General features: G+C 67.3%; 45 protein-coding genes. 25 read left to right on the top strand and 20 right to left on the bottom strand.

Annotated features, from left to right (window positions below; translation table 11 throughout):
* The coding region (locus ABZ803_RS33745; RefSeq protein WP_357045668.1) for a hypothetical protein at positions 1-1,910 on the bottom strand (1,910 nt) is incomplete at its 3' end.
* Between the two features lie 59 nt (positions 1,911-1,969).
* Positions 1,970-3,472, bottom strand: a complete 1,503-nt coding sequence (locus ABZ803_RS33740; RefSeq protein WP_357045666.1) for a hypothetical protein — start codon at positions 3,470-3,472, stop codon at positions 1,970-1,972.
* A 399-nt stretch (positions 3,473-3,871) separates the two neighbouring features.
* Here ABZ803_RS33740 and ABZ803_RS33735 point away from each other — a divergent pair, with 399 nt between their 5' ends.
* Together ABZ803_RS33735 and ABZ803_RS33730 are read left to right on the top strand one after the other, a co-directional pair.
* Positions 3,872-4,591 carry a ParA family protein gene (locus ABZ803_RS33735; protein ID WP_357045664.1) on the top strand — a complete coding sequence of 240 codons (720 nt, stop codon included), beginning with the start codon at positions 3,872-3,874 and terminating at the stop codon, positions 4,589-4,591.
* Positions 4,591-5,526 (top strand): chromosome partitioning protein, encoded by a 936-nt coding sequence (locus ABZ803_RS33730; protein ID WP_357045662.1) that lies wholly within the window; start codon positions 4,591-4,593, stop codon positions 5,524-5,526. The genes ABZ803_RS33735 and ABZ803_RS33730 overlap by 1 nt, the downstream gene beginning before the upstream one ends.
* A 23-nt stretch (positions 5,527-5,549) precedes the next feature.
* Here the strand turns inward: ABZ803_RS33730 and ABZ803_RS33725 are convergent, their stop codons facing one another.
* The 4 genes from ABZ803_RS33725 to ABZ803_RS33710 form a co-directional block, all read right to left on the bottom strand.
* Complete coding sequence (locus ABZ803_RS33725) at positions 5,550-7,316, bottom strand: hypothetical protein (RefSeq protein WP_357045660.1); 1,767 nt, start codon at positions 7,314-7,316, stop codon at positions 5,550-5,552.
* A gap of 346 nt (positions 7,317-7,662) precedes the next feature.
* On the bottom strand, positions 7,663-7,869 hold the full coding sequence (locus tag ABZ803_RS33720; protein WP_195078870.1) for a hypothetical protein: 207 nt from the start codon (positions 7,867-7,869) through the stop codon (positions 7,663-7,665).
* 182 nt (positions 7,870-8,051) lie between these two features.
* Entirely contained in the window at positions 8,052-9,011 is a 960-nt protein-coding gene (locus ABZ803_RS33715; protein ID WP_357045657.1) for a glycosyltransferase family 2 protein, read from the bottom strand.
* A gap of 13 nt (positions 9,012-9,024) precedes the next feature.
* Positions 9,025-9,870, bottom strand: coding sequence for a winged helix-turn-helix domain-containing protein (locus tag ABZ803_RS33710; protein ID WP_357045655.1), 846 nt, complete (start codon positions 9,868-9,870; stop codon positions 9,025-9,027).
* A gap of 138 nt (positions 9,871-10,008) precedes the next feature.
* Here ABZ803_RS33710 and ABZ803_RS33705 point away from each other — a divergent pair, with 138 nt between their 5' ends.
* The 9 genes from ABZ803_RS33705 to ABZ803_RS33665 all read left to right on the top strand — a co-directional run bounded on the left by ABZ803_RS33705 (position 10,009) and on the right by ABZ803_RS33665 (position 19,217).
* Positions 10,009-10,239 carry an excisionase family DNA-binding protein gene (locus ABZ803_RS33705; protein ID WP_357045653.1) on the top strand — a complete coding sequence of 77 codons (231 nt, stop codon included), beginning with the start codon at positions 10,009-10,011 and terminating at the stop codon, positions 10,237-10,239.
* Positions 10,239-10,550, top strand: a complete 312-nt coding sequence (locus ABZ803_RS33700; RefSeq protein ID WP_357045651.1) for a hypothetical protein — start codon at positions 10,239-10,241, stop codon at positions 10,548-10,550. Before ABZ803_RS33705 ends, ABZ803_RS33700 begins: the two co-directional genes overlap by 1 nt.
* Positions 10,550-10,789 carry a hypothetical protein gene (locus ABZ803_RS33695; RefSeq protein WP_357045649.1) on the top strand — a complete coding sequence of 80 codons (240 nt, stop codon included), beginning with the start codon at positions 10,550-10,552 and terminating at the stop codon, positions 10,787-10,789. Before ABZ803_RS33700 ends, ABZ803_RS33695 begins: the two co-directional genes overlap by 1 nt.
* 103 nt (positions 10,790-10,892) lie before the next feature.
* Positions 10,893-12,737 carry a TraM recognition domain-containing protein gene (locus tag ABZ803_RS33690; protein WP_357045647.1) on the top strand — a complete coding sequence of 615 codons (1,845 nt, stop codon included), beginning with the start codon at positions 10,893-10,895 and terminating at the stop codon, positions 12,735-12,737.
* Entirely contained in the window at positions 12,734-13,474 is a 741-nt protein-coding gene (locus ABZ803_RS33685) for a DUF4913 domain-containing protein (protein ID WP_357045645.1), read from the top strand. Before ABZ803_RS33690 ends, ABZ803_RS33685 begins: the two co-directional genes overlap by 4 nt.
* Entirely contained in the window at positions 13,474-16,332 is a 2,859-nt protein-coding gene (locus tag ABZ803_RS33680; RefSeq protein WP_357045643.1) for a toprim domain-containing protein, read from the top strand. Before ABZ803_RS33685 ends, ABZ803_RS33680 begins: the two co-directional genes overlap by 1 nt.
* A gap of 13 nt (positions 16,333-16,345) precedes the next feature.
* Positions 16,346-18,562 carry an RRQRL motif-containing zinc-binding protein gene (locus ABZ803_RS33675; RefSeq protein WP_357045641.1) on the top strand — a complete coding sequence of 739 codons (2,217 nt, stop codon included), beginning with the start codon at positions 16,346-16,348 and terminating at the stop codon, positions 18,560-18,562.
* Positions 18,559-18,864, top strand: a complete 306-nt coding sequence (locus ABZ803_RS33670; RefSeq protein ID WP_357045639.1) for a hypothetical protein — start codon at positions 18,559-18,561, stop codon at positions 18,862-18,864. The genes ABZ803_RS33675 and ABZ803_RS33670 overlap by 4 nt, the downstream gene beginning before the upstream one ends.
* Complete coding sequence (locus ABZ803_RS33665; RefSeq protein WP_357045637.1) at positions 18,864-19,217, top strand: hypothetical protein; 354 nt, start codon at positions 18,864-18,866, stop codon at positions 19,215-19,217. The genes ABZ803_RS33670 and ABZ803_RS33665 overlap by 1 nt, the downstream gene beginning before the upstream one ends.
* A 63-nt stretch (positions 19,218-19,280) precedes the next feature.
* On the opposite strand, the gene ABZ803_RS33660 is transcribed toward ABZ803_RS33665, so the two are convergent.
* From ABZ803_RS33660 to ABZ803_RS33645, 4 genes are all read right to left on the bottom strand, one after another.
* Complete coding sequence (locus tag ABZ803_RS33660; RefSeq protein WP_357045635.1) at positions 19,281-19,460, bottom strand: hypothetical protein; 180 nt, start codon at positions 19,458-19,460, stop codon at positions 19,281-19,283.
* A gap of 96 nt (positions 19,461-19,556) precedes the next feature.
* A complete protein-coding gene (locus tag ABZ803_RS33655) occupies positions 19,557-20,306 on the bottom strand; it encodes a hypothetical protein (protein WP_357045633.1) in 750 nt (249 codons plus the stop codon).
* Positions 20,307-20,512: 206 nt separating this feature from the next.
* The gene (locus ABZ803_RS33650) at positions 20,513-21,427 is read right to left on the bottom strand and encodes a hypothetical protein (RefSeq protein ID WP_357045631.1); all 915 of its coding nucleotides are present in this window, start codon (positions 21,425-21,427) and stop codon (positions 20,513-20,515) included.
* A gap of 459 nt (positions 21,428-21,886) precedes the next feature.
* Positions 21,887-22,138 (bottom strand): hypothetical protein, encoded by a 252-nt coding sequence (locus ABZ803_RS33645; RefSeq protein WP_357045629.1) that lies wholly within the window; start codon positions 22,136-22,138, stop codon positions 21,887-21,889.
* Between the two features lie 263 nt (positions 22,139-22,401).
* Here ABZ803_RS33645 and ABZ803_RS33640 point away from each other — a divergent pair, with 263 nt between their 5' ends.
* Positions 22,402-24,000 carry a hypothetical protein gene (locus ABZ803_RS33640; protein ID WP_357045627.1) on the top strand — a complete coding sequence of 533 codons (1,599 nt, stop codon included), beginning with the start codon at positions 22,402-22,404 and terminating at the stop codon, positions 23,998-24,000.
* Between the two features lie 147 nt (positions 24,001-24,147).
* On the top strand, positions 24,148-24,849 hold the full coding sequence (locus tag ABZ803_RS33635; protein ID WP_357045625.1) for a recombinase family protein: 702 nt from the start codon (positions 24,148-24,150) through the stop codon (positions 24,847-24,849).
* Positions 24,850-25,824: 975 nt separating this feature from the next.
* Here the strand turns inward: ABZ803_RS33635 and ABZ803_RS33630 are convergent.
* A complete protein-coding gene (locus ABZ803_RS33630) occupies positions 25,825-26,004 on the bottom strand; it encodes a hypothetical protein (RefSeq protein WP_357045623.1) in 180 nt (59 codons plus the stop codon).
* A 747-nt stretch (positions 26,005-26,751) separates the two neighbouring features.
* Here ABZ803_RS33630 and ABZ803_RS33625 point away from each other — a divergent pair.
* From ABZ803_RS33625 to ABZ803_RS33615, 3 genes are all read left to right on the top strand, one after another.
* A complete protein-coding gene (locus tag ABZ803_RS33625; protein ID WP_357045621.1) occupies positions 26,752-27,657 on the top strand; it encodes a hypothetical protein in 906 nt (301 codons plus the stop codon).
* A 281-nt stretch (positions 27,658-27,938) separates the two neighbouring features.
* Positions 27,939-29,063, top strand: a complete 1,125-nt coding sequence (locus ABZ803_RS33620) for a tyrosine-type recombinase/integrase (RefSeq protein ID WP_357045671.1) — start codon at positions 27,939-27,941, stop codon at positions 29,061-29,063.
* Positions 29,060-30,295, top strand: a complete 1,236-nt coding sequence (locus ABZ803_RS33615; protein WP_357045619.1) for a hypothetical protein — start codon at positions 29,060-29,062, stop codon at positions 30,293-30,295. Before ABZ803_RS33620 ends, ABZ803_RS33615 begins: the two co-directional genes overlap by 4 nt.
* Before the next feature lie 391 nt (positions 30,296-30,686).
* Here ABZ803_RS33615 and ABZ803_RS33610 read toward each other — a convergent pair whose 3' ends face one another.
* Positions 30,687-30,905: a hypothetical protein gene (locus ABZ803_RS33610; RefSeq protein WP_357045617.1), complete on the bottom strand. Its 219-nt coding sequence runs from the start codon at positions 30,903-30,905 to the stop codon at positions 30,687-30,689.
* A 198-nt stretch (positions 30,906-31,103) separates the two neighbouring features.
* On the opposite strand from ABZ803_RS33610, the gene ABZ803_RS33605 reads away from it, so the two are divergent.
* The 3 genes from ABZ803_RS33605 to ABZ803_RS33595 all read left to right on the top strand — a co-directional run bounded on the left by ABZ803_RS33605 (position 31,104) and on the right by ABZ803_RS33595 (position 33,108).
* Positions 31,104-31,226 (top strand): hypothetical protein, encoded by a 123-nt coding sequence (locus ABZ803_RS33605; RefSeq protein ID WP_357045615.1) that lies wholly within the window; start codon positions 31,104-31,106, stop codon positions 31,224-31,226.
* Positions 31,227-31,602: 376 nt separating this feature from the next.
* The gene (locus ABZ803_RS33600; protein WP_357045613.1) at positions 31,603-32,202 is read left to right on the top strand and encodes a mobilome CxxCx(11)CxxC protein; all 600 of its coding nucleotides are present in this window, start codon (positions 31,603-31,605) and stop codon (positions 32,200-32,202) included.
* A gap of 528 nt (positions 32,203-32,730) precedes the next feature.
* Positions 32,731-33,108, top strand: coding sequence for a hypothetical protein (locus ABZ803_RS33595; RefSeq protein ID WP_357045611.1), 378 nt, complete (start codon positions 32,731-32,733; stop codon positions 33,106-33,108).
* Positions 33,109-33,199: 91 nt separating this feature from the next.
* Here the strand turns inward: ABZ803_RS33595 and ABZ803_RS33590 are convergent, their stop codons facing one another.
* A complete protein-coding gene (locus ABZ803_RS33590; RefSeq protein ID WP_357045609.1) occupies positions 33,200-33,448 on the bottom strand; it encodes a hypothetical protein in 249 nt (82 codons plus the stop codon).
* Positions 33,449-33,565: 117 nt separating this feature from the next.
* Here ABZ803_RS33590 and ABZ803_RS33585 point away from each other — a divergent pair, with 117 nt between their 5' ends.
* The 3 genes from ABZ803_RS33585 to ABZ803_RS33575 all read left to right on the top strand — a co-directional run bounded on the left by ABZ803_RS33585 (position 33,566) and on the right by ABZ803_RS33575 (position 35,877).
* Entirely contained in the window at positions 33,566-34,288 is a 723-nt protein-coding gene (locus tag ABZ803_RS33585; protein ID WP_357045607.1) for a hypothetical protein, read from the top strand.
* 278 nt (positions 34,289-34,566) lie between these two features.
* Positions 34,567-35,484 (top strand): hypothetical protein, encoded by a 918-nt coding sequence (locus tag ABZ803_RS33580; RefSeq protein WP_357045605.1) that lies wholly within the window; start codon positions 34,567-34,569, stop codon positions 35,482-35,484.
* A 207-nt stretch (positions 35,485-35,691) separates the two neighbouring features.
* Positions 35,692-35,877 (top strand): DUF6011 domain-containing protein, encoded by a 186-nt coding sequence (locus tag ABZ803_RS33575; protein WP_357045603.1) that lies wholly within the window; start codon positions 35,692-35,694, stop codon positions 35,875-35,877.
* A gap of 115 nt (positions 35,878-35,992) precedes the next feature.
* Here ABZ803_RS33575 and ABZ803_RS33570 read toward each other — a convergent pair whose 3' ends face one another.
* The 4 genes from ABZ803_RS33570 to ABZ803_RS33555 all read right to left on the bottom strand — a co-directional run bounded on the left by ABZ803_RS33570 (position 35,993) and on the right by ABZ803_RS33555 (position 39,694).
* Positions 35,993-36,475 carry a hypothetical protein gene (locus tag ABZ803_RS33570; RefSeq protein ID WP_357045601.1) on the bottom strand — a complete coding sequence of 161 codons (483 nt, stop codon included), beginning with the start codon at positions 36,473-36,475 and terminating at the stop codon, positions 35,993-35,995.
* 63 nt (positions 36,476-36,538) lie between these two features.
* Positions 36,539-36,910, bottom strand: coding sequence for a hypothetical protein (locus tag ABZ803_RS33565; protein ID WP_357045599.1), 372 nt, complete (start codon positions 36,908-36,910; stop codon positions 36,539-36,541).
* Complete coding sequence (locus tag ABZ803_RS33560) at positions 36,898-37,755, bottom strand: phage Gp37/Gp68 family protein (RefSeq protein WP_357045597.1); 858 nt, start codon at positions 37,753-37,755, stop codon at positions 36,898-36,900. Before ABZ803_RS33560 ends, ABZ803_RS33565 begins: the two co-directional genes overlap by 13 nt.
* Positions 37,756-37,849: 94 nt before the next feature.
* Complete coding sequence (locus ABZ803_RS33555) at positions 37,850-39,694, bottom strand: DNA cytosine methyltransferase (protein WP_357045595.1); 1,845 nt, start codon at positions 39,692-39,694, stop codon at positions 37,850-37,852.
* 141 nt (positions 39,695-39,835) lie between these two features.
* Here ABZ803_RS33555 and ABZ803_RS33550 point away from each other — a divergent pair, with 141 nt between their 5' ends.
* Entirely contained in the window at positions 39,836-40,165 is a 330-nt protein-coding gene (locus ABZ803_RS33550) for a hypothetical protein (protein WP_357045593.1), read from the top strand.
* A gap of 380 nt (positions 40,166-40,545) precedes the next feature.
* On the opposite strand, the gene ABZ803_RS33545 is transcribed toward ABZ803_RS33550, so the two are convergent.
* Positions 40,546-40,785 (bottom strand): hypothetical protein, encoded by a 240-nt coding sequence (locus tag ABZ803_RS33545; RefSeq protein WP_357045591.1) that lies wholly within the window; start codon positions 40,783-40,785, stop codon positions 40,546-40,548.
* A gap of 360 nt (positions 40,786-41,145) precedes the next feature.
* On the opposite strand from ABZ803_RS33545, the gene mobF reads away from it, so the two are divergent.
* Together mobF and ABZ803_RS33535 are read left to right on the top strand one after the other, a co-directional pair.
* Positions 41,146-45,882: a MobF family relaxase gene (gene mobF / locus ABZ803_RS33540; protein WP_357045670.1), complete on the top strand. Its 4,737-nt coding sequence runs from the start codon at positions 41,146-41,148 to the stop codon at positions 45,880-45,882.
* Positions 45,883-46,340: 458 nt separating this feature from the next.
* A complete protein-coding gene (locus ABZ803_RS33535) occupies positions 46,341-46,934 on the top strand; it encodes a restriction endonuclease (RefSeq protein ID WP_357045589.1) in 594 nt (197 codons plus the stop codon).
* 81 nt (positions 46,935-47,015) lie between these two features.
* Here ABZ803_RS33535 and ABZ803_RS33530 read toward each other — a convergent pair whose 3' ends face one another.
* Positions 47,016-48,980, bottom strand: a complete 1,965-nt coding sequence (locus tag ABZ803_RS33530; protein WP_357045587.1) for a hypothetical protein — start codon at positions 48,978-48,980, stop codon at positions 47,016-47,018.
* Between the two features lie 13 nt (positions 48,981-48,993).
* The coding region (mobC, locus tag ABZ803_RS33525) for a plasmid mobilization relaxosome protein MobC (protein WP_357045585.1) at positions 48,994-49,241 on the bottom strand (248 nt) is incomplete at its 5' end.

The following is a 49,241-nucleotide window of genomic DNA, read 5'->3' as shown; positions in this document are numbered from 1 at the left end:
TCGATCACGCGGGCGCCGGTGCCGGCGTTGGAGATCCGTGTGTCGGCTTCCAGCCACTTCTTCACCGAAGCGAAGCCGACGTGCAGGTCGCGAGCGATGCGGCTCGCTCCGTGTTCGGGGTTCTCCTCCTGGCGGGTCAGCACTTGGGCGATCTGCTCGACCGAGGAGCGTGCTGCGGTCGCCTTCTTCACCTCGTGTGCCCGCGCCCATGCCGACGCCGTGATACCGGCCGGTGGTGCTCCGTACGCGGCCGTGGGGTGCTCCGTAGCGCCGGTGCGGGTGCTACGCGGGGTGCTCCGTTCGGCGCGAGCGTGCTCCGCAGCAACCTTGCGATGCTCCGTGGGCTGCTCCGCACGGCGCTCCGCCAGAACCGAAGTGCTCCGCAGGGTGCTCCGTACAGCAGAGGTGGTGCTCCGCAGGGTGCTCCGTTCGACGGGCGGACTGCTCGGTTCGTGCTCCGCAGACTGCTCCGTAGCAGCGCTCTGCTGCTCCGGAGCGGGGTGCTCCACAGCGGTGCTCTGTTGCTCGGTGGTCTGCGTAGCAGGGGGCTCCACAACCCGCTCCACAGGCGCGGTCTCCTCGACGCCCGGCTGGGTCTCCACCGGATCTACCAGCCCTGCAACGGGTGCGGGCGCGGCCTGCTCGATGTCCGGCTCGACCACACCAGGCACGGTCGCGGCCTCGGGCGCTGTGGTGCTCCGCTGCTCCGCAAGGTGCTCCGTAGCGGCCGGGGTGCTCCGCAGACTGCTCAGTTCGTGCTCCGCAGGCTGCTCCACAAGGTGCTCCGCAGAGTGCTCCGTAGTGGTGCTCTGCTGCTGCGCAGGGTGCTCCGTAGCGGGGTGCTCCGTAGCGGTGCTCTGCTCAGCGAGCGGGGTGCTCTGTTCGTGCTCCGCAGCAGCAACCATCGGGCGCTGTGGAGCAGGTGCTGCGTTCGTCTGCTCCGTAGCGGTGCTCCGCTCGGCCGGGTGCTCCGCAGGATGTTCGGTGGCCGGCATCTCGATGCCCTCGTCCGTCGCCTCGTGTCGCACGGGTTCCGGGCGGGCGGTGAGGATCTCGGGCAGGATCCGGTTCCCGGCGTCACCGACCTGGGTGAGGGCCGCCAGGCGTGCGTGCAGGTCCTCGTGGTCGGGGACTTCGGCGGTGGCTCGTTCGATGGCGTGGCCGTAGCGTTCGGCGACGAGGCGGTGGGTGACCAGGGCGACGCCGATCATGATCGGTGCGACCACGTGCACACCGAAGCCGGTCACATCACCGGTCCGCAGGTACGGGAAGGTGTTGAGCGCGATACTCGCGGTCAGCAGGATGCCCTCGACGGTGTAGACCTGCCACAGCTTGTCGATGACACCCCACTCGGCGGTGTCAGCGGTCGAGAGCATCAACGCGACCAGCACCACACTGATCAGGGCCTCCAGCCCATAGGACAGCCAGAACATCGGATTGGTGACACCGCCAGTGGGGGCGATGTTCTGCTGCACGGTGACCGCAGAGAACAGCATCGAGAACGCGACCACACCCGCCAGCAGCCCCAGCACCCGCGGTTTGCGCTGGTGCAGGCGAGCGACTTTCGCGTGCGGGCTGCTGCTGTGGCGCTGCTCCCCGATCGCTTGCGCGGCCCGCAGCAGATCCTCGGCTTCCCGCTCGGCCAGCTGCGAAGCGGTGCGCCGCACCCGCTCCGCGGCATCAGCGGCGGCCTGGATCCGCGCCCGCTGCTCGTTGCGTTCGTGATCACGCACCAGTTCGGCCAACTCGCGGGAGGCGACGAGCTCACGCTCCGACAACGCCTCCAGCAGCGCAGGGTCGTCCTGGTGAGCCAGACGCTCATGCGCGATCTGTACCCGCTCGGGCAGCGCACCCACGATCAGGGCGTCACCATCAGGAGGGGTGGTTCGGGGTTTCGAACGGGAGGACATCAGGGGAAACCTTTCTCGGCGGTGTCGCGGATCGCGGGGCTGGTCGGTGTTGTGGCCCGTCATTTCTGACTCGGGCGTTTCTGTGCGAGTTCGGATTCGAGGCGGGAGATGGTGTTCTGCGCGGCAGCCAGGGCGCGCTCCAGCGCGTCGGCGCGGGCGTCGGCGGCGGACTGGATCCGGGTGATCTCAGCGGCGTGGTCGCTACGCAACTGCTCACGGTCCGCGCGAGCTTCCGACCGCACCGTAGCCAGATCGGCACGCACCTCGCTGATTTCGGCCCGAAGTCGCTGCGCATCGGCATCGGCGTCGGCGGCCGCGCGCTGAGCAGAGGTCGCATCCGCGCGGGCGGCGGCGAGCTCTCCACGCAAATCCGTGGCCTCGGTTCGTGCGCCGGCCAGCTGGGTGCGCAGATCGGTGAGTTCACCGCGGAGCCGGTCAGCCTCGGTCCGGGCATCGGCGGCAGCTTGCTCAGCGGCGGCCTGGGCGGATTCAGCGCGGTGCCGCGCCGCGACCGCGGCGTCACGACCGTCGTGCGCCCCGGTGATCTGGACAGCGGCGTCGTGCTCGACCTGGTCGACGCGAGCGGCGGCGGCCTGCTCGGCTGCGGCGATCTGCTCCCGCGATTGTGCCTCAACCGCCGCGATGCGCTCGGCAGCTTCCGCGCGAGCTGCGTCGCGGTCGACGATCGCCGCGTCGCGCTGCGCACCGGCCTGCTCTGCCTCACCGCGCGCCCTGGCGGCGGCTGCCTCGGCGGCGGCGACCTGCTCATCGGCTTCCGCGCGGGCAGCGGCGACCTGCTCATCGGCTTCCGCGCGGGCAGCGGCGACCTGCTCGGCAGCCTCCGTTTGGACGGCTTCGATCTGCGCTACGGCCTCGGCGCGCACGATCTCGACCTGTTCGGCGGCGGAGGCCTCGGCGGCTGCGATGCGCTCCTCCGCGTCGGCACGCGCCGCGTCCCGGGCGGCGATCGCGTCTTCGGCCGCGCCTTCGGCCAGCGCCTTGTCCTCGAGCGCGCGGTCACGCTCGCGTCGGGCGGCGATCGCGTCGGCTTCGGCGTCGTCCGCGCGGGTGTTCGCTACTGCCAGCTCGGCCTCGTGCTCGCGGCGGATCTGCGTGACCTCCGCGACCGCCGCGTCCGGATCGATCGCGGTCGCGACGATCTCGTGCACCCGGCCGACCAGCTCCCCCAGCTGCTCGCGGTGCGCGGTTGTCACCATCTCAACCTGCGCGAGCAGCTCCGACAGCGACGCCCGCGACGACGTCACCGGCCGGGGCGCGTTCGGCCGCTCCCGGCGCGGCGCGGCCTGGCCGGCCGCCGCCAATTGCAGCTCCCGGCGCCGCTGGAACGCCGTGGTCCGGTCATGGGTGCGCCGCTGCCCATCCGGATCCGTATGCGGCTCACCGCAGTAGCTCGCCTGACGGCCCGGACGCGACGTCAGCGACACCGCCCGCCCGCACACCTGGAATTCGCCGGTTTCCGCATCGAAACCGATTGGGAATTTGCATACGCGCTGCTCACCTGCCGCCGACTCAGCGGTCGGGGTCTCTGACTGCTCGCTCATACCTCGATTCTACCGTAATTCTGTTAAGTAATGTCGTTAATAACAAATCGAATTGTTTCGATGAAACGTTTTGTCGTAACATAACATAACTTGCTTGAGATCACGGTCGAGACCAGCGGCGGACAGTCCCCGCCCACACCTGGCCGGGTCGGCGAGCGGTGCGAGCTTGGCGACCAGGGGTTTCGCCGAGAGCCGGGGGTGCAGACGTGGGAGAAGCGGCTCATACGCCGGTGTGGTCGTTCTCTTCGCCGCCTACTGCGCGGTATCGTCTCGGCTGAATCGAGCCAGGTAGCGGCCCCTGCCCCAGGGCGGCAGGGTGAGCTCCGCTTCCTATTCGCCGCACCCGCCCCGGTGGAAAGACTCTTTCCACCGGCGGGGCTTAGCTAGGAGCCATAGCCCATGACGACGGCAGATACCCGCCGAGTCCTGCGAGTCCTGTTCTCGACATTGAAGGGCGGTCCGGGTAAGACGACCAGCGCGATCCTGACGGCGGTGGCGCTGGTGCGCCGGGGCCTGAAGGTGGTCGTCATTTGCGCCGACACCCGTACGCGCGGTGCGACCGACTGGGTTCAGGAGGCGGAGCGGGTTGGTGACCGGGTGCCGTTCCAGCTCGCGATCTGGCACGAGAGCGACGGGCCACTGTCGCAGTACGCCCGGACGGTGGAGCGTTCGACCGGCGCGGATGTGGTGATCATCGATACCGGTGGTGAGCAGCCGGAGAACTTCACCCACGGCTGCCTGTACGCGGACTGGCTGATCTGCCCGGTCGGCCCGTTCCGCGCTGAACTGCGACGACTCGTGCCGACCTATCAGAGCGCGGTCGCGGTCAACGACTCTGGCTCACCGCTCGAGGTCAGCATCCTGCTGACCCGCTGCCCCGCCGCACACAAGGGCAAGGCCAAGGAGGCGCGCGAAGCGCTCACCTCGAACCTGGTCAGCGACACCGGGGAGCTGGATCCCGACACCCCGTACGCCCTGGGCCTGGATGTGCTGAACACCGAGATCTCGCGCGGGGTCGCCTACGACGAGTTCTACGGCCTCATTCCCGAAGACGTCGGCGAGTACGACGACCTGGCGGAAGAGATCCTGGCCCGCCAACGCGCGGACGAGGCAGCCTGATGCCCGCTCCACAGCGACCGAAGAAGAGCCGCAGCGCCGGTGGTCTCCCGTCGACGGCGCACAGCGATACCGCGGCGATCGTCTCGGCGGTGCTGACCACCACGCGAGCCGAGGTTCCGACCGAAGACGCCGCCGCTGCTCCCCCGCCGGCCTCCCAGATTGACGCGCCACTGGCGGAGTTCGCGCACCGACCGGACAACCCGCGGTGGGCGCGTGAGTACGACCCGGAAGCCGATCCGGAGCTGGCGGCCTTCGCCGCGACGGTCGACGAGTTCGGCATCCTTCAAGCGGTGACGGTGTGCTCGCGAGAGGCGTGGCTGGAACACCATCCCGGCGACAAGTTCGACGATGAGGTCCGCTACGTCGTCATCATGGGCAATCGCAGGCTCGCCACTGCCCGGCACAAGAAGGTCGACAGGCTGCCGCTGCACCGCAATGACCGACTCGCCGATCCGAGGCTGAGCAAGGAAAGCGGGATCATCGAGAACTACCACCGCAAGCCCTATGACCCGATCCGCGAGGGCGGCGAGATGGCCGCGGTGCTCGCGATGACCGGCGAGAGCAAGCGAGCCTTCGCCGAGCGGATGGGGATCTCCCACACCCAGGTGAACCAGCGGCTGCAATTGCTCGAGCTGATCCCCGAGTTCCAGGGCATGGTGTCGGACCTGGCAATGCCAGTACAGAAGGCGCTCAAGCTCGCCGTGCTCACCGCCGACGACCAGCGTGCGCTACTGGATCTTGGGCAGCCCTACGACCCTGCCCGGCTCATCACCGAACCGGAGTCCGGCACCGAGAATGGAAAGAGTCTTTCCACGACCACGGCGGTGAAGATTCCCAAGAGCAGCACACCCACCGATGTCGCCCAGGTGCTACGCGACAAGCTCGACCCAGCTCTTCTCGATGCGGTCCTGCACATCCTCAATGGGGCTGCGTAATCGCACGCAGGCACTGCCATGCCCTACAGAGGCCAGCTCAATTCTGGCGGGCCAGTAGCTAGCTGGGCGGCCCAAATCGCCTCGTCCAGGCCAGAGTCCAGATCCCAGGGCGCGAGCTGCACGGTCGGCTCGGCGCCGCAATCGTGGTCGGCGGGAATCTGGTGCCGTAGTTCCAGCCAGGCGTGCCACTCGGCGCGTTGTCGTTGGATCCGGGCGAGGTAGTCGGCGCGGACTTCGCGCAGGCCGTGGGCGGTGGCGATGTCGTCGAGGGTGATCTGGCCGGGGGAGACGGTGCCGCGGGCGCGGGTGATGAGCCCGGCCTGGGCGAGCACGGCGAGGGTGTCGTAGCCGGTGCTGCGACCGACGCCGGCGGCCGCGAGTACGTCGGCGACGTTGGTGAGGCCGGTGTCGACGATCAGCTGGTAGACCGCGCGGTGGTGCAATCCAAGCACTTTCCAGGCGTCGTGGACGGGCCGCAACTGGACGCGGTCGGCTGGCACCGGCTCCACGGCCTGATCCAACTCTGGGCCGCTGTAGGCGGTGACCAGGCTGTAGCAGTCCGCGTCCCGGTGCACCGCACGCCGGATCCGCAGGATCGGGCTGCCTGGCCGCTCCCGCAGGTCGGCCAGCACATCAGCGACCGTCCCGATCGACAGCAGCCCAGCAAACCCGGCCAGCGCGCGCACACCGACCGCGACCAGCGGTGTGCCGTCTCTGCCTGTCTTCCCTGCCACCAGCGCGGCATAGGCCAGTGCATCGAGCACAGCAAGCACTGTCCAGCGGTGTTGTTGGCCGGGCCAGGTTTGGTGGACCCAGGAATGGGCGGTGGCAAGCCACCGAGAGTGGGTATCGCTGTGCAGCGGAGCAGATTTCGAGCCGTAGGAGCCTTCGGGGGGTGTGAGACTTATGTTCCTGTGTTCGGGAGAACGGACTAATGAGCTGGCTGTGATCCAACGGGCACAGATGCGCTCCCAGTCGGCGGCCAGAGCCTCGTCGGGGCGGCTGTAGTGGGCGTACGCGCTCGCCAGACCGTGCCAGCTGCTGTCACGGCGTGCGCGTACGTCATCGAGACTCCAGCCGCGTTTCGCGCACGCGGCCAGGACGCTGGCACGGGCCTCCGACCGGGAAGGCCATCGGCCATCGGCGGGCATGGCGCCGCTGACCGCGAACGCCTCCACAGGCGCCGGAATCTGGCTCCTCCAGCACCAGTGCCCGCGCAGCCGCGCCGCACTGCCCACGCCCTCCCACAAGTCCGCAGACAGCTTCATAGGGGCGGTAGACGTCTGCTCGGTGGTGGTGTGGTCGGGCTCGACACCCAGGTACTCCCGCAGGCGTGCGAGCAGGCCGGGCTCCGCGCCCTGACGCAGCGCAGCCGCCGCCTCGTCGACGCCGCCGTCCAGCTCCCGGACCGCGCCGCTGCGGGTCGCCGACCCAGGCGGAGTGATCGCCCCGGTGCGCGGGTTGAGCATCAGGCCGATATCCAGCGTCGGCAACCGCGAGCCGAGCAGGCGCATGACCGGCTCGATCTCGTCGCGACTGTGGGTCTCACCGGCAGCGAAGGCCGCGAGGACATGGCGGCCGCGGTTGGCCGGGTTGAGGTCGGACACCGGGAGTGCGCCGCACGCGCGCAGCCACGCCTTCGCGTAAGCCACGTCTTGTGCCACCTGCACCGGTCCGGCGCGCTTGGAGTCGAAGTCCAGCGCCAGCAACCGTGTGCGGTGCGCAGCGTCGTAGACCGGCACCGCGGCCGGGGCCGCCGGCGGCCGCCGCGTCAGGCGCCGAGTCGACACCGTGGTGTTCGTGTGGCGGTCGATCAGACGCATCGACGGCCGCGCCGCGATCAGCGGGGCAAGAGTCGACCAAGCCAGCTCACGAGCCGTGTCGGCAGGAGCTGGAACGTCACTGTTAGTGGCGAGTAGCAGAGAGAGCTCGGGCAGCAAATCGTGACCTACTGGTCCGGCCGCAACGCTTGGTCGGGTGTCAGCGCTCTTGCTACCCTCATAGACGCTTTCCACAAGCGTTGGGTCCTCTGAGGGTATTGAGTGGGATCCGAGCGAAGGTCTCCAGTTGGCGCTGGGGACCTTCACCCATTTCTGGGGTGAGTCATGCCCACAATGGGCACGTTCTCCAGGCGGGTCAGGCCGGGAGTCTCAGGTCCTCCTTGTATGCCGAGGGAAGTCCGGGGTAGTCCGGGAGTCCGAGTTCGCGTCGCAACGCGACCTCGTAGAGGGCCCGGATATTGATTCCTCGCGCGGCCGCCTCGTCAGCGATCGCAGCGACGACTTCGCGCGAGAGGTCGATGCCGACCTTCTTCGTTGGGGGCAGTTTCGCGGGTCTAGCCATGGCTGTAATTCCTAGAGGAAACGAGGCTATGGGTGCGGGAGGCGCGCCGAAAGGTATTCCACACAAAGCGTGTGGAATGAGGCTGGCCACGCGGGCTTGGCGTCCTACCCGTTGTGTCGAACGAGGTAGATGTGTGTAGCGACTGCCCTCTGGATCTCCTGTCCGCGAGTCAGCCGGTTGCCTCACTGCTTTCGCGTGATCTCAGCTTGTGCCCAGAACGGGCGTACAGAACGCCAGGAGTCGATCCCGCCCTGGATGTCCTCAGGAGGAACGACTGCGCGGATGAGTCCCCAGGTCGCTAGCAGCCGCGGAATGACCAGTCGGCGGTCACGGTCCCGCTGTGGCCGGATGGCGTCTTGCAGCCAGCGGTACGACTGCGCGATCTGGCATTGCAGGGTCTCGAACCGGGTGAGCCACTTCCGGTCGTATGCCCGTCTGGAGTTGAGGCGGAGTACTTCGCGCCACAGAGTGGCTTTGTCGCTCCTGTCGTGCTGGTAGTGGAATTTGTTGACGTAGTAGGTCGGACGGTCGATGCGTGCTAGGCGCTGCTGGAGGTCGATCTCCTCGTAGAACAGGAAGAATTGTTCATCGAACCCCTCTACGAGTTCGAACGCTGGACGTGGGATGAGCAGGAACGCGCCCATGTTCCAGTCGACGCGGCGATCGTCGGTATAGCCTGCTGGGGAGCGCTGCAACAGCGGCATCCTCCTGGCCTTTTGCCATTCCAGCGGCACGGTGGGGAACTCGTCCCAGGACCAAACGATGTCACCACTGAACGACTGCTGCTGGATGCCGACGCATCCGAATTCGCCGAACTGCGTGACGTATTCGAGTAGATCGGCCATATTGCAGTCGATCGTGGTGTCCGGGTTCAGGAACAGGACCATCTGCACGGCGGATCCAAGGCTGTTCACCGCTTCGTTGCAGGCCGCTCCGAACCCCACGTTCGTCCCGGCGATCACCCTGTTCACTGCTGGGTGACGCTCGGCGATCTCGACAGACTCATCCGATGAGCCGCAGTCCCGCACGACCACCCAGGCCCCGCTGGCGTTGGACTGAAGCGCATCCAGACACTGAGGCAGATCAGTCGCGTTGTTGTAGGTCACGATCACTACACCGAGTGCGGCGATAGGCGTCGACATAGTTTGCTCGTTTCTACGGCTGGAGGTCGCGGCCGATTTTCCAGACGCTCTCGTACCAGCGCTGGCATTGGTCGATGAACTGGGATTTGAACGACTCCTTGTCGGCCTGGTCGGTCTCGAGGTGGAACAGAGTTGCGTTCTTGCCCGCCAGGTCGAGCATCACCGTGTCTTCGCCATCCAGCGGTAGCTGATGTTCCTCGATGGGGTAGAAGCCGAAGAAGGCATCGAGTCCATTGATGATGTAGAGCTTGAACAGCGGCGCGGCTGGGTAGACGCGGATCTGCACAGAGGCGGACTCGATCAGTCCGATTCGTTTCAGTTCCAGTACTTCGTCGTGGATGCCGAATGCGTGGCGCTCCATGATTCGTTGCATTCGGCGGCGAAAGGCAGGACTGTCTGCGAGGTCCGATGCTCGCGCGGGTAGCGCCCATGGCGTTCCCGGGTCCGGAACGAGGATTCGGACGTCGATCGACTCGGGACGGAATCGTCCGTCTCGGATCTTGTCCAGCGGCTCGGAGATAGCGCCATGGAGGGTCTCGGCGGCGAAGCCCGCGAAATCCACTGTCACCTTCGGCTCTATGAAGGCCCGCTCGAGGTGCGGTCGCAGCCCCACCGGTTTGCTCGTGCGTTCCTTGACGAACACTCCAGATCCAGCACGGCTGTAGACCAACCCCTCTGTGCGGAGTTCCCCAACCGCCTGCTGCGCAGTCACTTTCGACACGCCGTACCGCTGAGCGAGTTCGGGCCCGCTCGGCAGCTTCTCCCCTGGCTTCAGTTTTCCGGTGAGGATCGCAGCCCGTAGCAGGTCAGCGAGTTGCCGCCGAGGCGGGCGGGGGTCGTCAGGGTCGATCGCGCTCATGCCCATCAGCTTAGAACCTGCCTACATCCTGCATAAGTGGCCTATCCATCTATTGACCTGCCTATTCAGGTTGATGCACCATCTACCTGCATAGGCATCACGGAAGAAAGTTCCGGAATTCCCGCAGGAGGCCCCTTCATGACTCTCGATCTCTCCGCCACTTCACGCCCGGAGGATCTGGTCCCCGAAGACCTGATCCCGGCAAGTACGGCGGCGTCCCTCGTCCACGTAGACGCCAAGACCATCAAGAACTGGATCAAGGCGGGCGACCTGCGCGGATGGCTCGTCAACGGTCGCCACTACCGCGTACGGCGTAGCGAGGTTCTGAGTCTCGTTCAGCCCGTCGCGGCCGTAAGCGGTGACCGCTGATGAACATCCCGACTGTTTGGACGCGCGAAACCTGGCGGCGGGCGGCCGCGCCGACGATCCCGGCGGTGCTCGAAGTCCGCGGGCACATGGTCAGCGAGGAGACCGCCCACCACGCGGACTACGTCGGCCAGGACCGGTGGGTCGTCGATTTTCTGCCCGGCCGCCAGCTGACTCGGGAGCAGGCGCGAGCGGCGATGCGGATCGCGGTGGCGCCGGACCGAATCGAGGTCGAGCGGTGGGCGAACCTGCTGGGTCTGACCGCTGCTGAGGCCCGCGGTTTCGCGGCACTGCCGGTGGAGGTGGCGCGGTGATGGCCCGCGAGCGGGTGGTCGATGTGGTGATTCCGGTCGTACCGGAGTCCGGCGGCATCGGCATCGGTGTCGTCGGGGCGATGGCCGCGATGTTCGCCGCCGTCGTGGTCCTCGCCGCCATCACGTGTGTGGTCGTGTCCTGCACCGATTTCGGGCCGGGCTCGACGATCCCGACCGGAAACGGGTGCGCGCCGTTCTGCACCGCGACCGCGACGCCGGACCCGGGGGTGACCCGGTGAACGCACCCCAGCTTCAGAGCCTCCGTGATGAGGCCGCCGACCGGCTGAAGGCCGTCGCCGCCAGCACCACCGAAATTGAGGGGGCGGCCTGATGGACCGCAGCGTGAAACAGCCTGGTAGTTCGGATTTCGCGGAGACCTGGGGTTACCCGGCCGCTGTCGCTGGCGCGATCGGTTTGGGTGAGGCCGCGGGGATGTCGATCCGGATCGGGGAGGCCCTCTACGGCGGCCCGCAGCAGCACGTGTCCTGGAACCCGCTGACCATGGCGCTCAACCTGGCGACCGGTGATCTGGCGTGGACCGGTGCCGCTACCGGTGGTGCGGTCACGTTGGTGGCCGGGACCGCGGTGTCGGTGGCCGGGTCGGTGTGGGCGTGGCGGGCGACCTGCCGCAAGTGCTCCCAGCTTTCCCGTCAGCGGGGCCGGATCAAGCGCGAGGCCATCGACTCTCAGGCCCGGTTCATGGGCCGGGGTAAGGAGCTGGCCAGCCTGCGCCGCGAGGCGATCTTGGGCAAGGCGAAGGAACTGCGGGTGCAGCTGCGCGACGGTGACGAGCCGGGCGTGCTGATCGCGTTGTCGGTGGCCGATGGTCAGCGGCTGTATGCCTCGTATGAGGACCTGCACCTGGATATCTGGGGTCCGCGTACCGGCAAGTCGACCTCCCGGGTGATTCCGGCGGTGATGGAAGCCATCGGTGCGGTGGTTGCCACGTCGAACAAGCGCGATGTGGTGGATGCGACCCGCAAGGCGCGCTCCAGCGATGGCCGGCGGGTGTTCGTGTTCGATCCGCAGGGGGTGGCGGCCGAGCCGTGCACGTGGTTCTGGGATCCGGCCGACTGGGTGTTGGGCGAGAACGGCGGTGCGGGGGCCGAGGAACGCGCCGCGGAGCTGGCGGGGCACTTCGCTGCCGGGAACGACACCGCGTCGCGGGATGCGTTCTTCGAGCCCGAGGGCGAGGACCTGCTGACGGGTCTGATCCTGGCCGCCGCGGTGGCGAAGAAGCCGATTACGCAGGTGTTCCGGTGGGTGACCAAGTCCTCGGATGACGAGCCGGTCGACATCCTCCAAGACGCTGGATACGAGCTGGCCGCCGCGGCGCTGCGTGACCAGTACGGCGCCCCGGAGAAGCAGAAGGGTGGGGTGTTTTCCACCGCCAAGAAGATGGCTGCCTGCCTTCGGTTCTCCTCGATCCAGCGGTGGGTGTGCCCACCCGGCAAGGGGGAGAAGCCCCGCACGGCGTTCAAGGTCGAGGAGTTCGTGCGCTCCCGCGACACCCTCTACCCGCTCAGTGAGGAAGGCCCGGCCAGTGCGGGACCGTTGGTGACCGCGCTGTGCGCGGCGGTCGCCGGTGCGGGCAAGGCCGAGGGAGTGGCTCACCCCGGTGGCCGGTTGCCGGTGCCGTTGACGATCGTGCTGGACGAGGCCGCCAACATCGTGCGCTGGCGGGAGCTGCCCAAGCAGTACTCCCACTTCGGCTCTCGCGGGATCGTGGTCATGTCGATCCTGCAGTCCTGGGCCCAGGGGGTTCGCTGCTGGGGCGAGGACGGCATGAAGGCGCTGTGGTCGGCGGCCAACATCAAGGTCATCGGCGGCGGCCTGGACGACGAGGCGTTCCTGCGCGCCCGTAGCGAGTTGATCGGACCGCACTACGAGCAGTCCACCTCGGTCAGCAAGGCCCAGGGCGGGCACCGCTCGACCTCGGTGTCGCGCACCACCGAAATCACCCTGCACCCCAGCGATCTCGCGGCGCTGCCGCGCGGGCGCTGCGTGGTGTTCACCTCCGGAAACCGCCCGACCCTCGGGCAGACCGTGCCGTGGATGGACCGCCCGTACGCCGCCCAGATCACCGCCGCGCTCGATGAGATCGCCGCTTCCCACCACACCCCGCCCACGCGCCCGCGTCTGTGGGTCGTGGGGTCGAGCACCGAGCAGGAAGGCCAATCCGCATGACCACCACCGAAACCACTCCCACTGCCGAGGAGATCGACCTGTCGGCGGTCGAGGGGAACGAGGAGATCGCGGCAGCGGTCGAGCTGACCGAGGCGTTGTCGGGCGCGGTCCGTAAAGCGGTGAATTCGCAGGTCAGCGAGGCGGCTGCCCTGATCGCCAAGGGTGTGGTCGACAAGGTGCTCACCGAGCCGGTCGCCGAGGAGATGCGGGTCGCGGCGGTGCGCGACGCGATGGCCGCTGTGGATGCCAGCCACCAGCCCGAGGACCCGGTCGCGAAGCTGAAGTACCGCAACCTGGAGCTTTTCGTCGCCAAGTTCGTCGCCCAGCTCTACCGGCGCGATGTGGTGCGGGAGGGCACGCAGAAGAAGGCCCGGTGGTGCCCGCAGTGGTGGGACCACGGTGAGGCCGTCGCACGCCTGGGGGCGTTGTGGCGGGCGTTCGAGCGGATGCGCCAGGGCGATGGCGTGGAGATGTCGGTGTGGTGGCTGCACCACGCCGACCCGACGATGGAACGCCTGCTGGATCCGGAGAACGGCCCGTTCAAGTGGTGCTCGGTGCCCGACGGTCATGTGCGCCGGTTGCAGGCGCTGCCGGTGGTCGAGATCCCCGAGGGGTTGAAGTTCCCCGACGGCTACGACTACGACGAGGTACCGCCCAGCGCGGCGGTGACGGGCACCGGGCTGTACCTGCCGTCCGCGCCGTTGCAGACCCGCCGCGTCATCAGGGCGTTTCCCTGATGGCCGCCCCGAACACCTCCGATCCGGGGTCGTGGGTGCGGGTCACCACCGCCCTGGAGCAGGTGGTAGGGCCGGGGCGGCCGGCTGGGTCGTGGACGCGCTACTGCTGCCCGGTCCACGAGGGCGACGGCCGCCACCACCGTCCGTCGCTGTCGGTGAAGTACTTCGCCGACGCCGGCCGCACCAAGGTCCGCTGCGAGACCGGCTGCGACGACGAGCAGGTCCTCGACGCGGTCGGGTTGAAGGTGCGTGACCTCTACGACAACCCGATCCGGCGAGGCCAGCGCGGGACCGGCCGCTCCCATCAGGCCCGGCGCCCGAGCGTCCGGCAGGAGTCGCGGGCCGATCGGGCTCTGCGGCAGGCGGGGATCCCGGCGAAGAAACCCAAACGGGAGCTGGGCGAACAGCTCACGCCGTGGAAGCCGATCGTCACCTACACCTACGTGCGCGCTGATGGCACCGTCGCTGGTGAGGTCATCCGCAAGGAAGCCCAGTTCGCCCGCGGCCGCGACAAGTCGTTCTCCCAGCGGGCGTGGAACCCGCAGCGAAACGACTGGGAGTTCACCGGTTTCGACAAGATCCCGTTCCGGCTGCCGGAGGTCCGCGACGGCATCGACGCCGGTCGCACCATCTACCTCGTCGAGGGCGAAAAGGACGCGCTCAACGCCGCGGCCGCCGGTTTGGTCGCGACCACGAACGCCGGTGGCGCCTCGGGGTGGTCGCCCGAGCACGCCGAATGGTTGCGGGGTGCTCGCACCGTGGTCATCGTCGCCGACCGCGACGCTCCCGGCTACCACCGCGCCGAAAGGGTCATGCAGACCCTCTCAGGGCTGGTAGGGCGGGTGCGGGTCGTGCAGGCCGCCACCGGCAAGGACGTCACCGACCATCTGGCCGCCGGGCACGGTGTCGCCGATCTGGTGCCGATCCCGCACCTGGATCCCTACACCCCCGCCCTCGCTCCCGCCCCGGCCCCGGCGCCCGCCCCGGCGCGCACTGCGGCAGCCGGACCGGCCCCACCGCCGCCGACGGTGGCAGCCGATCCCGACGTCCCCGCTGAAAAACCCGCTCCTGGAGGAACTCTCATGGCCGAATACCTGCTCGCCCCGTCCCTGGACACCCCGCCCCCGCAGTCGGACGAAGTCGACCACATGCACAGCCAGTGGTCGGTCTTCGCGAAGCTGTTGATGCAACACCTGCTGATGCTGGCGTCCAAGGCTGTCGCGCAGCGTCTGGCCGCCGCGCAGGCCGAGGCGGAGAAGTCGGAGGAAGAACGCAAGGCCGCCGAGGAACGGCGTGCCGCTGAGAAATCCGCGGTCGAGACCCGGCTGCGCAAGCTGCGCCAGGCCGGCTACGACACCGCCTCGCGCACCGAGATCGCCGATGCCGTGCGTGATGCGGCCACATGGGCCAATGACAGCGAGGTCGCCGGGCTGGAACTGGGGCATCTGGCCGAGCACGTGAGCAGCCGGTTCGGAGTCGACATCGACATCGTCAACGGTGAGGCCCATGTCATCGCCTCGGCGGATCCGGCGATGCTGGCCGCCGCCGAGCAGGAACGCGCCGCCCTCGCGCGCGACCGCACAGCCCAGGACCGGGCAGTCGAGATCGTCGCTGCCGATGACGACATCGACGAAAGCGCGAAACTCCAGCTCTACGCCGCAATCGAGGCCTGGCGGGCTGATCCGAGCCCTGACCGGCTCGAAACACTGACTCGCCAGCTGGAGGACAAGAAGGTCCCCGCGCAGACCCGCCACCGGGTGCGGTTCGTCTTCGCGTATCTCAGCGACGACACCGAGATCGGCAGCGTCGGCAATGTCGGCAACGCCGTGTCGGCGGCCCAGGAGCTGGGCCGCCACGCCCGGCCCTTGGTCGACCCGGGGGAGGAAGCCAAGGCGCGTATCGACACGTTGCTTGAGACCTACCAGGAGCAGCTGAAGGTGGGTGCACCGACCCAGCAGGTGCAGCAACAGCTGGCCGGTGAGGTCGAGGTCCTGACCATGCAGGACCAGGAGGCGACGCGGGAACGGGGCAAGGCGATCCGGGCCAATCCCGCGGGGCACTACCCGCGGTTGTGGCCCAATCACGTCGACCGCGACGAGCTGACCACTCACATTCGTGCCTACGCGGCACTGGCACCCCAAGCCGAGGCCGCCGCGGGCAAGGCCGGTGACCTCGCCGACGTCACCGCCGTGCAGCTGCGCAAGTCCGCCGCCCGGCACAAGGCCGCGATCAAGGAAGCACTCGCCACCGGTGAGGGCCTGCACTCACTGGAAAAGGACCAGCTGCGCGCGGTTCTGCGGGATATCGACGCGGGCAAAACCGACATCCCCGAGCAGCTGTTCGCCGATGACCGCTCCGCGGCGACCACCGATATCAACCGCTACAAGCGCATCGCTCACGACAACGCCCGCGCGCGGCGCCGGGACCTGGACAAGATCCTGGATGACGCCGCGGTGCCCGAGCAGGTGCGCACCCAGATCCGCGAGCACCTCGGCCGCACCACTGCAGCGGTCGAGGAGTCGACCCAGCAGGTCGCTACCGCCACCCGCCGCTGGGCCGAACGCCGCGAAGCGGTCGTGGGCTCCCGCGGCGGCGCCGGCGTCGAATCCGTCGACTACGACAGTCCGCAACGGCACAAGGACATCGAAAACCAGTTGCGCGGTGCCGGTCTGGACGAGGACCAGATCGCCGAGCGGATGGCCGCCGAATCCTCCTTCGCCAAACCACCGTCGGCCGCGGCCAAGGCGGCGAAGCTCAACCCGCGCACCACCAACCCCGGCGCCGGGATGCAGCGGTTCAACCACCGCGGCAAGGGCAAGGGCAACGGCCAAAACCCCGATCAGGGCACCAGCCGCTGAACAGCTCGATCAGATGAGCGCCGTACACGACGAGCAGCAGCCCGACACCTTCGCGTGGCGGGCTGCTCCGTCTCACCTGAAAACCCGCCGCCAGCTGCGTGCGGCGGGCCTGCGCCCGAACGGCCAAGACCCGGCCGCGCTGATGGTTCGTGAGCCCACGGGCCGTAAGCGCCGGTTGTGGGCCTACCTGTTCGACGTCCGGGCGGCCGCGCCCAAACGCACCGCCACTCCCGCCCAGCTCGCCGCCGTCGAAAAGGCGGTGCGCGAGCACCAGGCCCGCGCCGCCGAACGGCACGGGCTCTCCCGCGAAGAACTCACTCAGGAAACCGATCCGGGGCCGGGCTGGACCGACCCCACCACCCACCAGGAGGAAAACCCTATGTCCGACACCATCACTGCCGCAGGCGGCAAGGCCGCCCCCGGTGAAGACGCCGCTGGGCAGCAGCCGCAGCTGGGTGCGCCGGCCGGGCACGGCCAGCGCGTGGCGTACCTGCTGGCCACCGTCGCGGCCAACCAGGCTCGTGAGCGGTCGGCCAAGGTCGATGCCGCGATCGGGCGGGCCGAACGCGGTGAGGACGCCGATTGGGATCTGGAGCCGAAGATCCGTGAAGCGATGTCCCAGGCCGAGACTCGCTTGGCAGCGATCCCGTGGCAGAACCGGACCGCGATGGTCGCCTCGCTGGCTGATGCTCTGGTGTGGTCCTTCGATTCGGAGCTGGCCGCCCAGCGCCTCGACGAACTGACCAGCTCCTACGCCCTGAGCTGGGGTGTGCTCATCGACCCCCACGATTTCACCGTCAGCATCGACCCCGCCTTCGAAGCCGAGCACTACCAGCGCTACGCCGAAGCGGCGAGTGTGTGGGATCGCGAGTCCGCCGTCATCGACCTCGTGGCCGCGCTGCCGATGCCAGAAGCCGCGAAAGACGCCGCGGTTCAGGCGGTGATGGCGTGGCGCGGTCCCGAGGTCGACCCGCTGGACCCCGACGAGCATCGCGTCAGCCAAGCCCGGCGCCGCGAGCAGCTCGACATCGCCCTGGATGCCGCCCGGCTCACCGCCGAGGACCGCGCCCGGGTGGAGTTCGTGGTGGACTACCTGCGCGGGGAAACCTCGCGGGTGGATCTGCTCACCAGCCCGGTAATCGTGGACCCGGGCGAGGAGGCCCGCGGCCGGGCGGCGGCGCTGCTGGAGCAGTTCGCGAACAACCCGAAAGCCGCTCGTGAGGTCGGCAAGCAGATCTCGGTGCTGACCGACGCCGACCAGGAACGTGTCCGCGACGTCGGCCGCGCGATCCAGGCGGGCCAGGCGGTCGATTTCGCGGTGTGGCCCGGCTACGTCAACCGGGAGCAGTTCCGGGAAGCGCTGGTGGAGTACGCCGACGACGCGGCCGAGCTGCGCAGCATGGCCGACTACCTCGCCGAAGGCCATCTCACCGCGGAGGAACAGGCTCGCCTCGGTGCGGTCGTCGGCACGCTCACCGACGACACCAACCTGCAGATCACCCGCATGGCCGCCCAGCGTGAGCAGCTGCTCGACCAGGCCCGCCACGGCCATGGGCTCACCTCGATGGAGCGCGCGCAGATCGCGTGCACGATCGAAGACATCGACGCCGGCGTGATCCTCGGGCACGAACAACTGCCGGAGCTGCTGTTCGCGGACGAACGCACCAAAGCCAGCGTCGACTTTCTGCGCACCGCCGAGCCCGCCGCCGACCTGTCGAACACCACACGCAGGCAGATCACCGAGCTGATCGACACCGCCAGCACCGCCGCCCCGCACAGCCGCGAGGACCAGCGGCTGCGCTTCGAAGTGTCCTCGATGACCGATGCCCTGTTCAGCGTGGCCACCGGATCACCGGGCACCAGCGTGGAACTGGACCGCCAGCAGTACACGATCAAACGCACCGAGCTGGGCAAGGCACTCGCCCGTGCGGGCGTGGATCCGGACGTACAGCAGCGGATCCGGACTCTCGTCGATGACCGCGCCCGCCAGGCCGGGGAACTCGGCCGCGGCGCTGCCGCTCGCCGCCAGCAGTGGAGGGACAAGACCGCCAACATCGTCGCCGCCCGCGACGACGCGATCGCCCAGCGCCAGGCCGCAGCCGCCGACCGCAGCCCCCGCTCGGGACGCAGCTGCGCAAGCAGGCCCGACCGCGCGGCGCAAGCCGCCTCCCCTGCCCCAGCCCGTTCTGCAGCACGGCGACCGGTCCACACGTCGGGGGTGGAGCGGTGACCGACACCGAAATCGTGGATCTGCACGTCATCGCGCGCCTCGCCGATCCCGCTGGTGCGGTCGCCGACCTGTACTCCTGCGAGTTGTTCTACAGCGACGACGGCAGCGTCTACGGCCGCCACGTCAGCTGCCGGTGGGAAGCCGTTCCCGCCGCCCCGGGCGCCCCGGGCAGTCTCGACGCGCTCGACGCCGCGCTCACCGCCGCCGGGTACACCCGCACCAGCCAGTGGCGGCGCAAGACCACCAGCTCCGGCGCGGTGCGGTACTTCACCGTCGCCACCATCCGAATCGAGGACATCTGATGAAGACACCACCGGGAACCCGGCAGCGTGTGCTCGCTGTGTGGTGGCGCGGCCTGCGTCACGAGCTCGTGCACGCCCGGCGGCTGCGGCGGGCGCTGCTGTGCGCCGAGCTGCGCGGGCGGGGTGTGGCCCACACCAGCGGCGGGGACGCGGTCACCGTGCGTGTGGACGGGCTGTGGTTCGACGTGTACCCCTGGCTCCGCGAAGACGCCGGCTTGACCTGGGTGGTCGACCACCCGCACACCGAACTCGACGACGAGCACCCCGGCCACGAAATCGGCCGTTGCCGCGGTTTCCGCTTCCCCCTCGACCAACTGCCGGTGATATGGGCGCGCTACCGAGGCACCGACTGAACACCCAGTAGGCAGGGCAGCCCCGGAACACCCAACGTTCCGGGGCTGCCCTGCGTACTGGGCCTACTTCTTCCCGCCGCTCTTACCGCTACCGGACTTCGCCGCGCTCGACTGAGCACGGGAGGCGAAGCCGGACTTCGCCGAGCTACTGCCCGGGTTCTTCGCCGCTGCGGACTGGACGCGGGACGCGGCCGCAGTGGTCATCTTGCCGCCGCCGTGGCCTTTTCCGCTGGACTTCGACATCGCGAACTCCTTCCCCATCACAGGCCCCTCTTCCGGGATACGCCTGTGGCTGGCGCACGACAACGCCGATCCTGGGAGGCGGTCTCCCTCCCGCTCTTACGGCTGAGGGCGCGTGTTGTTGATCTCGGTGACGCGGCTCATGCCTGCGCACCAGTCCCGTGTGTGCGGCGAGACGTAGCCGAGCAGGTGCATGCAGTCGCTGAGACGGCCCGGGATATTCGCTTCGAGAAGAGGTTCCATGTGCGCGGCGCGGTTGCGCAGCTTGACGATACGGTCCAACCGGCCGTGGACCAGGACCTCAGCGGCGATCGTCTGGTTGGCCGGATCCTGGCCGACGTGGGGGAACGAGTCGGCCAAGGCGTGAGTCCACAGCGCTTGGAGACCGGCCTTTTTCGGATTGGCAGGCGGGAGGAGTTTGCGCCAGAGCCCGAAGGTCAGCTGGGCGAGGATGTCGTCGTGGCAGACCGGCGCGTTCCGTCGCGGATGCTTAGGTTCGCGGCTTCCTTGTGCGGCTTTGGCGTGGTCCCGAGCTTGCCTGACGGCGCTGGCGACGAGACCGGCCAGCGGAGCGGCGGGCAGGGTCGTCCATTCCGGTGGGTAGTCCTGGCCGGTCAGGTGGTCGCGGCCTCGGGTGGGGTTCCAGGCGCGTAGCTGCTCGTCGATGGAGTTACGGACCACCACCTCGACGACGCCGAGGACTTCCTGCAGGGCGGCGGCGAGCTGGAGGTTCCATTGGTAGAGCGCCAGGGCCAGTTCACGGTCATTGGAAGCAGCCCTGAGGTAGGGCGTCATGCGAGGACTGCTCAGGTAGCGGCTGACCTGTGCGGTCACCACACGTGCGGACATCAGAGCAGTTATAGGCGACCCCACTGGGCGCGACCAAACCGAGACGGCAACCTTATCCCTGATAAGCGGTAAAGTGGTGGGTGAATGCGGGAGACAAGAGCTGCCGCGAATCACATGGGAACGCCCCGGAGCCGACTGCTCCGGGGTTTCTCCTTCTCCTGCCTTTTACCAGGTCAGGAAGCCGCCGGGCTGTGGAGAGGGCGGCCTCAGCCTCGGGGCGCGCCGCCAAGAGCACTGTCCAGCAGAACGGCGAAACCGAAGTAGAAGTGGCTCAGCCCCACGATCGAGATCAGAGCGCCGTACTTGTAGTACGCCTCATGGAAGGGATCTGCCAGCAAGTTGTCCAGCTGATCCCTTCCATCCCCGAAGTGCAAAGAGTCGCCGTAATTGAAGGTTCGGATCAGCTCGTCGGGGTTGATGTTGCCGAAGCTCACCGGGTTCTCGAGCGTGGCATTGCTCGCCTTGAGCGCAGTGAGCGTCTGGATGGTGTGGTTCATCAACTTGCCCCGCGCAGCGCGCCACAGCGGCACTGTCTCCAGGATGACCTTCTGCTGATCCTCGGGCAGGCTTTTCATCGCCTTGAACAGTGCGTTGTGAGCGTTGGAGAAAGAGGCTGGCTCGCCGTCGTTGTGCAGCTGCCTGAACGCAGCGGACGCACCCAGGAAGCTCTCGTCGGCCGGGAAACCGAGCACACGGACGTACCAATCCTCCGTACCCGAATACCGCCCCACCGACAGCTTTGTGTCGTCGTTGATGAGGCTGAACCCCGCCAGTCGGCGGCTCATCGTGATGTACCGCTGGACGAGCGCCCGGTCGTCACCCTGCAGCGGTATCTGTGGGAATGCGTTGGGGTCGGGCAGACCGAACACGTAGTCCAGCATCTCCCAGTTATGGCGAAACCCCTTGGCATCACCCTTGCCGTGCTGCTGCAACGGCGGATCGAACGCCAACGGCCGCGGATGGATCGTGTCCTCGACAGGTGTCGCCTTCCACTCAACCGTATTGCTGCTGGCGTTCACGGTTCGGTCGGTGATCGTCAGCAAGAACTGGATCGAGGGGGCGTTTTCCGGTGCGTCATCCGCTGGCGGCCATTCGACCGACATGTATTTGGACTCAGACACCTTCCTCGGTGTCAAAGGCCCCTCAGGGCTCTCCGGGTCAACCGGGCCCCTCTGCTTGGACCTGCGCTTGGCCTCGCCGCCCACACGGCGATCGGCGAGCGGGGCTGGCTTCGGACTCCGCCTAGGCGCGGGATCGTCGGCATGAGCACGCTGTGACTGCGCGAGCTGCTTGGCCCGTTGCCTGGCGCGCTTCTTGTCGCCCCTCTTACCCATAAACCATCCCTTCGACCGCACACATGGCAAAGGCGCTTGCAAGCTGCCACTTTCGAGCCGTGGCCGCAGGGGCCTTTCGTGGGGATACTTCGCCGTGGAGCGCGTCTCGTTACCAAGGTTCGAGAGGCCGGGCCACTCACATATCAGCCCGGGTCCCCCACGTCGCATAAGTCTGTTACAGCAAAACGCCTCCTCGCCATCCGCCAGCGGCGGTTCGGCGAGGAGGCGTTTTCGCTGTTTCGGGTACTACTTCTGTGTGTGGACCTGCACTGCCTGCGGGCCCTCCGGAACGAGCGGGATGTCGACCCGCGGCATGAACAGCGCGACGATGACGAACCCGATAATCGTCATCGGCCACTTCAGCTTCTTCACCAGCCGACGAGCGCTGAGCGTGAACTTGCCGCGGTAGCTGATGTTCACCGCGACGTCGACGTTGTTAACGTCCCGCTCGCGGCGATTGATATCTGAACGAGACTTCCTGGGCGTAGTCTTGCCCACGTGGCACACCTTCCTGGTTGGTAGCTAGCTTGCGTGTTGCCGTAGTGGCGTTCTCCCGGTCCAGGGGAGGCGCCACTTTTTTTGGCCGACGAACTTCGGCCTGTAGGTGAACATTACGCACAAAAGGGACCTCGTACAGCTACGCTTGCAGGCTCGGAACTGTTGGTTGAACGAACGCCACGGTGGGGTTGTCAAGTAGTGCATTGGCACAGTGAATTGGCTTCACTTTGGCCGCTGGACCGCGATGAGGGGGCGCCGATCTGATGGCCGATTCCGGTGTCCGTGCCTCGGACAAGGTGCGCGTACACAACACCCGCAGCCGGGTCCTAGATGCGGCTCAGGGCCTTGTCGATGAAGCGGCCGACAACGGTAAGTTCCTCGAAGCGCCCACCAGAACGGTTCTCGCCGAACGTGCCGGTCTGCACACTCAGACCGTGCGCAAACACTTCGATGACTGGAGTGCGGTCTGCGCCGCTCTGTGCGAGCGATACCGGCGCCGAGGGTTGAATCCACCGGAGAACGTGCGTGCCTGGGCTCAGCCCTATTTCGACAAGGAGGCTACCGGCCAAGCGGTGCCCGTGGCCTCCGGACTCGACGAACTCCGCGACCAGTACGCCGCCGCCAGCACCGGCAACGACGACACAGCGTTGGCCCAAGCAGCGAAAGCATTGGTAGACAAGCTGGCCGGCAAACCGACGGGCGTCGCCGCCCACGCCGGTGAAATCATCGGGTGCGCCAGAACGGTCCGCAGCCGCGTCAGCGCGGCCAGCGCGAAGCCAGCCCTGGAGGCGGCCCTCGCTCTCAGCGACGCCGCGGTGGAAGCGCATCGTCACCTTGCCTGGGGCCCCGGCGGCAGCGGCAATTCCGCCTCCGACCAGACCCGTCTGTTGCTGAAGGCCGGCGACCACGGCCGTGCCGGTGATGCCGCTGCGCGCGCCCGCCAGATGGTCGACCAAGCACTGAATGAGCCCCAGCAGCTGCAGGCGATCATCCAGATCAAACGTTGGGACAAGGAGATCAGCAACAGGCTTGGGCTGCGAGTACGGGCCGTTCTCGCACAATTCCACATCGACCGAGCCGAAGCCATGATACTGCGACGGCCCGAGGACGAAATCGCGTCTCTCGCCAGGGCGGTGACCGACCTGCGGGCAATTCACCGCGGCGAACGACCCGAGCAGCCGGAACCCGCCGACGTAGCCATGCTTGTCGCGCGATTCGCTGGTGTCTGTCTTGCCTACCCCGAGCTGCTTCAGAACGGCGAGCTGGACTTAGCCCGCGTGGAGCTGCTGCGGCTGTTCAAGCGAAACACCCACGAATCGCGACAACTGCACCGTGACGCCCAGTCGCTGTTCAACCTCATCGATGAGAAACCCGTCGAAGCCATCGAACTGCTGCGCGCCCTCCGGTTCCGGGGGCCGGGCGACTTCCTGATCGCCCGTCATCTCGCCGCCCAAGCCGAAATGAGCAACGAACACATCGAATATCGCTTCGGACAAAAGCTCGGAACACCCGACGGCGTGCGAATCATGCTGCTGACACGTGCGGAGTCCTGCTACCGACGTGTGGTAGCGAGATCCCGAATCAGCGGCTGCGCGGGTGCGCTCGCCGGTATCGCGGAAGCCGAGATGGAGATCGCCGCCCGCAAGATCGACCAGCTGCGTCACGGCGGCGCGCACATTCCACCGACACCCACCAACGACCAGACAGTCGAGCACCTGCTGCGCAGCATCGATGACCTCGTCCACCGTGCGGTCATGGGTGACGCGCTCGACCCGCGCCAAGTCGCCCGACTCGTCAACGCCCTCGACCCCATCCGCACCTTCCTGATGGGCAGCGAGGTTCACAGGCTCTCCGTGTCGTAAAACGATCGGTTCTCGAACACCCCGCCACCCGCGGGCGGTGTGGTCCGGAAGCCCAGGTCGACCGAACCGGGCATGTGTCGATAAAACGTGTCGAAAACTATTGTTGTTCAACAATTCTTGTCGGACGTTTCTCGTACAGTCCCTGGTATGACCGAGTCACGCGCCCTCGCCGTTCCGGAACCGCTCACCCTCGATGGCGACGCCCTCGACCCGATCGGCGGTGGTGGCGCCCTGATCGGCTACGCCCGTGTCTCCACCGCCGGGCAGCTGCTCGACCGTCAACTGGCCGCGCTCACCGCGGCCGGATGCGAGAAGGTGTTCGCCGACAAGAAGTCCGGCAAGGACACCGAACGCGAAGAACTCTGGCGATGCCTCGAGTACATGCGTCCCGGCGACACCCTCGTGGTGCCGTCGCTGGATCGGCTCGGCCGATCGCTGCAGGACCTCATCTCCATCGTCACCGGACTCCGTAAGCGCGGGATCGGGTTCCGGTCTCTGCACGAGGCCATCGACACGACCACTCCCGGCGGGCGCCTGGTCTTCCACGTCTTCGCCGCGCTGGCCGAGTTCATCCGCGAGCTGATCGTGGACGGCACCAAGGAGGGCTTGGCCGCCGCGCGTGCCCGCGGTCAACGCCTCGGCCGGCCACCGGCGATGACTGCCGAACAGATCCGCCAGGCCCGCGCCATGCTCACTCGACCTGAGGAGACCGTCTCCTCGGTCGCGAGACTGCTGGGCGTATCGCGGTCGACGATCTACAAGTACCTGCCCGAGATCGGACCGATCCGCATCGACACCCAGAAGCACGAGATGACCCTCGATATCAGCCACCCCGAGTTCCACTCGTAGGGCGATGCCTCGATCAACTCGTTCAGATAAAGAGCGTCGGCCTTGTAGGCCAGAGGCCGTTGCCCTACCTGGGATCCCGTTGTTTTCGGCGATTACTACTGGAACCCAACTGGCCGACGGCAGCAGGCCGGGTCGCCACCTCGAAGGCAACCAAGCGGGTACAAGCGAAGGAATGGCTCCGGAGCCTCCGCCGGCGGTTGAAAGGTTCGCGCTGTCTGTGAACTCGGTCACCGCTTAGGAGAACGGAACCTTCAGCGCGCTATAGCAAACCTATGCAAACCTATGCAAACCGTAGCGGGCGATAACCGCACGGAAGGGCTTGCGTGGAGTGATCGCCGCAGTCTCGTATGAATCTGTCGAAGACTGCAACTAATATCGGATCCGATCGGCCAGTGTTGGACCAGGGCAACCTGATTCAGGTCGATCTCCTCGCTTTGGCAATCCCGTCAGGGAATCCGCCGGTGTCGTGCACCGTCGAGCGCGGCGGCTGAGGCTCCTCCGGATTCCGGGGTGGTCTCGGCCGTCGCGCCCAGCGGCGGCGACAACGAGCGAGGAGAGGAGGGCGGATGCAACGCATGCCGCCAGCTTCAGACACACCACCACCGCAACGGCGCTGGAGTCCGCTCCAGTCCGTGACGAGCGCACTGATGTGGGTTCGGACGGCGGTAAACGCCCTGGGATTGTTGGCGTTGGTATGCGGAAACGACGCCGCCAGCCCAGCAATCAAGGCGATTACCGAGCTGGCGGCGTATGCGCTAGCAGCGATCTCGGCCTAGGAAACTGAATCGCAGCAGCTAGGTGGGACGCCCGGGGCCCCTGCTGGGGTTCCGGGTACCGCGCAGGATTGTGTCGTTCTTTTGAAAGACACAATCCTGAACGCATCCGAGTATACGGCCGCCCTTAAACCCTTACAGCCTTACCGCTGCAGACCCTTCAGCCTTGCGCTGTCGACAACCCGGGGAGACCCGAGCGGGGTTATGCGTCTGGAGCGGGCTCGGCAGCCACGAGCGTCTCGGTGCGGACGCTGAACGGGTACCGGCCGGGCGCCTCAAGCACTGCCTGCACGATCGCGTGCTCGTCGTCTTCGAACTCCAGGATCTCGAACACCGAGACCCCGCCCGCGACCAGCAGCACTCTGTCACCGACCTGAACCATGCCGGTGAGCCTAGCCCACCAGACCGACCAGTACGTGACATGATCGAAAGTGTGTTCCCATGGGTTCGGCTGGGGTGTCCTTGATGTAGTCGACGTCAGCGTCCGGGTTCAGTTGATAAAGAGAGATGGAATCTCAGAACCCGCACGGCTCCTCCTCTTGGAGGGTGGGCATGTGTGGCCGGGCCGGACTGGGCCGTGGTGCGTTGGCGACCTGCGGGTGACGTAGGCGGGCGGGGTGTGGTCGGGTGCACTTTGTTCAAGCTATTTCTGCTTCATCTATCTAATGTCTGATCTGCCTTTTCGGTGATCGTCTACTCGGGCGAACACCGTGGATGTCGAAGGGGGTCGGTTGTATGACAAGGACTCGGTGGGCTCGGTGCGGCTATCCGAGGTCGGTGAGTGCGTTGCCAGCCGACGGGGCGGTTGATCAGCCCGGGAAAGCGGCATCTGTCGAGTCGGTGCTGGCTTTGTGGTCGCCGAGGTGATTCCTTCTGCGGCAAGCGCTTTCATGACAGGCAGGGTCGCTGGCGCAGTCGTGTTCGTAGGGACTTCCCCCATTCCGGATGTGTTGGTGGCTGGGCAGGCTGAGCGGATGCTCGATTCGGCAAGGATTCACTCCCATCGGCCGGCGGTGGTCGTCGGTTCGTCGACTGATCGGATCATGTCGCGTTGACCGGTTGCGACCTTTGCTTGTATCGGTCGGTGACGCCGGGCCTGCCTGGGTCTAGTGCGGGTTTCGAGCAGCAGATGCTGGCGGGAATCGAGCGGCTGGAAGACAGCGACGGCTCGGACCATCGGATGCTGCGGCGCATGCTGCGCGCTACGGCCGCGGTCAGCCTCTCGGAGGTCGAATGGATACGCCGGATGCGGGCGACCGGGACCGTTCTGCAGCCGCGAGTCAGTGTCGTCGATGGTTATGTCGCGGGCTACATCGCCCAGTGGCGGGACGCCCACAGCGCACGCCTCGGTCCGGCGATCACCGACCTCGAGGTCGGTACGGGCCTGAGCTTGCCCGATCTGCGGGACGGGTGGGAACCTGACGCGCATGCGGTGGCGGACGCGCAGATCGAGTGGAAGCTTCCGCGTTCGGTGGCGCGGTCGGCCAGGGAAACGGTGCTGTGGGCCGACACCGAGTTGTGGGCATACGGGCTGGCTGATGTCCGGAGCTTCAACGAAATATTGGCGGGTGTTCCGAGCAGCGAGCGCGCGGTATGGCGGTGGGCGGCAAGCCGGGTCTCCGGCGTGCTGGCGCTGTGGTCGTGGCGGGTCGAACCGGACGCGCGAGGGGCTTTTGCCGTTGCCGCGCAAGAGGTCGGTATGTCGGCACTTGCGGCCGGAAGCCGCGCGCGTCCGCACATCTTCCGATCGCCCGCGCCGGATCTGGACAAGGTAGCGTTCGCCTTGGCGCAGCTGTGCAGGGAGGTTCACGATCCATCTACCGAGGCCGATTTGGTCGGTGCGCTGATCACCAGTATCGGCGCGATAATCAAAGCGCATCGAGAACGCGGGGAAACGGCGCGAGCGTCGAGCATCTACGCAACTGCCGTGGGTCCTCTCAAATGGATGGAACACGACATTCGCACCACAATTCCGACGTCGGTGATCGGCTGCCAACTCCGGCTCAAGCACGCGTCACCGTCCCAGCCGAGTTAGTGCCGCACCAGCCACCTCAGGATTCGCCGAGCAGGCCCCGACACCGGGCCGGACCGGGCCGCGGCGACATGGCGAACCCGCCAGTGCACCGCCATCGACGCCCTGCCATGGCGCCGAGGAGCGAGCGGTCGAGGTGACCTTTTGTCCCGTTGGGGTTTCGGGCTCGACACGGTTATCTCGGGCATGTCCATGACGCGCCGGGCGTGATTGTGGCCGTCGGGTGCGGGGGTCATATCGTCGCCGTCCGTACTTTCCGGCTGTTCGAGTGGCAGGAGGCGGGTGTGCGGGTGCAGCAGGTGTTGGCGCCTTGCGGGGGTCCGGAGTCCTGGACGGTGCTGGATGCACAGTTCGCGGTGATCGAGCCGGTTGATGAGTTTCTGGCGCATTTGACCGCGATCGAGCGGTCACCGGGCACCGTGCGGTCGTATGCGTTCGATCTACGAGACTTCTTCGCGTTCCTTACTGCACACGAGATCGACTGGCGGGCAGTGCGGTTGGAGCATTTCGGCCGGTTCGTGGGTTGGTTGCGGCTGCCTGCGGGGATGCGGTCGGCGACGGTGACATCGCTGCCGACGCCGGAGGCGGCGTGTTCGGCGACGACGATCAACCGCAAGCTGGCGGCGGTCGGATCGTTCTACAGGTACCACCACCGCCACGGTGTCGAGTGCGGTGAGTTGCTGACCGAGATCAAGCCGGGCGGGGTACGGAGCTCGTGGCGTCCGTTCCTGGCTCATCTGGGTTCGGACGGCGACAAGCGGCGACGCACGATCAAGCTGAAGACGCAGCGGCGGCTGCCCCAAACTCTGACCGCCCGGCAGGTTGCCGCGATCGTCGGCGCGTGTGAGCGGTTGCGGGACCGGTTTCTGATCGAGCTGTTGGCCGGCACCGGGATGCGGATCGGGGAAGCGCTCGGGCTGCGGCACGAGGACATCGACGCCGCGTCCACGCTGATCCGCATCCGGTTGCGGGACAACAGCAACGGTGCCCGCGCCAAGGGTGGGCAGCGGGAGATCCCTGTCGCGCCGGGGTTGATCCGCCTCTACACCGACTATCTGGTGGACGAGTACGGCGATCTGGATTGTGACTACGTGTTCGTGAATCTCTGGGGCGGCCGGATCGGGCAAGCCTGGCGATACTGGAACGTCACCGATCTGGTCGAGCGTCTGCGCAGCCGCAGCGGGGTGGTGTTTTCCGCGCACAGATTCCGCCACACCTACGCCACGGATCTGTTGCGCCGCAGAGTGCCGATCGAGGTGGTGCAGAAGCTGCTGGGCCACGCCTCGGTGACCACGACCAGCACCACCTACGAACATCTGGAGATCGAGGACGTTCGCCGCGCGCTGGCCCAAGCCGGATGTCTCGGCACCCCCGCAGCCGAGACCATGGTGGCGGGAGACTGGGCATGAACCCGCTGACACCGGTCGAAGAGCGCACCAGGGCCGACATCCCAGGCTCGGGCCGGAATGGTTCGCTGCAAGCGCGGCTGCGGGAGTTGGTGGAGGGGTTCCTGGTCGAGGACCGGGTCGAGATCCGCCTCGGTGATCCGGTCGGTGGTGGTGGGCCCGCGTGCTGTTTACCTGGTTGCCCGCGTCCGGCGTCCACGAAGCAGCTCTGCAAGGCCCACCTGGAGCGCTGGAACTGGGTCGGCCGCCCCGACCTGGCTCAGTGGGACCCGGGCGACCCGCCGGAGCCGGAGTGGCTGTCACTGGCCCGGCTGCCGGTTCCTTTGCGGTTCGAAGTCGCTTACGGGCTACTGCGGGCCCGGCAGACTCGTGCTGTCGATCCGATCGGGATTGCCGCAGCGCGTCGGCTCCTCGATACCCTCGCCACCACGGAAATGTCGTCGTTGTTCGATCGTGGCGAACATGAATGGCCCACCACCCGTTCCGGAGAACGGATCGTGAAACTGCGCATTGGGTTCATCACCTTCACCATCGATGAGATCGACCGGTTGCAGGGCATTTGCACTGGCGAGTACGAGTACGCCCGGGACGTTTGGCGGCTGCGGCGGCTGGGGTTCACCGGGACCCCGGAAGGGTGGCAGCTCGATTTCCGTCGCATCGATCAGCCCTGGCTGCGCGAGGCGGTCAAGAAGTTCTTGCGCTGGCGGCACGACACCGGCCATTCGGCCAGCGGCATGCACCGAGATGTCCTGACACTGACCCGGCTCGGCCACGCGTTGACCGAGTGCGCCGGGCCCGCAGCGGCTCCCGAGCAGTTCGACCGCGCCGTCATCACCCGGCTGCTGGCCCTGTTCGTCGCGGACGGGTTCACCGCCAACGGGCGTCGGCAGCGGATGAGTTCGGTGAAAAGATTCTTCGCCATCGCGCGTCAGCACGACTGGCTTCCCGGGGTTCCTGCCCGCACCGCGGTCTACTCCGAAGACTTCCCGGCCCAGACACAGCTGGCGCCGCGGGCATTGTCCGCATTCGTCACCGCTCAATTGAAGAACCCGGGCACTCTCGACAAGCTCACCGATCCGCGCTGGCGACTGCTGTTCCCGCTACTGATGGAAACCGGGCTGCGACTCAACGACGCACTGCACCTGCCGACCGACTGCGTCGTCCACGATCAACGGCAGGCACCCTACCTGCGTTTCCACAACCGGAAAATGAAAATTGTTCTCGTCGGTCAGTGAGCATGGCCGTACCGATTCCCCCGCGGTGCCGTTGAGGGTCTACGACTAGGTTCACACCGCCGTGGTACGGCGGGCACACAGGACTCAGTTTCCCGTCGGGTCCGCCCTGGCCGGTGACCTGTACGGCGACGTAGCCGACAGCCGTGCCGGTATACGGATCACGCGCCATCCAGCGCCGTGTCGGTCGCGCGATGCGCCGACCCGGGGATATCTCCGTCCCCAGCTCAGCGTCGCTCAACTGTTTCGCCAGCTCCCCGACGTAGTGAAGGACCGCCTCGTCTTCCCACCACAACCGCAGCACGGCCTCGTCTTCCGGGGCGTATTCGGTCAGCACGATCGTGGGCAGCTGCATGCCCGCGATCTTTCCAGTTCGGCTACATCGACCGAGTGCTCACCGACGATCAGAACCCGACTGCTCCTCGTCAAAACCTTCGAGCACGATGTCCACATCAGCTGCCTGGCCGTTCTCGACACGCTGCCGCCATACGACTTCGCCGTCCATGAGGACGTAGTACGTGCCCGTAACCGCGAGCTTGCGGAGTTCCACGTCGCCGTCGAATTTGTACAGCTGGGCATCGGACCGGACCGTGATCGAACGCCTCTTGGCCATGCTCAATCCTCCCTTACACCAAACCAGAACGATCCGGGCAGGCTACGCCAGTCCGCCGACATCAACCGCCCACCGGCGCGTCACCGGCACTCAGGTGAGGGTGTCGACAACTCGCCCGGTATCGTTGAGGCGCACCTTTTCGACTGGCTGAAGCGGCCCACCCGTACGGGGGGCTGAGCAGCTAAGAGAGGAGGTGTGATGCCTGAGCAGGAGACCCGCGTCAAGCGGGAGGACTGGAAGGATCGGGTGGCGAAGTGGGGGCCGTTGTGCCTGTCGCTGTGTCGCTGGATCAAGGACGGCATCGATCAACTGCTGGGTTGAGGAGCCGAGCAGGAGATCAACAGTCCGGTCTCCTCAACTGGACTGAGCTAGAACGCAGTACCCGCGAAATGCTGCTCCAGGGCGCGATGCCCGGCAGGACCGAGAGCGATTCTCGGATGGCTTGATGGCGCGACGCCAAGAGCTTCCATGAGCAGCAAATCGCAGCCTACGCCCGGCATGGGCGGCGACCGCCGACATGGTGGTCCTACGATCGCCCGTCATGGGCGAGCGGAACTTACGCCCCAGAGTGGGGCGGTGACGCTCTCGTAAGGGAGCGGTGCCCGGAGGGCAGCAAGAAGGCGTCCAGACATGGACGCCTTCAGTGCTTTCCAGGCCCTTCTCCACGAAACCGCGGGCTGGGGCACACTGACTACTCGTGACACAGCCTGCTCAGTCGCCAATCGATCAGCTCCGTAGCGAGGCGTGGGATCGGGCGCTGCACGTCTATGGGACGGCGTATCTGTTCGCGCAGCGCGCCCGCTTCTACCGGATGCTGCTGAGATTTTCCGCGTTTCTCGGTATAGCGCTGCCCCTGGTAGTCGGCGCGGTCGCCCTTGCGGGTGTCTCCACTGACCTGCGCGGGGTCGTGGTTGTCGCGGGCCTGCTCGGTGTGCCCGTTGTTGTGGTGAGCGCCTGGTCGCTCGTAGCTGACTGGGCGGGCGGCTACGCCGCCGCCACCCAGTCCGAGGCAGCCAATTATCAACTCAACGACGCCTACACGGAGTTGGCCGGCCACCCACCCACAGATGAAGACGAGTTCCGCCAGCGGTTCCAGCTCATCCGGGCGCAGGACAACGCCCAGCGGGATCGCGACCTCGGCCAACATGTCACAGACGCCGAAAAGAGGAGAGGCTTGCGCGCCGCGTTGCGCGAACGCCAGAAGGAGTGCGTCGGCTGTAGTTTGAAGCCGACAACGATGAAACCAACAGATTGCGGAGTGTGCGGTGACTTCCCCAAGCGGTGGTGGCAGCGATAGGCGCATCGCGCGTGTCCTCAACGGGTACGCCCAGTTGTCGCCCGCCGAACAAGCTGTCTGCGTGCGGCAACTGAATGAGTACATAGAGGGGACGACGACGCAGCGAGAGACCAAAAAGGGTCAATTCGCGAACCGGGCGGGAGCGACCAAGATGGATCTTGGCCCCACCGGCCGGAGTTGCCCGTGCTGTGGTGCGTAGCTCCGTGTTCCCGCTTCTCCTGAACACAGCCGTCCGACGATGCGAATCCCTGTGGTCCACAACGCACAACACGGTGATGGACAGGCCCGCCCACATCTCGGTGAATCCTTCTGGGGCGGGCCTTCACGGGTCGCCGTAGCATCCGTTGTTCGAGCGCATATCTGATGTTCGTATGCACACCGCGATGCACGATCGCGCAGTCACAGCGGCGCTGATCGGGGCCCGCAGTTCACCGGGGTACACGGTCGCCACGAAAGGGCGCGCGCTCAAGGTCGCTCGGGATTAGTCTTGCCGCACAGTGACGTTCACGGCAGGGGAGACCGGCAGATATGGCGGATCACGAGGGCCTTTGGCTGGCTATAGCGGCGGCCGCGCCGATCATCGCTCTCGCAGACGCAGTGGTGATCACCCCTGCCTCTCGACGGCTCGACAAGATCGAAATGGCTCGCGACAAGGATCCCGGCAGCTGGCCGGTATCCTGGCTTTTCGCACGTATCAGCCTCGCACTCACGGCCCTGAGCATGATACTTAGCGTTCTCATGCTGTTCACCGCGCTGCTCGCACTAGCAGGCCACGACTTCAGTAGCCCCACATCTGCCGCAGTCGGAACCGGCATCGCACTCGCACTGATCATGCCGCAAGTAGCGTGCGATGCATTCATCTCGTACAGCTTCGAGCGGCAGGAGATGAATGCGTCGCGCGAGTAGGAAGCTGTTCACCGGGCCGCCGCACACCGGCAAGCGGTCCGGCACTGTGGCTATCCGCCCGAAATTCTGCGGATACGACGGCTGAACTCTGTCACCGGCGGCGAAGCCAGAGCCGTAGCGTCACCACCACGAAGCCCCCGGCGGCCGCCAGAACGGCGGTTGCCGCCGCACCGACAAGAGCGACGAGAGCGATTGCGGTGAGCAGGATCGCCACCAGGCCGATGAGGTCCGAGTGGGTCGGTGCCGGACGCTCTCCCGCATTGCGGGATATCTGGTTCTCATCCACCTGGGATTTAGCTACTGTCATACGTGCCTCGATGTTCCTTTTCGCGATGGGCATTGAGCTGATCGGCTGCCCCCACACTGCTGGAACAGGTGGGGGCAGCGCTCGTTTGGGGCGAGCGGATCTAATTGGATCACGTCCCTCGAAGGGGATGGATGCACTTAAAATCGCGGGATGTCCCGAGGGGTCGGTAAGCGGCAGATCGCAGTACTACGTGCGATCCTGCGTCTTGAACGATTCACTTCTCTCTCGGAGTACGTCCTCTACGACTTGGTCACCGAGGCCTTCTGGGTCCGTGCTGCCGCGGTGGGTGCCGAATCCGCCAATTTGGTCGGCCTATCCCGCGAGCACTCCGGCTATCGTCCCCATCTGTCGAGCGTGCGGCGAAGCATTCGGAGTCTGCAAGACCGAGGACTCGTGGAATGCCACATGGGGCTGGTGCCGGTCTCCCAACGAGATCCCGAGTACCTCACATTCCATACCGTTGTGCGCGACGGGCTCATGACTCGGCTGACTCCTGCGGGCCGCGCTTTCCTAGACGAACTGGAAACCCAGCGGATCAACCACCTGAAACAGCAGTACGCGACACAACCACTGGCCACCGAAGACACGTTCGCGACTTGGAAGCCGCAGTATCACGTGGAAGGCCGCCCTGTCACCGACCCGGACGCGTGGTATGCGATCGGTCGTGGCCGCAGCGCGCAACCCGAGCCGCGAGCATGCCCGAGCGGGCACCTCCTGGAACCGAAACTGGTATCGGTGGGCGCCGTTACGTGCTCGGAATTTCCTGACGGGCACAGGACGCATACCTGCCTGGTGTGCGAGGTCACCATCTTCACCCCACCCGGGATAGGAGAGTGCAGCCACCCGCTCGCCACCTACACACCGACCGCGTAAGGCGCCGAGGCGTCGGCGCGGAACCCGCGACGAACCATCGGTCTCGGTTGCGTCGCGATAGCTCTCGATGTGGTCGAGGGCGACTCGGTCGGCGCTGTATGCAGGTCGCCACCTCGGCTATATGGCTCGGGTTTCCTACTGCATCACGCCTGCGCGTGCAGATGCACGATCGCTCTGCGGCTGATCAGATCCCGTTGTCGGCGGGGTCCAGGCACCATGAACCTGGTGCACCGAAACACGGTGCACAACAGGGGAACTGGTACAGGGAGGGTCTTGTCATGGCTGACCGCACCGTGCATCGCCGCGCCTACGAGTTGTGGACCGACGAACGCAACATCGAGCTGGTCGAGCTGCTGTGTTCCGGGGTGCCGGTCGAGCAGATCGCCGAACGCGCTGGGCGCAGCGTCTCCGCGATCCAGGGCCAATGCCGCAAGCTCCTACCGCCGCACTACCGCATCACCGATTCCACCGCGGTGCCGACGCTGCGCACGCTGCTGGCGTCACCGGATTTCGACTGGCGGGAGTCACTGCGTGAGCGGCACTGCCGCGCTCGCAGCGTCTACTGGGACACCGAGATGACCACCCAGTTGCGGCAGGCCTGGACCGAAGCACGTCCGCTGCCGCAGATCTGCGAGGAATTCGAAGCCTCCGAGATCGAAGTCGCCCGGCAGCTGATGCGCCTGGACCTGGCCGAGAACATGCGCGAGGTCGCCGATCACCTCGGCTGTGACCCGGCCGGGACGCTGGCCGGTCGGCTGCGTGTGGCCGCCGACCGCACCTCGGCCGCGGTGTGGGTCCTGATCATCGACGGCCCCGCTACCGGCTCACGCACCCGGTTCGGCGACGCGGGTCCGGCGCTGCGGCATGTGTCGGTCCACCACAACTACGACACCGCCGACCTGACATTGGCTGATGTCATGTTCGACCACCTGACCCAAGGCGGGAACGTCGACGATGTCACCGCCACGATCGCCGAACGCACGGTGGGCGATCTGACCATCGGATCCGATACTCACCTCACCGGCCCCGGCGCCCTGCCGGTCTCCCTCGCACCCACCGGCGACCACCAGGCACGAGCCACCGAACCGGTGCTCACCGTCGCTGTGCCGCCGCCGGTCGACCTCGACGACGACTCCGCCGCGACACCGGACGACTCGGCCCCGGCTCGGTGGTCGTGGCGTCGCTGGCGCAAGTAGACCCGGCCACCTGGTCGGGGCGGACCTTGAGCCCGCCGCCGCCGGCGGGCGTCACCCTCTGGACCCCCTTGTATCGCCTCATCGATCAGGGTGAAGCTGAAGGGTGTGCGCACTCGCACCATCAAGGCCGGGCGGGCCTCCGCTGCTGTTGTCGGTCTGCCGTGCCACACTCGCGGCGATGATCCGCCCTGGCCAGAGGAGAACAACATGGCCGCTACCGATGACCGGCCCATGGTGCGGCTGGTAGCGCACTGCCGCCGCTGCGGCGGCTGGCTGTTGTCGCCGCAATCAGTCGCGCAGGGGATCGGACCGACCTGCGCGATCCGCGAGCGCGCCGAGCAGCTCGCCCTCGCGTATCCGGAGCGGTTGACCCTGTTCGATATCGCGGCCTGAATCGGTCTGTGTCCTGATCACCAATTCGGGCACCGGTTTGTGTGTGCAACCCTGAGACGGCGAGGACCGGCCAGATAGCTCCTGGCCGGTCCTCGTTTGTGTAGGTCGAGCAGGTCTATCCCGCCCAGTGGCAGGTCAGCTCGGTGTGGTCGGTCAGGGTGCCGGTCCAGGCGTTCGTCTCGGCGGCCTGGTGGTCGTCGATGTGGACCACATACTGCAGAGGGGTGGTGCTCCAGCTGGTTTGGACGTCCCGCGCTGCGAACAGGGCGCCGCCGGTGGGGATCTCGGTGAGTTCGCGCAGACGCCGGTCGAACACCGCACCGCATACCGGGTGCTCGCAGAACAGGTGCGCGATGTGGTCGAGCGCGACGAGGGTCCATCCGTGGCCGGTGTGCACGCCGACCAGCAGCCGGTCCGGATCGGCGGGGTGCGCGAAGACCGGGAACGGGCTTACCCAGTCGATCGCCATATCGGCTTCGTCCGAGCCGAGCGGGTAGTGCCCCGCCAGCGCCGCCGGGATCACTCCCAGGGTTTCGCTCCCTTCCTCCAGCAGGTGGTCCAGCACTTCTCGGTGCGCGCTGGTGATCTCGGGTGCCATCGCGAGGTGTTCCTTTCGGTTGAGGTGACAGCCGGACCGGATCGCCCGGCCGGTGCGTGTGGGTTACAGCAGGACGCCCTGCTCGCCGGTCGGTTCGAGGTAGCGCCATTCGATGCGGGTTACCGAGCTTTCCGGGGTGCAGCCCTTGTGTGAGTTGCAGAAGAACTCGACGAATTCGGGCGGGGTCATCTCCGGGAAACCTTCGGCGAGGACCTCGGCCTGGGTGATCTCGTCGAGTCGTTCGCGGCGGGTCGAGAGGACCTGCACGTCGACGATGCGGACCAGCGGTTCGCCCCGGCGGCGGCCCATGACCTTGCGGCACAGGGTCAGCCGGGTACCGGGCGTCAGTGTGAGCCAGCCCATCCGGCGGGTGACGGTCTTGCGGCGCTCGCGTACCGCGTCCTCGGTCAGCGACACCGACATCAGCCTCGGCATGAGCTGCTCCTGTTCTGCGGGAATTCGTTCCAGATCCGGCCGTCGAGTTCGCGGCCGGCCGACTTCGGGGTGCGTCCGCCCCACTGCTTGAAGAAGAACGCCGTCCCAGCCGCTACGCACTGATCCCGCAGGTCGCGTACCCAGGCCGGGTCCATCGGCCGCGCGTTCGGCCCGGATTCGCCGCCGACGATGACCCAGTCGATCGCCGGTTCGGGCCGCCATTCGGCGCATTCGCCGCCGCAGGCGCATTCGAACCGGTCCGCGTCATCAGGCCAGCGGCACCCGCACCCGCCGGGGCAGCTGCGGGTGAACAGAAACCGGTCGAGGTCGATCGGCCCCAGCAGCGGCTCGCACGACAGGAACCGCACCGCGGCAGGTGTGGCGAGCAGGTCGGTGATGCGGTGGGTGACCGCGCCGTTCTCGACGCTGGTGCCCAGCCACAGGTTCGGCGGGAACACCAGACCGCGTTCGGCCAGCCGCCGCGCCCGCGACGGCCGTTTGGTCAGCACCTGGTAGGTGTGCTGCGGAGTGGCGGCGATGACGTCGAGCACCGCCCGGACGAAGTCCTCGCTGACGCGGGCGTGGAACAGATCCGACATGGAGTTCACGAACACCATGCGCGGACTCCGCCACCGGTGAGGGATCTCCAGCGCGTCGGGGTGTTCGGTGACCGCGAACCCGGGCCCGGAGGTGCGGGGGTCGCCGTCACGCTGGTACTTCGCCGATCCCATCGACTTCAACCGTTTGGACATGGTGAGCGCGTAGCAGTTGTCGCACCCTGCGCTGATGCGGTCACAGCCGGTGACCGGGTTCCAGGTGACGTCGGTCCATTCGATCGCGGTCATTTCAGGTTGTGTCCTGTCTTCTGGTGGTAGATGGTCTGCTGAAGATCCGGTGCGCGGGGATCACGGCTGGCCCCGGCAGTCGGCGTCGTTACCCTCATGCGATCGCCTCTGCGGTGTGCAGCACCGCACGCAGCCGTTGCCCGATCCAGGCACCGACCGCCGGGGAGACGGCGTTGCCGAATCCGTCGACCTGGTCGCGTGCGGTCCCCCAGACGACGAACTCGCCGGTGTGGCCGGGGAAGTCGGTGTCGAATCCGCAGCCGCGGCCCACTTCGTGGGCGGCCATCATGCGGAAGTAGCAGTCCTCCAGCGCGAGATCGGCCAGCGCAGCTCGCCATCCGGCGGTGAGAAGGCCCGTGGTATCGCGGGAGGTCAAGGTCCCGAACGGGTCGATGATCGGGTGTGGTGCGGTCTCGGTCCCCGAGGGCCCGTTCTGCTTGTACCAGCCGCCGAACAGCAGGGCCTGCGACGCGGACGCGGTGATGGTGCCCAGTGGGTCCGCGACCGGGTGGGCGCGGTACTTCGCTTCGTTGATGGCGCCGTTGTTCTTGATCACCCCGGCGGCGGTGAGCACGCCGGGGATCTGCTCGGAGGTGACAGTCGGCATCGCTTCGGCGTAGGTGGTCGGCAGCGTGTTCTTCCGGAACGGCACCACTCCCGTCGAGAGCAGACTCAGCGTCTGCGAGCCGCCCTGGGTGGGCAGCGGATCACCGGCACCGCGCGGTGCGCCCTGGAAGTTGTTGACCGCGAGCAGCACCGCCTTCTCGTGGGTGGAGGTCACGGTGTCCATCGGGCGGCTCAAGTGCTGGCCGTCGCCGTTGTGGCGGTGTGCGGCGAACACGTGCCCGGTCGACAGCAGCGCGGTTTCCTGCTGGCTGGTCTGGGTGGTCAGGGGCTGGCTCAAGGTTCGTTCGGTGCCGTGCACGCTCTTGGCGGGCATGAGGATCGCCGGGAATTCGGCGAACTTCGCTCGGCAGCGTTCCGCGCGCGCCATCGTCGCGGGCCGCAACGGGCGCTTGCGGTCCCCGATCCGGGTGCCCAGGTTGCTGAGGTCCAGCGCGTGCAGTGACGGTGTCATCGTCGGCACGACCTCGCGGTGGCAGCGCGGGCACCGGTAGTTGTACTGGGTGCCGTAGCGGACCGCGCCGGTCGGCGGCACACCGGTCTTCCACGACCACACCGCTTCCACGACCTCGTCGCAGTGCCCGCACCGCGCCACCGGCCGATGATCCAGGTCCGGCGCTGGGAGACGGCGATCCCAGAAAACGATGTACAGACGATCCCTGCTCTGCGGTACCCCGAAGAACATCGAGTTCAGATACAGAATCTTGTGCTCGTAGCCGAGGTTGCCGAACGCGCGCAGCCACCACCGGTACGTCGACCCGTCACCGACCTTGCGGCGGCCCGGAATCGCCGGACCCCATGAGGTGAGTTCGGTCGTGCACTCGACCAGGATCATGCGCGGACGATTCCGATCCGCGTAGTGCAGCACGCAATTGGCGGTCGCCCGGTCCCGCTCGGAGCGGGTCACGCGATCCTCGTAGTCGGGGTCGTCGAGGTCGAACAGGCTCACGCCCTGCTCGTAGGCCTTCTGCGTGTTCGCCTGACTGTGGTTCACACACGACACCCCCGCCACCAGCAGATCCGCGGCGGGCAGGTCTCGGGCAGAGTGATAGTCCGCCGCATCCGGATCGACGAGGTCGGCGATCCAGTGCTGGGCGTGCGGGTGGTTCGCCTCGTGGACATCAACTTTGTAGGTGTTGTGGTTGGCCGCCAGGATCGTGGTGAATCCGGCCATCTCGATTCCCCTGGTCAGGCCACCGAACCCCGAGAACAGGTCCACCGCCACCAGATCGTCGTGGCGGAACCGGCGACGACGAGTCGCGGGCCGATGTGTAGCGGTGCGCGGCCGCGTCCTGGTCAAGTCACGTCGGGACATGAACCCCTCCTTGCAGTTTCAAAACTGTGCAGTAATAAAACTGTACAGTGCGACTCGGTGGACTGCTACAGTTTTGACACTGCAAACCTGTCCTAGACTCGTCGGCGATGCCGTGAAGCCCTGACAGAAAGCGACTTCCGAATGCCGCCCGCCCCGAACCGAACCCGGCTGGTCGAAGACCTCGACCTGGCGGACCGATCCGCGCAGATCCGCCAGGCCCGCGCCGACGGCGAGCAGCTCCCCGCCGGCCGCCTCCTCGGCCTGCCGGAACTGCCGAACGGGGACATGTGGGTCGACATCGCCGGGGTCGAGGCCATCACCGAAATCCCCTCACGCACCGTCACCGGCTGGTTGGCGCGCGGCGGCCCGAAGAAGGCCCCCTTCCCCGCCCCCCACCGCATCCTGTATCGCCTCTACTGGCCGTTGTCGGTCCTCGAGACCTGGCACGAGGACTACGCGCGCGGAGCCTGACCGGCCTCGCGCCACGGACATAAGAACAGACGGGAGAGGTCCCACACTGGCATGCGGCGCGGCACGCGGAGGCGTCCGAGATCGCGCCGCCTACGCTGGATAGGCCCGTGGGGTCCAGCGCCGCCGAATCCGGCGGTAAGCGACCTACCGCAGATAGTTCTGGAGCCGGCACCGCCCATCCAGAGCATTCGCCCAGGTCGGCACCGGAGTTGTCGCACATGGTGTGCGGCTATGCGCGATAGCGTGCTAACGCCAGATTTCGCAGATTTGGACTGGCCGCTAGAAACGCCCCTGGTCAGAGCGTTATCCCGTTGGCTACCGCCAGATTTCGCGCTGATGGACCTCACGGGCCAACACATAGCCACTTGGCGCGGCGGAGCCTACGAGAACAGCACGATCAGGCCGAAGATCACCACTGCGGGCGGCACCAGCCACAGCCACCGCATATCCAGCGGTCGCGCCAGCTCGATGGCGCCAGCTCGCTCCAGCTCGACCAGGCGCTGGATCGCGCGCCGCTCCCCGGGTGTGATCGGCTGCCGGTGCGGGCAATACGAGACGTAGTGCCATCCGACCAGGCATTGCGAGCATCTGTACCGGAACGGGTACGGGTACTGGGTCATCGCCGCGCCTCCCCTGTGCCGCCGCGCGGGCCCGGCCTCCAGCGGGCGGGCACCGTCTCGGTGTGGTGAGCGTAGCGGCTCCCCCTGACCCGAATCGGCGAGTCGATCCCTCGGGGCCGCCGGACATCACGCGGCGCGGTGCGGTTCCAAAGCCGCCGGTAACTCACATCATCGGTGCTCACATCCAAATTCCCCACCCCGCAAACCCGTTGACATTCATACCCTGACCCCCTCCACGGCACCATCAGCCATTCACCTGCATCACCCCAAACCGCCTCACCTGCACAACCTCTCACACCTCTTGCACTGAGGTAACGAACAGATAACGAACAATGGTGCTGGCGTACCGTAGATAACGTGATGTCACTGGCGAAAATCGCGAGTGGCGATGGATACGAGTATTACCTGCGCAATATCGCCACCCACGACGCCGATGAGCGCGGCCCGCAGGCGCTTTCGGACTACTACAGCGAGCGTGGGGAATCGCCTGGCCGCTGGTGGGGTTCGGGCCTGGTCGCGGTGGATATCGCGGTCGGGGACGAGGTCACCGAGTCGCAGATGTGGGCGCTGTTCGGGCGCGGGTGGCACCCGAACGCCGAGGCGATGATCGTCGAGCGGGTCGCCGAACTACGCGCTGAGGGGATCTCGGCGCGCACGGCGAAGGCTTCCGCGCTGCGGGAGGTCGCCCGGATCGGGACGCCGTTCGCGAAGATCACCGTCGACGAGCTGTCCTACCGCGCCGAATGCCGCCGCGCCTACGAGGGCTGGAACATCTCCCACGGCCGCGATCGCGCGGCGCCGGTGCCTGATGAGGTGCGCGAGATCCTCTCGACCGAGGTCGCCGAAGCGATGTTCGCCGTCGAGTACGGGCGCGAACCGCTGACCGAGGCGGAGTTGTCGGCGTGGGTGGCCAAGGCCACCCGGCCCGCGGCGAAAGCCGTGGCCGGGTTCGACCTCACCTTCTCCCCGGTGAAGTCGGTGTCGATGCTGTGGGCACTCGCATCACCCGAGGTCGCCGCGAAGATCGAGGCCGCGCACCACGCCGCCATCGTCGACGCGCTGGAATTCCTCGAGGCGCACGCCACCTACACCCGGATCGGGCGCGGCGGTGTCGCCCAGGTCGAGGTCGACGGCCTGCTGGCGACGAGGTTCGACCACCGCGACTCCCGCGCAGGTGATCCCGACCTGCACGCCCACGTCGTGGTCTCCAACAAGGTCCGCCGCCGCGACGGAGGATGGGGCGCCCTGGACGGGAAGATGTTCTACCGGCACGCCGTGACCGCCAGCGAGATCTACAACACCCGCCTCGAACACCACGTCGAAACCGCGTTCGGTGGTGGCGAGTTCGTCGTGCGCGAGCAGCTCGACATGTACAAGCGCCCGGTGCGGGAGCTGGCCGGTGCGTCACCGGAGCTGGCTGCGGTGTGGTCCTCGCGTGCGGAGGCGATCACGACGAAGCTCGCCGACCTGTCGCGGAAGTTCCAGACCCGTCACGGTCGGGAGCCGGGTCCGAAGGAGTTGTGGCGCCTGGCTGAGGAGGCGACGCTGTCCACGCGTGGCGGCAAGCATCACGCCCGCTCCCGGGCCGAGCAGCGCGCCGACTGGCGCGCCGAGGCGGTGCGGGTACTCGGGAGTGAGGACGCGGTGGACGCCATGGTGGCGGGGATGTTGTCGCGGACTGTCCCGCAGCGGGACACTGCGGCCACGCTGGAGGTGAGTGAGCTGGCGATCGAGATCGTCGACACCGTCGCCGAGCAGCGCGCGACCTGGCAGGCCCACCACATCCGCGCCGAAGCCGCCCGCCAGCTACGCGGCCGCATCACCCCCCACGACTTCTCCCAGGCCCTCACCGAGGTCGTGGCCGCGGCGCTGAGCGATCCGCAGTCCATCCCCCGCCACGTCGTCGATCCGACCCCGATCGCTCTCGGGCTCACCCGATCCGACGGCACCAGCGTCTACACCACCGCCGAATCCACCCACTACACCTCCCCGGCCATCCTCGCCGCCGAACAACGACTACTGGCGGCCGCACACCTCGACGGCGGCCGCGTCCTCCCGGTCGCCGCGGTGGAGGTGGCGGTCGTCGAATTCGCCGCCAACGGCTACGAACTCAACCCTGGACAGCAAGCCCTGGTGCGGGCGTTCGCGACCACCGGGCAGCGGTTCCAGGTGGCGGTCGCCCCGGCCGGGACCGGTAAGACGACCGCCATGCGGGTGCTCACCAACGCCTGGACCAGTCAGGGTGGGAGCGTGGTCGGGTTCGCGCCGACCGCGAAGGCCGCCGGGCAGCTGGCCGAGGACTCCGGCGCACCCGCGCACACCGTGGACCTGCTGACCACCCTCGCCGAACACCTCGACACCGGTGCTCTCGATCCAGATCAGGCGCCGGAGTGGCTGCGCGCCATCGACGGCCGCGCTCTGGTGCTCATCGACGAGGCCGCGAAAACCCCCACCCTGAAACTCGATGCTGCGGTGCGGTTTTTGATCGGGCGGGGTGCGACGATCCGCGCGATCGGCGACGACCGCCAGCTCGCCTCCGTCACCGCCGGCGGAATCATCCGCGACATCGTCGAAACCACCGCCCCGATCACTCTCACTCGTGTGGTGCGCTTCGCCGATCACGGGGAGGCCGCCGCGAGTCTGGCCCTGCGCGACGGGGACCCGGCCGCAATCGCGTACTACGCCGACCACGACCGCCTCCACACCGGCACCCTCACCGAGGCCGTCCACGCCGCGTTCCGGGCCTGGCGGGCCGACTACGCCCAAGGCTTCGACGTCGCGCTGCTCGCCCCGACCCGCGCCTTGGTCACCGAGCTGAACGCCCTGGCGCGCGCTGAGCGTCTGGCCCGCGATGAACGGCTCGGCATCCCTACTGGCGCGGAGGTCGCGCTCGGCGACGGTCTGAGGGCGTCGGTCGGGGACATCATCACCACCCGCCGCAACTCCCGGCGCCTGCGGATCTCGGGCACCGACTACGTGCGCAACGGCTACCGCTGGGAAGTCACCGGCGTGCTCGACGACGGCCGCATCACCGCAACGCATCTCGGATCCGGACGCGCCGTCGTGCTGCCCGCCGACTACGTGCGCGAACACACCGCTCTCGGCTACGCCAGCACCATCGACTCCGCCCAAGGGCTGACGGTGGACCGCTGCCACGGTGTGGTCACCGGTAGCGAGTCCCGCGCCCAGCTGTATGTGATGGCCACCCGAGGACGCGCCGCCAACCACCTCTACGTCAACACCGCCACCGCGGTCGATGAGCACGCCGCCCACGCCTACACCGCCGTGCACCCGCCGACCGCACTCGACGTGCTCACCCGCATCCTTGCCCGCGACACCACCCAAACCTCCGCGACCAGCCAGGCCCGCGACGCGACCGACCCCGCCCGCCTGCTCGGGCCCGCTGTCGACGCCTACCTGCACGCGCTGGGCCACATCGCCCAAACCCGCCTCGGTGCCCAGCGCCGCGCCGAAATCACCGCCGCCGCCGAACACCTCGTGCCCGGCGTTACCGACGCCGATGCGTGGCCGGTGCTCGCCCAGCACCTGGCGCTGCTCGACCTGTCAGGCCGTGACCCGATCCAAGCCCTCACCGACGCCGCGCGGGCGCGCGAGCTCGGCTCCGCCGGGGATGTGGCCGCGGTGCTGGACTGGCGGATCGACTCGACCGGACTGCATTCCCAGCCCGGCGCGGCCGGGCCGCTGCGGTGGCTGCCCGCGATCCCTGCCGCGCTCAGTGAGGGCAGCCAGGATCACGCGCACCTGACTGCGCGCGCCGGGCAGATCACCGACTTGGCCGACCAGATCGCCACGCGGGCCCGCACCGCCGAGCAGGCGCCGATGTGGGCGGCGCAGCTGCGCGAGATCGATCCGCGTCTGGTCGCCGAACTCGCGGTGTGGCGGGCAGCCCACGACGTCCCCGACACCGACCGCCGACCCACCGGACCCGCCCGCTACCCGGTCGCCGAACGTCGCGAACAGGCCCGTCTCGACGCGGCGGTGGCCGACCGGATCGGTGACCTCGACATCCACACCCGTCGCTGGAATCGCTTCGCCTTGATGCTCGACCAACGCCTGCCGACCGACCCGTACTGGCCCACCCTCGCCGCCGAACTGTCCCGCGCCTACGCCACCGGAGTCGACGTCTACACCCACGCCCGCGCCGCCCACGCCCACCGCCCGCTACCGGCTGAACAGCCCGCGGCCGCGCTGCGCTGGCGCATAGCCGAGCACCTCGACCTCGACCGTGTCCCCGAATTCGTCGACCTCATCACCGAACTCCGCAACCAGAAACTGCGGGCCCTGCGGGATGCGGACCTCGCCCGTGAGGCCACCAAGCGCCGCGACCAGCTGCGGTACGCCAACCCGTGGGGCGGGCCTGACCGGCTCACCCGTGCGCTCGAACGTCGCGAGCAGCTGCTCGAAGACCATCGCCGCCGCGACGCCCAAGCCACCGACATCCACGCCGCCCGCGCCCTCGCACGCCAGCAGACCGAACACGCCCTCGACGAAGCCACCGCGCGCGCCGCCTGGCGAGCAGCACGCGACGATGTCGCAGCCCTGCGGTGGTGGCACAGCCGCCAAACCCGCCTCCAGCGCGCACAGGCCGCCACCGACGCCGAAGAAGCGCTCACCGAAGCCGCCGACCGCCACGACGCCACCCGCGCGCAACTCAGCGAACTGCGCGCCAGCATCGGAGCGCACGAATCCCTCTGGCCCCGCCTGCTCACCGAAGCCGCCGACACCGCCGCGCGAGACAGCGCTCTCGCCGCGGCCGATCGCGAGATCGCCGCCGGCCAACAAGACCGCGCCCGCGACGACGCCCGCCTCGCGCAGCGACGCGCCTGGGCTCAGGCCCCCGTCGACGAACAACAGCGCCGCGCCGCACTCCCACCCGACCAACTCGACCGGGAAAACCGCGCCCGCACCGAGATCCACGCCCAAGACAATCCCCCGCCCTCGCGCGAGGAAATCGCCGCCCAGCGCGCCGAACAACAACGCCAGCAGCGCGAAGCCAAGCGGCAACAACAGCGCGAGCGATGGGACACCCCGACCTACGACCCCGGGCACACTCAAAGCCCCGGATACGGCCTGTAAGACGCGGGTCGCCCCACTCAGGCTGCCGCGCCCTCCCTCACGGGAGGGCTTGCCACACAACCTCGACCGCACTGCAGGCCAGATCAGACCCCCCAGTCCTGGGCCGTTCTTCGGCACTTCTCCGTCCCGCCCCGAAGGGCTGCGTCGTCCTGACTCTCCCGTTGCCACCAGGGCATCCGCGAGGCATACTGTTGGCTTTGTATGCGCCGACTATGAAAACATACCGGTGGGTGCGGAATAGGTAAGACAGAGGATAAATGAGCCGCCCAAACTTGTGGGATAGCCGCCACTCTTACGTGGCCTAATATACCGAGGCTGCTCAAAAAACGGAATCCTACCCTCAGGATTAGATCATTTCGGTGCCGTAAGCCGAATTTCTGAATTTCCGGTTCGCAATCCGCTGGAGTTTCTCGGACACCCTTCTCTTCTCGACCTAATGGTCTGCGGAGGGGTGGTCTGTGGCTGACTTCACCGCCACCATCAGGCAGCACCTGGCGATGGCAGATGACCGCGGAAACCCGCCCCACGTGCGCGGACGCGCGTGCGAGATGGCGGTCGCACACATGTTTCGATCGGTACCCGGGTGCGAGACGGAGCTCAACCAGCTGGATTACTACCGCTCCTCAGAGGTCGATCTCATAGTAAGCAATGATCGTCACCCGAAGGGGCTACGCCTGTTACCGGAATTTTTTCTCGTTGAATGCAAGCACTACACCAAACCAGTCACCTCGATGGTCGTGCGGGATTTTCGCGCAAAAATCCAGGACCGCAATTGTGACCTCGGTGTGCTGCTCGCAGCCAACGGCGTCACCGGCAACGCGGTCGATCGGCGGGCCGCCTACCACGCCGCGACGTGCGCCTTGAATCAGCAAATCGAGATACTGCTGCTGACACGCGATGATTTGGCTGCACTGCGGTCCAGCGCCGATGTGGTACGCCTGCTACACGAGCGTCGCCGACAACTCAAGAGCAGCACCACCTTCCCCGATCTGCAGCGACCTCGCCACGCCCCATCACTGGCTCTGGACGCGGGGCAGCTGGAGCTGTTCTGAACACCTGCCGGATCACCGGGCCGCGAGCAGCGATCGCCGTAGACTGATCCATCCCCTGAGCAACAGGGACGCTGCCGTTGTTCAGCGCTCGAATCCGCGACCGCGGTCGTGGCCGTGGCGGCGTCCCGGTGGGGGCATGAACTTCTGCCAGTCCTGCTCGACATCGTCGGTCGCGTCGTCGATGTCGTCGTTCTCGCGCGGCTCGGCTGGATCGGGTTGGTATCTGCCCAATCTGGCGTACAACTCGCTCTGCTCGGCTGCGGCCTTGGCCGCCCACCTCCGCAACGGCGACACCGGTTCCTCGGGTGTCGATGCTTGGGCGCCCGCCGGTTCGGTGCGTTCAGCCACTACGGGTTCTGCCGGTGTGATGATGTGGCCGAACTCGTCGATCTCGGGGGCATCGGGGCGAGTCGCCAATGCGATACGCCGCTGTCCCCACTGCCCGGCCACCGTTTCGATCTTCTCGACCTGCCGCGCCTGGTCGACGGGACGGTCGGTTACCACCTTCGCGCGCGCGTGCGCCGCCCATCCCGGCGAGCCGACCGCTTTCATGTACTCCCGGCCCGGGTCGACACCGGCCGCGCGCAGATGGATCTCGGTCAGCGCCTGGCGGGCGTGCACAGCCATCGCCGCGGCCGCGTTCGCGCGCTCGGTCGCAGCGAGCATGTCCATGACCGTGAGCAGGCAATCGGTCATGGCCTCGATCACAGCGATATCGCTCGCAGCCTTCGACATGGGCGACCACAACATCCGCGACACCGCCCGCAGACCCGCCTTGTGTGGCGAGCGCGGGTCACGCTGGCGCGCTGGGATCTGCGCGGCGCGAGCGAGCTGGCGCGAGAGCTGATTCAACGGGCCCGGACGGGGCTCGGTGCTCATACTCGCGGCCGCGAACACCCCCGAGGTCTGGCCCGCGGCTTTCGCCCAGGCGTCGCGGTCCTCGACCGGGATGGTGCGCATGTAGGCCGACCACTGTGCCAACCGGGTGATCGCCTCACGCTCCGACACCGGATCCGGCGCGAACGACCGCCCGGACCTGGTGGTCATCGTGCGCCGCCACTGCGCCATCGCCGCGTCCTGCGCCTGCGGCGTCTCCTCCCACCCCGCCCACGCCCGCAACGCCTCCAGCGTGAGGTCTTTGGACAACCGGCCGCCGCCATGCCACAGCGAGGTCCGCTCACCACCGGTGTCGGGCGCCCGAAACGGCGGATACCGCACCGAGTACCCGCCGACCGTGTGCCCGCCCTTGGCGAACCGAGGTTTGACCATGATCCCGGCGCCGCGCAGCCCCTCGACGAACTCCGCTTCGGTGTCCGCAGCCGCCGCGATCGCCCGCACCTGACGGGCCAACAACTCCCGATCAGTAGCAGGGGAACCCCGCTCCGCGGCCCGCCGCAGTTCCCCCGGCATCACCCCGCGTTCGGTCCCGCCCTCCTCCCGCGACCACAACACCCGCAACCCGTGCTTGTGCTCCAGCACGTTCGCCGCCGCCTGCGACCGCCGCAAATCCCGGTAGGTGTCGATCAGGCTGCCGTCCGGACGCACCACGCTCAACGCCAAATGCACGTGATCGTTGCCGTTCTTCGACAATCCGTGCCGGATCGCGGTCCACCGCACATCCGGCACATCCTCAACCCCGATGAACCCCATCTCACGCAAGAAATCCCGCGAGATCGCAGCCCACTTCTCATCCGAGAGTTCACCTTCGGCAGCGGCCAACGCCAGCGAGCAATGCCACACATGCTCATCACTGGTCGCCGCGTCGAACGCCTCCGCCTTCGACATCCCCTCGGCCATCAACGCCTTGGCCTTCTTGTAGGAGGTCACCAGCACCGGCGCACCCTTCAACACCGTCTGACGCGAGCTGTCCAACAACCGCCCCAACTCCGCAGCCCGCGCCACGTCGATGCGGCCACCGAACACGCTCAGCGACACGATGTCCCCAGCGATCACCCGCTGATCGACGTGTTCGTTGAACTTGCCCGGCCCCGCCAGATACCGCACCAACCCGACCATGTCGGCGCCCTTGGAGATGTTCGGAATCACCGCCGCCCCCGGCTCACGCCGGATCGACCGCGTCGGCCCACCCGATCCCGCCAGCCTCGACGCGACGGTCTACCTCCGAGAGCGACAGCTCCGTCACCGCCGGGCCCTTGCCCACCATCGCGCGCGCGGCCTCATCCAACTGCAGACACACCCGCACCACCGCACCCAACGCGAACTCCACGCCCTCAGCGAAATCCCGGTCCTGATGGCTGTAGCGGGTCAACTGATTCAAGTTGTTGCCCACCCGACGTAGCTCGACAT

The organism is Nocardia sp. NPDC047648 (assembly GCF_040642815.1).
Lineage (GTDB): Bacteria > Actinomycetota > Actinomycetes > Mycobacteriales > Mycobacteriaceae > Nocardia > Nocardia gamkensis.
Note: the sequence above shows the minus strand (reverse complement) of the source record. Positions and strands in the feature narration are given on the sequence as shown.

What these genes read in the sequence shown, in the direction of transcription:
- ABZ803_RS33740 (WP_357045666.1), bottom strand. Translation starts at nt 3,472, where the DNA reads ATGAGCGAGCAGTCAGAGACCCCGACCGCTGAGTCGGCGGCAGGTGAG.
- ABZ803_RS33735 (WP_357045664.1), top strand. Translation starts at nt 3,872, where the DNA reads ATGACGACGGCAGATACCCGCCGAGTCCTGCGAGTCCTGTTCTCGACA.
- ABZ803_RS33730 (WP_357045662.1), top strand. Translation starts at nt 4,591, where the DNA reads ATGCCCGCTCCACAGCGACCGAAGAAGAGCCGCAGCGCCGGTGGTCTC.
- ABZ803_RS33720 (WP_195078870.1), bottom strand. Translation starts at nt 7,869, where the DNA reads ATGGCTAGACCCGCGAAACTGCCCCCAACGAAGAAGGTCGGCATCGAC.
- ABZ803_RS33715 (WP_357045657.1), bottom strand. Translation starts at nt 9,011, where the DNA reads ATGTCGACGCCTATCGCCGCACTCGGTGTAGTGATCGTGACCTACAAC.
- ABZ803_RS33710 (WP_357045655.1), bottom strand. Translation starts at nt 9,870, where the DNA reads ATGAGCGCGATCGACCCTGACGACCCCCGCCCGCCTCGGCGGCAACTC.
- ABZ803_RS33705 (WP_357045653.1), top strand. Translation starts at nt 10,009, where the DNA reads ATGACTCTCGATCTCTCCGCCACTTCACGCCCGGAGGATCTGGTCCCC.
- ABZ803_RS33700 (WP_357045651.1), top strand. Translation starts at nt 10,239, where the DNA reads ATGAACATCCCGACTGTTTGGACGCGCGAAACCTGGCGGCGGGCGGCC.
- ABZ803_RS33695 (WP_357045649.1), top strand. Translation starts at nt 10,550, where the DNA reads ATGGCCCGCGAGCGGGTGGTCGATGTGGTGATTCCGGTCGTACCGGAG.
- ABZ803_RS33685 (WP_357045645.1), top strand. Translation starts at nt 12,734, where the DNA reads ATGACCACCACCGAAACCACTCCCACTGCCGAGGAGATCGACCTGTCG.
- ABZ803_RS33680 (WP_357045643.1), top strand. Translation starts at nt 13,474, where the DNA reads ATGGCCGCCCCGAACACCTCCGATCCGGGGTCGTGGGTGCGGGTCACC.
- ABZ803_RS33675 (WP_357045641.1), top strand. Translation starts at nt 16,346, where the DNA reads ATGAGCGCCGTACACGACGAGCAGCAGCCCGACACCTTCGCGTGGCGG.
- ABZ803_RS33665 (WP_357045637.1), top strand. Translation starts at nt 18,864, where the DNA reads ATGAAGACACCACCGGGAACCCGGCAGCGTGTGCTCGCTGTGTGGTGG.
- ABZ803_RS33660 (WP_357045635.1), bottom strand. Translation starts at nt 19,460, where the DNA reads ATGTCGAAGTCCAGCGGAAAAGGCCACGGCGGCGGCAAGATGACCACT.
- ABZ803_RS33655 (WP_357045633.1), bottom strand. Translation starts at nt 20,306, where the DNA reads ATGTCCGCACGTGTGGTGACCGCACAGGTCAGCCGCTACCTGAGCAGT.
- ABZ803_RS33640 (WP_357045627.1), top strand. Translation starts at nt 22,402, where the DNA reads ATGGCCGATTCCGGTGTCCGTGCCTCGGACAAGGTGCGCGTACACAAC.
- ABZ803_RS33635 (WP_357045625.1), top strand. Translation starts at nt 24,148, where the DNA reads ATGACCGAGTCACGCGCCCTCGCCGTTCCGGAACCGCTCACCCTCGAT.
- ABZ803_RS33630 (WP_357045623.1), bottom strand. Translation starts at nt 26,004, where the DNA reads ATGGTTCAGGTCGGTGACAGAGTGCTGCTGGTCGCGGGCGGGGTCTCG.
- ABZ803_RS33625 (WP_357045621.1), top strand. Translation starts at nt 26,752, where the DNA reads ATGCTGGCGGGAATCGAGCGGCTGGAAGACAGCGACGGCTCGGACCAT.
- ABZ803_RS33615 (WP_357045619.1), top strand. Translation starts at nt 29,060, where the DNA reads ATGAACCCGCTGACACCGGTCGAAGAGCGCACCAGGGCCGACATCCCA.
- ABZ803_RS33610 (WP_357045617.1), bottom strand. Translation starts at nt 30,905, where the DNA reads ATGGCCAAGAGGCGTTCGATCACGGTCCGGTCCGATGCCCAGCTGTAC.
- ABZ803_RS33605 (WP_357045615.1), top strand. Translation starts at nt 31,104, where the DNA reads ATGCCTGAGCAGGAGACCCGCGTCAAGCGGGAGGACTGGAAGGATCGG.
- ABZ803_RS33595 (WP_357045611.1), top strand. Translation starts at nt 32,731, where the DNA reads ATGGCGGATCACGAGGGCCTTTGGCTGGCTATAGCGGCGGCCGCGCCG.
- ABZ803_RS33590 (WP_357045609.1), bottom strand. Translation starts at nt 33,448, where the DNA reads ATGCCCATCGCGAAAAGGAACATCGAGGCACGTATGACAGTAGCTAAA.
- ABZ803_RS33585 (WP_357045607.1), top strand. Translation starts at nt 33,566, where the DNA reads ATGTCCCGAGGGGTCGGTAAGCGGCAGATCGCAGTACTACGTGCGATC.
- ABZ803_RS33580 (WP_357045605.1), top strand. Translation starts at nt 34,567, where the DNA reads ATGGCTGACCGCACCGTGCATCGCCGCGCCTACGAGTTGTGGACCGAC.
- ABZ803_RS33575 (WP_357045603.1), top strand. Translation starts at nt 35,692, where the DNA reads ATGGCCGCTACCGATGACCGGCCCATGGTGCGGCTGGTAGCGCACTGC.
- ABZ803_RS33570 (WP_357045601.1), bottom strand. Translation starts at nt 36,475, where the DNA reads ATGGCACCCGAGATCACCAGCGCGCACCGAGAAGTGCTGGACCACCTG.
- ABZ803_RS33565 (WP_357045599.1), bottom strand. Translation starts at nt 36,910, where the DNA reads ATGCCGAGGCTGATGTCGGTGTCGCTGACCGAGGACGCGGTACGCGAG.
- ABZ803_RS33560 (WP_357045597.1), bottom strand. Translation starts at nt 37,755, where the DNA reads ATGACCGCGATCGAATGGACCGACGTCACCTGGAACCCGGTCACCGGC.
- ABZ803_RS33555 (WP_357045595.1), bottom strand. Translation starts at nt 39,694, where the DNA reads ATGTCCCGACGTGACTTGACCAGGACGCGGCCGCGCACCGCTACACAT.
- ABZ803_RS33550 (WP_357045593.1), top strand. Translation starts at nt 39,836, where the DNA reads ATGCCGCCCGCCCCGAACCGAACCCGGCTGGTCGAAGACCTCGACCTG.
- ABZ803_RS33545 (WP_357045591.1), bottom strand. Translation starts at nt 40,785, where the DNA reads ATGACCCAGTACCCGTACCCGTTCCGGTACAGATGCTCGCAATGCCTG.
- mobF (WP_357045670.1), top strand. Translation starts at nt 41,146, where the DNA reads ATGTCACTGGCGAAAATCGCGAGTGGCGATGGATACGAGTATTACCTG.